This window comes from Streptomyces sp. NPDC050145, from assembly GCF_044460245.1.
Classification (GTDB): Bacteria; Actinomycetota; Actinomycetes; order Streptomycetales; family Streptomycetaceae; genus Streptomyces.
The window spans coordinates 55,640-111,367 of the sequence record NZ_JBITJS010000025.1 but is presented as its reverse complement, the minus strand read 5'-3'; the positions used below and the strand labels follow the sequence as shown (position 1 = coordinate 111,367).

Here is a 55,728-nt window from a genome sequence, read left to right as displayed (position 1 = left end):
CAGCGCGCCGATGGCGATCATCATCGCGCCGCTGACGCGGGTGACGAGGCGGGCGGCCGCGGGGCGGGTGCTCAGGACCGTGCGGGCCAGGACGCCGACGGCCAGGTAGACGACGGCGCACGCGATCAGGTGCACCGTGCTGAGCAGACCGGTCTGCGCGGCGGCCGGCCAGCCCGTGGCGGGGTCGATGAACTGCGGGAACAGGGAGAAGTACAGCAGCAGCGCCTTCGGGTTCAGGCCGCTGGTCCCGGCGCCCTTGACCATGGTCCGCAGCCGGGACGTCTCGGGGCCCGCTTCGGTGGTCGTCGGTACGGCCGGCTCCCGCAGCACGCCCCATCCCAGCCACAGCAGATAGCCGGCGCCCGCCACGGTCAGCGCGGTGAGCGCGGCCGGGTAGCTCGCCACGACGACCGCCAGGCCCGCGACGGCCACGAGGGCGTAGACCGCGTGTCCGGCGATCAGCCCGGCCACCGCCGGGACGACGGAACGTCCCCGCAGTCCGGCGGAGATCGCGTAGGCCCAGTCCGCGCCCGGAGTGAACACCAGCAGCAGGTCCACCACCAGGAAGGCCGCCAGCGTCGTCGTGTCCATCGATCGTTCCCTCTCGCTCTTCTTGCTTCGGAGGGAAGGCTAGGTCGGATGTGCCCGAAAGTGTTGCCATCCTTACCCCGCTACGGCGCGATCTGGGGGAGAATCTTCGCCATGGACGCTCTGGATCGGAAAATTCTTGCTGAGCTGCAGTTCGACGGCCGTCTGACGATCACCGAGCTGGCCGCCCGGGTGCGGCTCAGCGTCTCGCCCTGTCATCGCCGGCTGCGCGATCTCGAACGCGCGGGTGCGATCCGCGGCTACCGTGCGGTCGTCGACCCGGCAGCCGTAGGTCTCAACTTCGAGGCGCTCGTCTTCGCGACCCTGCGCTGGGAGACCCCGGACACCGTCACCGCCTTCGAAGAGGCCGTGTCGGCCGTCCCGCACGTCCTCCAGGCGCAACGCCTCTTCGGTGAACCGGACTACCTGCTGCGCGTGGCCACCAGCGACCTGGCCGCCTTCCAGCAGCTCTACGACGAACAACTGGCGCGGCTGCCCGGAGTCCAGCGCCTGACCTCGACCCTGGTCATGAAGAACGTCATCACGGACCGGCCGCTGCCCGAGTAGAGGAGGTGCCGAGCGGCTCCGGTCGACCGTGTCCGGGGCCCGGGAGGATCATGGCCTCATGAACGGCATACGCGTACCCGCGACGGCGCGTCTCTCGATCGCCGCCGCGATGACTGCGTGCCTCCTGGCGTCCAGCGCCGGGGTGGCGGTGGCTGCGGCTTCGCCCTCGGCGGCCGCGGATGCCTGGGGGAAGACGAAGAAGTGGAATGGCGGCCTCTCGGTCACCGTCTCGAAACCGGTCAAGTTCACGCCGAGCCCCTACTCGATCGGGCACACGACCGGGAACCAGGCCGTGAAGTGGCGGATCACGGTGCACAACGGGTCGGACGAGGCTTTCCAAGGGGCGCTGCTGACGGTGAACGTGAAGGCAGGGCCGGACGGCGACGTCTGTGAGCAGATCTTCGACGGGGATCTGGGCGGAGGCATCACGGGAAGCGTGTCCCCGGGCTCCTCCGGCACGGCCGACTTCGCGTTCGACATTCCGCGGAACAAGCTGAAGAAGGTCGATGTGGAGGTCGTGCCCGACTTCCTGAAGGACGGGAAGCACTGGGTCGGCGCGGTGAAGTAGTGAAGTAGTGACGTAGGGGACGCGGGGCGGTGTCAGCCCGCCTCGGGCGGTCGGGGTGTCTCGTGCTGCCGGTCCGCGCGGCGCGCCGGCCGACCGGGGCCCCGTCGGGGCGCGGGTGCCCGTGCGGTGCGGCCGGCGGATGTCCTCGGTGGCTCAGCGGAGCGCTTCGTGGAGCGTCGGGACCGGGGTCAGGGTGTCGGTCAGGCCTGCCACGTCGATGACGCGCAGGGTCAGGGGGTGACGGCAGATCACCGTGGTGCGGGCGCCGCGGGCGCGGGCGCGGCGGCTGGCGCGGACCAGGAGGGTCAGGCCGGAGCAGTCGAGGAAGGTCGTCGCGGTCAGGTCCACGGCCACGACCCGGTACGGGCCCGCCGCGACCGTGTCCAGGAGCGGCGTCATCCGCTGGAGCGCGAGGATGTCGATCTCCCCGTCGAGCTCGACCACGACGCTGTCGCCGGTCTCGCGGACCACGGGCGGGGGGCCGGGGTCGGCGGCGGAACGGGTGAGGGTGAGGTGGTCTGCGCGGTGGCCCTGTCGCATGGGTCCCCCCGGGTTCGGGCACCTGTCCGGCTCCGGGAGGGGAGCCGAGGGTGTGGTCACGGAATCTCGGTATGCGGACGAACACGCGGACGCCGGGGGCTGGGGCGTCTGCGCGGTCACGGTAACGGCCGGGCCCCCGAGTTGGCCCGAGGTCTCGAATTCCCGCACGGACTCGTCACTTGATGGAGTGAATCGGGTGGTGGAGGGTTGACCGAAAGGGGCAGAGTGGCGGCGTGACGACCGCTGATGAGCTCGCGAGCCCGCCGCCCGTCATCGACACCGCGCTCGTACGACGCCTCGTCGACCGCCAGTTCCCCCAGTGGGCCGCGCTGCCCCTGACCCCGGTCGACCCCGGCGGCTCGGACCACGTCATCCACCGCCTCGGCCCGGACCTCGCGGTGCGCCTCCCGCGCCGCGCGGACGTGCGGGGACAGGCGGACAAGGAGTCGGCCTGGCTGCCCCGGCTCGCCCCGCACCTGCCGCTCGCCGTCCCCGTCCCGGTGGCCGTGGGCCGCCCCGGACTCGGCTACCCGTTCCCCTGGGCAGTGGCCCGCTGGCTGGACGGGCGTACGGCGACCGTCGAGGAGGTCGGCGGGTCCACCCGGGGCGCGCGTCAACTGGCCGGATTCCTCCGGGCGTTGCAGTCCGCCGCCCCGCCCGTCGACCGCTCCGGTCTGAGCGGCGAGACGCTGGGTGAGAGAGACGCGGGAACCCGCCGAGCCATCGCCCGGTTCGCCCACGTCTTCGACGCGCCCGCCATGACGCAGCTCTGGGAGGCCGCCCTCGCGGCCCCGCCCCGCGCCACCGGCCCCGTCTGGTTCCACGGCGACTTCCACACCGGGAACCTGCTGACCGTCGACGGCCGGATCAGCGCAGTCATCGACTTCGGCGGCCTGGGCTTCGGCGACCCCGCCGTCGACCTCATGGTGGCGTTCACCCTCCTGTCCCCACCCGCCCGCGCCGTCTTCCGCACCGCACTCGGCACGGACGACGCGACCTGGCTGCGGGGCCGCGGCTGGGCCCTGACCACGGGATTGAGCGCCTACGCGGCCTACGCCGGCAGCAGCCCGGCGATCGCCGCGCAGACCGCCCGCCAGATCCGCGCGGCGCTCGCCGGCTGACCCCGGCCGCGCCGGGCGCGCGCGGCGTGTCCGCCCCCTCATCAGTGCCTGGTTTCCGTGGCAGGGTGTTGCGGGCAAGCCTCTGGGGGCCGACGAAGAGGGGGAACCGTGATCGTCTGGGTCAACGGCGCGTCTCGTGCGGGCAAGACCACCGCCGCCCGGGAGCTGATCGATCTGATCCCGAACTGCACGCTCTTCGACCCCGAGGTGATCGACGCCGAACTGGAGCGCCTGCTGCCGCCCAAGCGGCTCGCGGAAGTCAGCGACCGGCAGGACCTGCGCATCTGGCGACGCCTCGTGGTCGACACCGCCGCCGCCCTGCACGCCGAACTGGGCGGGGTGCTCGTGGTGCCGATGGCGCTGCTGCGCCAGGAGTACCGCGACGAGATCTTCGGCGGGCTCGCCGCCCGCCGGATCCCGGTGTGCCATGTGCTCCTCGCCCCAGGGGAAACGATCCTGCGCGAGCGGGACCCCGCCGGTGAGGCCCCGGCGGACATCGAGCCGTACCGCGCCGCGTTCACGACCTGGCTCGCCGCCGACGCCTACCCCGTCGACAACGGCGCCCTGACCCCGCGCGAGACCGCCGTACGGATCGCCGCCGCCGTCCGCACCGGAGAGGCGGCGCCCTGCGACATCGTGCAGACGCCCGAGCCGACCGCCGAGACCGTCGCGGCCGGTGTCCTCCTCTTCGACGCCGAGGACCGGGTGCTGCTCGTCGACCCGACGTACAAGCCGGGCTGGGAGTTCCCCGGCGGGGTCGTCGAACCGGGGGAGGCGCCCGCGCGAGCCGGGATGCGGGAGGTCGCCGAGGAGACCGGGATACGACTCGCCGACGTGCCCGGGCTGTTGGTCGTCGACTGGGAGCGGCCGGTGCCTCCGGCGTACGGGGGGCTGCGGATGCTGTTCGACGGGGGGCGGCTGGAGCACGGCGTCGAAGTCGTGTTGCCCGGGCCCGAGTTGAGGGCTTGGCGGTTCGTGACGGAGGAGGAGGCGGCGGGGATGTTGCCGCCCGTCCGCTTCGAGCGGCTGAGGTGGGCGCTCAGGGCGCGGGAGCGCGGCGCTGCCCATTACCTGGAAGCGGGCGTGCCCTTGGGGTGACCCGGGGCTTGGTGCGGGGATGGCGCCACAGGGGTGTGGAGCGTTGTCGGCTTGCGGTGCGTCGTGGCTGGTCGCGCAGTTCCCCGCGCCCCTGGAGGCATGCGGCTTCGCCGCGCCTCCCCCAGGGGTGGGCCCCTCAGGCCGGGAGGTCGTAGGTCGCTGCCGACGCCCGCAGCGCCGCGCCCGCGTCGCTCGTCACCGGGTCGCCGTGGCCGAAGCAGGCCAGGTCCGTGTCCAGGGATGCCAGGTGGTGGAAGGATCTGACGGCCTGGGGGCGCTGCTGGTTGAAGACGCCGAGGACGATCTGGGAGTCCACCGGGGAGGCGGCGATGGCGTCGCCGGTGAACAGGACTCCGTGGTGCGGGAGATGGAGCGCGATCGAACCCTCCGTGTGGCCCGCGGCCGGGACCACCACCGCGCCGCCGCCGATGCCGTCGAGCAGCTCGCCGTCCTTCAGCTCCCGCACCGAGGGCGGGAACTCGGGGTGCGCGGGCGGGGCAGGAAGCGCGGCGAGGGCCGTCTCGTGGATCGGGCGCTCCCAGTCCTCGAAGACCGGTTCCGGGCCGGGGTGTTCGCCGCGTATGTACGGGGCGTCGAGGTGGTGGGCGAGGATCTCGGCGCCGCTGAGGCGGGCGAACTCGGCGGCGCCGCCCGCGTGGTCCTCGTGGAAGTGGGTGAGGACGATGCGGCGCACGTCCTGCGGGGCGTGCCCCCAGTCCCGTACGGCTTCGGCGATCGGCCGGCCCGCGCCGTACGCGCCCGCGTCGATCAGTGTCAGGTCGGAGCCGTCCCGCCAGAGGTAGGCCTGGCCGACGGGGAAGCGCAGGAGGCGCAGGTGCGGGCTGAGGTCGCGGATCTCGGTCACGGGGTAGGGCTTCATGCGGTGACCGTAGGCGCGGAACGGGCCGAGGGCCGCCCGTCTCTGCCGGGAGCAGAGCGGAACGGCCCTCGGGGACACGTCAGTTGGCGGCGGCCGCGTACTTCTGGAGGAACAGCGCCTCCGCGACCGAGAGCCGCTTGAGCTCGTCCGGCGACACGCTCTCGTTCACCGCGTGGATCTGCGCCTCCGGCTCGCTGAGCCCGATGAGCAGGATCTCCGCCTCGGGGTAGAGCGAGGCCAGCGTGTTGCACAGCGGGATCGAGCCGCCCTGGCCGGCGAACTGCATCTCCTGGCCGTCGTACGCCTCCGCCATGGCCTCGGCCATCGCCGCGTACGCCGGGCTCTGCGTGTTCGCGCGGAACGCCTGGCCCTGGCCGACCTGCTCGACGCTCACCCGCGCGCCCCACGGGGTGTGCGCCTCGATGTGCCCGGTCAGGAGCTTGGTCGCCTCGGCGGCGTCCTGGCCCGGCGGCACTCGCAGGCTGATCAGCGCGCGGGCGCCGGCCTGCACGGACGGCGTCGCGCCGACGACCGGCGGGCAGTCGATGCCGAGGACGGTCACGGCGGGCCGCGCCCAGATCCGGTCGGCGACCGTGCCGGAGCCGATCAGCTCGACCCCGTCGAGCACCTTCGCGTCCTTGCGGAAGCTCTCCTCGTCGTACTGCAGCCCGTCCCACTCCGCACCGGCCGGCAGCCCGTCGACGACGGTCGAACCGTCCTCGTCGCGCAGCGAGTCCAGTACGCGGATCAGCGCGGCGAGCGCGTCGGGCGCGGCCCCGCCGAACTGGCCGGAGTGCCGATTGCCGCCCAGCGTGTCGACCTGGACCCGCACCAGCGTCATGCCGCGCAGCGTCGAGGTCGCCGTCGGCAGGCCGACGCGGAAGTTGCCCGCGTCGCCGATGACGATGGTGTCGGCCGTGAGGAGGTCCGGGTGCTGCTCGGCGTAGCGCTCGAGGCCGCCCGTGCCCATCTCCTCCGAGCCCTCGGCGATGACCTTGACGCCGACCGGCACGCCGCCGTTCGCCTTCAGCGCGCGCAGGGCGAGCAGGTGCAGCAGCACGCCGCCCTTGCAGTCGGCGGAGCCGCGTCCGTACCAGCGGCCGTCCTCACGCTCGGTCAGCTCGAACGGGGGCGTGGCCCACGCGCTCTCGTCCAGCGGCGGCTGCACGTCGTAGTGCGCGTACAGGAGCACGGTGGGCGCGCCCGCCGGGCCGGGCAGGTAGCCGTAGACGGACTGGGTGCCGTCCGGGGTGTCGAGGAGCGCGACGTCCTGGAAGCCCTCGGCCCGCAGCGCGTCGGCGACCCAGTTCGCGGCGCCCTCGCTCTCGCTCTTCGGGTACTGGTCGAAGTCCGCCACCGACTTGAAGGCCACCAGTTCGGTCAGCTCCGCCTTGGCGCGGGGCAGCAGAGAGGTGACGGTCTCGGCGATCGGATGCGGCGACATGGGCACGCTCCTCGTGGGTGCGACGTTGTACGGGGTGTGCCGATGATCCTCCCACAGCGGGTCAGCGCGGCCCCGGTCGTAGGATGCGGGGGAGCAAGGCGGCAGGCAGTCCCATCAGTGGCGATTCGGGAGCAGTAGACCATCGTGAGCAGCGAGAACCCGGCGGACGGCAACGAGATGGCCGACGAGCGCGACCTGGGTGTGTGGGACGTCGTCGTGGTGGGCGCGGGACCCGCCGGGGCGTCCGCCGCGTACGCGGCCGCGGTCGCCGGCCGCCGGGTGCTGCTCCTGGAGAAGGCCGAGCTCCCGCGGTACAAGACGTGCGGCGGCGGCATCATCGGCCCCTCGCGCGACGCGCTGCCGCCGGGCTTCGAGCTGCCGTTCAAGGACCGGATCGACGCGGTCACCTTCTCGCTCAACGGCAAGTACACGCGCACGCGGCGCTCCCGCAGCATGCTGTTCGGTCTGATCAACCGTCCGGAGTTCGACGCCCGGCTCGTCGAGCACGCCCAGAAGGCCGGGGCCGAACTGCGCACGGGCGTCACCGTGTCGCGCGTCGAGCAGCACGGTTCGGCCGTCCCCGACCGGCGCACCGTCGCGGTCGTGCTGTCGGACGGTGAGACGGTCCTGGCGCGGGCCGTCGTCGGCGCGGACGGCAGCGCCAGCCGCATAGGAGCGCACGTCGGGGTCAAGCTCGACCAGGTGGACCTCGGCCTTGAGGCGGAGATCCCGGTGCCGGAGACGGTGGCCGAGGACTGGCGCGGGCGCGTCCTCATCGACTGGGGCCCGATCCCCGGCAGTTACGGCTGGGTGTTCCCCAAGGGCGACACGCTCACCGTCGGTGTGATCTCGGCGCGCGGCGAAGGCGCCGCCACCAAGCGGTACTTGGAGGACTTCATCGGGCGGCTCGGCCTCGCCGGGTTCGAGCCCGCCATCTCCTCGGGGCACCTGACCCGCTGCCGCGCGGACGACTCGCCGCTCTCGCGCGGCCGGGTCCTCGTGTGCGGTGACGCGGCCGGCCTGCTGGAGCCGTGGACCCGTGAGGGCATCTCGTTCGCGCTGCGCTCGGGGCGGCTCGCGGGGGAGTGGGCGGTGCGGGTCGCCGAGGCGCACGACGCGGTGGACGCGCGGCGGCAGGCGCTGAACTACGCGTTCGCGATCAAGGCCGGGCTCGGCGTCGAGATGGCCGTGGGCCGTCGGATGCTGACCGTGTTCGCCCGGCGGCCCGGACTGATCCACACGGCCATCACCGGCTTCCGGCCCGCCTGGCACGCCTTCGCGAAGATCGTCCGCGGCTCGTCCTCGCTGGCCGAGATGGTGCGCACGCATCCGGTCGCGGGACGCGCGCTGTCCCGGCTCGACCGGCAGGAGGGCGACGCGGTCAGTTCGTGACCGTGATGCGGAAGACCGGGTGGTCGGGCGCGATGCGGCGCAGCTCCTCGTCGGAGGAGTCGGGCCCGACGCCGTTGAAGAACACCCCGACCTCGGCCTTCCAGCGCTTCAGGTAGGACCGCAGCAGGACCGGCTTGTCGTCGTCGGTGACCTCGACCGCCGTGAACGTGTCGGCGCGCTTGCCGAGGCGCAGCTCGCCGCCGCCCGCGGCCCGCATGTTGTGCGTCCACTGCACATGGCCGCGCGGCGCGACGAGGTACTGCTGCCCGTCCACGGTCAGGAGGTTGACCGGCGTCGTGCGCCACTCGCCGCTCTTGCGGCCCCGGACGGCCAGCACCCGGGAACCCCAGACGCTGATGCCCCTGCGAGTGATCCAGGCGACGGCCCGGTTCATGACGTTGACGGTGAACCATCCGGGCTTCTGCACGTGCGGGGCCGACGCGGACATCGTGTCCTCCAGGAAAGTGTGAGCGGTGCTCTCGCTTGAGAGCATTCTGCACCCGTCCGGCATGCCGATGCAAGAGCAGTGCTCTCTTTTGTGTGCGGCGTTCCGCGATGTGTGCACCGCTCCGATCGCATGCGAGACTGGCCGTATGAGTACGACCCGCAGCACGCCTTCCCGGACCACCCAAGGGGCTCGCGCACGCGCCCGCCTGGAGATCACCGCGGCCATCAAGGACGAGGCACGCAGACAGCTCGCCGACGAAGGAGCGGCCAAGCTGTCGCTGCGCGCCGTCGCCCGTGAGCTCGGGATGGCCTCCTCGGCCCTGTACCGGTACTTCCCGAGCCGCGACGATCTGCTGACCGCTCTGATCACCGACGCGTACGACTCCCTGGGCGAGGCCGCGGAGAGAGCGGACGCCGGCCGGGCCGAGGGAGCCACGTCCGTCACCCGCTGGGTGGCCGTCTGTGCCGCGGTGCGGGACTGGGCGCTCGCGCATCCGCAGGAGTACGCCCTCATCTACGGTTCGCCCGTGCCCGGCTACAGCGCGCCGCAGAGCACGGTCCCGGCCGCGGCCCGTGTCGGCCTGCTGCTGATCGGCCTGCTCCGGGAGGCCCACGAGGCGGGTGAGACCGTACTGCCGCCGCTCGCACCGGCGGCGAGGCCCGAGGCGGAGCGGATCGCGGCGGATCTGGCGCCCGATCTGCCGCCCGAGATCGCGGCGGCCCTGGTCGCCGCGTGGGCACAGCTCTTCGGACTCGTCGGCTTCGAGATGTTCGGCCAGTTCCAGCGCGTCGTGGAGGACCGCGCCGCGTTCTTCGCGCAGGCCGCAGCGCGGCTTGCGGAGGGTGTCGGGCTGACGCACTGATCCGGGGCGGCTGGTGCCGTGGGGCGGGTGCCCCGGTCCGGGAGAGTGGTCGGTTCTGCCGGGCGGTCCAGGGCGTGGCCGGTCTCTTCTTGTGGGCGTGAGTTCGGGCTTGCGTACCGGCGTGGTGGGCGAGGTGTTCGGACAGCCTCTGCCGGGTGAGGGCGACTTTCGCCTCGTCCGGGCGGGCCGCGTGGTGGCTTGCCCACGGCGTGGGCCATCGGGTTGACGCGGAGGTGCGTGCGGCGGGCGCGTACTCCGCCGGGAGTATGCGTGATCGCCACGCCCGGCTGACGCCGGTCGCGGGCCCTGGCCCTTAGCGTGGCGGCATGGACGAACGACGCGAGCGCGCCGGCGGGGGGCCCCCCCCCCCCCCCCGGGGGCGCCCCCCCGGGGGGGGGGGGGGGGGGGGGGGGGGGCGGGGGGGCGGGCGCGCCGCCCCGCCCCCCCGCCGCCCGCGGCCGGGCGCCCCCCCCCCCCCCCCCCCCCCCCCCCCCCCGCCGTGGAGGCGGCCGGGGCCCGGGTGGTGGAACCAGGGGCCCGCCTGGTGGAACCGGACCGGCGGGACGCGGTGGCCGTGGCGGTCCACGCTGCTGGTCACCGCGTTCGTGCTCCTCGGATCGACCTTCGCCGGACACGGCCAGACCGACCGCGTCCCGCTCGACGTGTTCGCCCGCCTTCTGCTGATCGCGGGCGGGCTCTCGCTGCTGTGGCGGCAGCGGTACCCCGTCGCCGTGGCCTTCGGCACGGCCGTCGCGGCGCTCGTCTACCTGGGCGCCGGATATCCGTACGGGCCCGTCTTCCTCACCGTGGCGCTGGCCTGCTTCTCCGCGATCGTCGCCGGGTACCGGTGGGCCGCGTGGGGTGCGGTCGGGCTGCTCTGGGCCGGGCATCTGGTCCTCGCGCACTGGCTCTACCCGCACCTGCCGCCCGCCCACGACGACGCCGCGTCCTGGGGGCAGGAAGGGCTCATCCTCGCGTGGGTGCTGGCCGTCGTCGCCGTCGCCGAACTGGCCCGGGCCCGCCGCGAGCAGTGGCAGCAGGCCCGTGCCGAGCGGGAGCGGGCCGCACGCCGCCGGGCCGACGAGGAACGGCTGCGGATCGCCCGCGAACTCCACGACGTCCTCGCCCACTCCCTCTCCGTGATCAACGTGCAGGCGGGCGTCGGACTTGCCCTCCTCGACGGCGACCCGGAGCAGGCCCGCACCGCCCTCACCACCATCAAAGCCGCCAGCAAGGAGGCCCTCGGCGAGGTGCGCCAGGTCCTCGACACCCTGCGCACGCCCGGCGACGCGCCCCGCACCCCGGCCCCCGGACTCGACCGCCTGCCCGAACTCGTCGAGCAGGCGGGCCACGCCGGACTCACCGTCGACGTCGGCACGGAGGGGAAACCGGTGCCGCTCGCGCCCGGGGCCGATCTCGCCGCCTTCCGCATCGTGCAGGAGGCGCTCACCAACGTCGTACGGCACTCCGGGTCCCGGCGGGCCCGGGTGCGGGTGCGGCACGACGCCGACGCGGTGACCCTCACCGTCGACGACGACGGGCCCGCGAGTCACGCCGAGGCCGGCGGCAGCGGCAACGGTCTCGCCGGAATGCGGGAGCGGGCCGCGGCGCTCGGTGGCACCATCGAGGCGGGTCCGCGGGCCGACGGCGGATTCCAGGTTGTCGCCACGCTGCCGCGTACCCCGCCCGCCGCGTCGTCGGCGCCCGAACCGACATCGGAGGCCCCCCGTTGATCCGCGTCCTGCTCGCCGACGACCAGTCGCTGGTCCGCGCCGGATTCAAGGCGCTGCTCGACGCCCAGCCCGACATCGAGGTGGCGGGCGAGGCCGCCGACGGGGAGGCGGCGGTGCGGATGGTCCGTGAACTGCGGCCCGACGTCGTGCTCATGGACATCCGGATGCCGCTGCTCGACGGGCTCGCGGCGACCCGGCGCATCGGTGACGACCCGCACCTGTCGGCCGTGCGCGTCGTCATGCTGACGACCTTCGAGCTCGACGAGTACGTCTTCGAGGCGATCCGCGCCGGGGCGTCCGGGTTCCTCGTCAAGGACACCGAGCCGGACGAGCTGCTGCGGGCGGTGCGGGCCGTCGTGCACGGGGACGCGCTGTTGTCTCCCGGGGTGACGCGCCGGCTCATCTCGGAGTTCGCCGCGCGGTCGAAGGAGCCGTCGGCCGCGGCGTCGCTCGCGGAGCTCACGGAGCGGGAGCGGGAGGTGATGGCGCTGGTCGGGATCGGGCTGTCCAACGAGGAGATCGCGCGACGGCTCGTCGTCAGCCCCCTCACGGCGAAGACCCATGTGAGCCGGGCGATGGTGAAGCTCGGGGCGCGCGACCGGGCCCAGCTCGTCGTCCTGGCCTACGAATCGGGACTGGTCCGCCCGGGCTGGCTGGGCTGACGCGGGGCGGTACGGGGAGAGGGACCGGCTCGCACCCCCGTGGCGTGCCGGTCCCTCGTGTGCGGGGCGGGATCAGTCCCGTACGGGGACGCGGTCCTCCGCTGCCTCCGGCACCGAGCGCGCCACGACCACCGAGTCCCGCGACCGGCTGCGCCGCAGCCCCGGCAGGGTGATCAGCAGGCCCGCCACCGCGATCGCGGTGACCACCACGAGGCCCGGTCGGAAGCTGTCGAGGACGGCCTGCGGGGAGGAGCCCTTCGGCGCGTTCGCGGTGACGACCGCGGTCACGACGGCCAGGAAGATCGCCCCGCCCACCTGCACGGACGTGTTCAGGAGGCCGGAGACCATGCCCTGTTCGTCGTCGTCGACGCCATTGGTGGCCTGGATGTTGAGGGACGGGAAGACCAGGGCGCACGCGGCGCCGATCAGCAGCATCGTCGGCAGGATCACGACCGCGTAGACGGGGTCGAGGTTGATCCGGAGGAAGAGCGCGTAACCGACGACCATCAGCCCGAACCCGACGGCGATCAGCCGCGGCGTGCCGAACCGGTCCACGATCGCGCCGACCTTCGTCGAGGACAGCGCCACCAGCGCACCCGCCGGCAGGAACGCCAGCGCCATGCTGAGCGCCGACCAGCCGAGCAGGGACTGCAGGTACAGCGTCGCGAGGAACTGGAAGCTGACGTACGAGCCGAAGAAGGTCATGGCGCCGAGCTGGGCCCGGATCTGCGAGCCGGAGCGCAGTACGCCGAGCCGGATGAGCGGGCCGGGCGAGCGCCGCTCGATGCGGACGAAGAGGGTGAGAAGGACGGCGACGGCGAGGAAGGAGAGGAGGGTGCGGGGCGAGCCCCAGCCGGCCTCGGGCGCCTGGACCACGGTGTAGACGAGGAGCAGCATCGACAGGGTGCCGGTGACGGCGCCCGGGACGTCGTAGCCGCGGTGGTTCTCCTCCTTGGCGCTGTGCGGGATGAGCTTGATGCCGAGGAGCAGGGCGATCAGGGCGATCGGCGCGGGCAGCAGCATCGTCAGGCGCCAGCTGGCCTCGGTGAGCAGCCCGGACAGGACCAGGCCCATGGAGAAGCCGGTGGCGGCGCAGGTGGTGTAGATGGACAGGGCGCGGTTGCGGACCGGGCCCTCGGCGAACGTCGTCGTGATGATGGAGAGGCCGGCCGGTGCGGTGAAGGCCGCGCTGAGGCCCTTGATGAAGCGGCTGGCGATCAGCAGCGGACCCGAGTCGACGAGTCCGCCGAGCACGGAGGCCAGGGCGAAGACGCCGAGCGCGATCAGGAAGACGCGGCGGCGTCCGAGCAGGTCGGCCGCGCGGCCGCCGAGCAGCAGCAGGCCGCCGTAGCCCAGGATGTAGCCGCTGACGACCCACTGGAGGGTCGCCGTCGACAGGCCGAGTTCGGTGCCGATCGAGGGCAGGGCGACGCCGACCATCGAGACGTCGAGCGCGTCGAGGAACATCGCGGCACAGAGGACGAGCAGGGTCCCCCACAGCCGGGGCGACCAGTGGGACTGATCCGGTGCGGTCGACTGAGCCTTGGCGGTCGGCTCCGGGGACGACGGAGCGGACGCCGCGGCGTCGGTGAGCGGAGAGGTCATGTGCAGCACACTACATGCACATGCATTGACTGCAAGTGCATTTAATTCCGATGCAACAAAGGGCGTCTTTTCTGCTACGGTGCGGTTATGACGGCACAGGAGTCGGGAGCGAGGGCCGGCGCGGGCCTCGTGGATCAATGGCGGGACATCCTCGCCAAGCACGCGCGCACCATGTGTGAGCTCGATCGCGAGCTGCACGGACACGGCCTGGGCGCCAGCGACTTCGAGGTGCTCGACGTGCTCGCCGAGGGCACCCCGCAGGACGACTCCGCCGGGTTCCGTGTGCAGGAGATCGCCGGCCAGGTCCACCTGAGCCAGAGCGCCCTGTCCCGGCTCATCGGCCGCCTGGAGAAGGACGGCCTCGTCGCGCGCGGCATGTGCAGCGAGGACCGTCGCGGAGTACGGGTGTGCCTGACCCCGAAGGGGCGCGCGCTGCACACCGAGGTGCGGCCGCTGCAGCGGGCCGTACTGAGCCGGATGCTGGAGTCCGGCGCCTGACGGCCCGCGCGGCCCACCGGCTCAGCTCCAGGTGATCGCCGAGTTCTCCCGCCACAGCGTGGCGACGGTGGCGTCGCCGCTCACGGACGGGAACGGGGCGCGGTTCCACAGCGCCACGTACAACCGCGCGGCGGACCCGGTCACTTCGCAGTCCGCCTCGCCCGTGTCACCGGCCTCGGTCGCCGGGGGATCCTGGCTGATCCGCACGGTCCAGACGCGGTCCGCGTCCGTCGCGCGCACCCGCAGCACCTTGGGCACGTCGGACCGGACCCGGCTCTTGGGGCGCGCGTGCATCCCGAGGAGCAGTTCCTCGATCCCGTCGACGGCGAGCTCGCGCGGGACGGGGTCCGGCGCGGTCGCGAGCGCCGACTGGGCGTCCACGCGGTGCACGGTCGTCTCGTGCGCCTGACGCCGCGCCCAGAACGCGAGCGGCGACGGGGCGGGCAGGAAGCTCCAGCACGCCACGTCGGGCCGGGCCCGCGTGAGCGTGTCCACGAGCCGCGCGTGCCCCTCCCGGAACCAGGCGATCAGCGCGTCCCCGTCGAGATCGGGAAGCCCTCCGTCGGGGTGGTACGAGGTGTGGCCCTCCGCGACGAAGGCCGCGGCCCAGCGGTGCACCATGCCCGTGTGCCGCAGCAGGTCGCGGACCTGCCAGTCGGGGCAGGTGGGCACCTTGGCGTCGGTCCCGGCCCGCTCGGCGGCGTCCGCGAGCGCGTGGCCCTCCCGGTCGAGGGCCTGAAGGTGTTCGGCGATGTCCATGCGGTGAGTGTGCCGGGTGGAGCCCGCTCCGGGGCAGGTGTTTTCCTCCGCCTTCCTGTGGCCTCAAACGCGTTGCCGGGGACGGGAGGAGCGGCTAAGTTCGGTCCGCCGTCCGCCCGTTCGGGAGGATCGGCGCCGTCGACGAGGAGGTGTGGAGCACATGCGCAGGAGTGCCCGGCAGCTGGACCCGCGTACCGCCCATGGCCGCACCCTCATCACGGAGACACCTTGTCGCTGCACCTCACCCCGCTGACCGACCCCGCCGACGGACCGCACAGCCGGCGTCTGGCATGGCTGGCGTCCGATGCCGACGGCCACCCCGTCGGCACCGCGTTCCTGCGTCTGTTCACCGACCCCGGCCAGGAGCACCTGGCCGAACTGACGCTGCGCGTCCACCCCGCGGAGCGCCGCAAGAACGTCGGCTCCCGACTGCTCGACGCCGCTGTGGCCGCCGCCCGGGACGAGGCCCGGCGCAGCGTCGTCGCGCAGGCCGACGAAGGCTCGTCCGCCGACCGGTTCCTGCCCGCGCGCGGTTTCCGCAAGGTCCTCACCCTGAGGTACGCCCGGCTGCCGCTGGCCGACGTGGACACCGCCGCACTCGCGGAGATCGTCGAGCGTCCGCACCCGGGCTACCGGCTGGAGTCCTGGCAGGGCACCGTCCCCGACGACCTGGCGCCCACGTTCGCCGCATCGCGCCGTGCCATGGACGACATGCCCATGGACGACACCGACTACGGCACCGTGACCTGGGACGTGGACCGGGTCCGCGCCGTGGCGCGGGCCGTCGCGGAGCGCGGCGACCGGCTGGACACCGTCGTGGCCGTCGACACCGCGGACGGCTCCATCGCCGGGTTCACCGAACTCGTCACGCCCGGCGACGGCACCGGTGACGGTCAGCACTACGGCACGGGCGTCCTGCCCGAGCACCGGGGTCACGGCCTCGGCCGGTGGATGAAGGCCGAGTCGATCCGCCGGGCCCACCGGGACGTCCCGGGCCTCGGCGGCCTGCTGACCGACACGGCGGACAGCAACGCGTACATGCGGCACATCAACGACAGCCTCGGATACGTGCCGACGCACACGACGCACCAGTATCAGTTGGACCTCTAGGACCTCTAGGACCTCTAGGGCCTCTAAGGCTGCCAGGATCTCTAAGGCTTCCGGGATCTCTAGGGGTCTTCGGGCGGGCCGGGCGGGGTGATGTCGTTGTCCCCGACCGGCCCGTCGCCGTACGCGGGCGCGGACCGGGCCGTCACGCCGGCCTGTCCGTCACGCGCCCCGAGCCCTCCGGCCGCCAAGGGCTCAACCGCCGACCGCCACCCGCCGCGTCGCGAACCCGATCGTCGCCGCCACCGCCGCGAGCAGCGCCACGCTGGTGAGCGCCGTCGGCAGCGAGAACCAGTCCGCCATGAAGCCGATGGCCGGCGGCCCGAGCAGCATCCCGCCGTAGCCGAGCGTCGACGCGGCCGCGACCCCCGTCGGGCCCGCGAGCGCCCCGGCTCGCTCGACCGCGACCGGGAAGAGGTTCGCGAGGCCGATCCCGGTGATCACGAATCCGGCCAGGGTGAGCCAGACGGAGGGTGCGAGGGCGCCGAGCAGCATGCCGGCCGCGCCCGTCGCCCCGCCCGCCACCAGCGTCCGGGTCCTGCCGAGCCGTTCGAGCAGTGCCGTGCCGCTGAGCCGGCCGATCGTCATGGCGAACGCGAAGCACGCGTAGCCGGCCGCCGCGACGCCCGGGTGGGCGCCCAGGTCCCGCTCCATGTGCAGCGCGCTCCAGTCCGCGAGCGCGCCCTCCCCGTACGCCGTGCACAGGGCGATGAGGCCGAAGACCAGCACGATGCCGCGGGTGCCGCGCCGTGTCTCCCGGGGTTGTCCGGCGGGGGCCGGGAGCTGCTCCGGCGGGCGCGGGGCAGGGGTGCGCAGAAGGGCCGGGGCCGTGACTGCGGTGACGACCAGGCCGATCACGGTGATCGCCAGAAGGTGCCGGGTGGGGGAGAGGTGCCCCGCGACCAGCCCGCCGAGGCCCGAACCCAGCATGCCGCCCAGGCTGAACGCGGCGTGGAAACTCGGCATCACCGGGCGGCGCAGCGCGGCGACCAGGTCGACGGCGGCGCTGTTCATCGCCACGTTGATGCCGCCGTACGCGGCGCCGAACGCGAGCAGCACCAGGCCGAGCGCGAGGGGGCTGTGGGTGAGCGGCGGCAGGGCCACGGTCAGCGGGAGCAGGACGCCACAGGCGACCGTGACCGTGTGACTGCCGAACCGGCGGCACAACCGCCCCGTCAGCATCATCGTCACCACGGCCCCGGCCGACACCCCGAGCAGGGCGAGTCCGAGTGCACTCGCGGAGGCCCCGGTCTGCGCCTTGATCGCCGGAATCCGCACCACCCATCCGGCGAAGACGAACCCGTCGAGGGCGAAGAACACGGTCAGGGCGATGCGGAGCCGGGTCAGCGCGGTCGTACGCGGGGCGTCGGCGTTGACGGTCCGAGGTTTGTTCAGTAGCGGCACAAACTCAGGGTAGGGGTGTGCGGCGGGGCGGGACAAGACGGCCTGAGTGAGACGTGGCCCGCAGTCCGGGCGAGTGGGCACGGTGCCGGTGCCGATCCGGAGCGTGGCCGCGCGGTGAGGTCGAGGCGGCAGGAGTCCGGCTCGGCTCCGGGGCGGGTCGGCCGCCGGCCACCGTCGCGGCGCGACGTGCGTCAGGGGCGGGACCGCTGACGGGGTGGGCCCGTGTTCGGGTGTCGAGGCGCCGTGCGGGTGATCCTGCCGCTCGGTCGTGACGGCCCTGGCTCGCGCCTTGCCCTCGCGACGGTCGTCGGACCGCGATCATGGTCGGCCCGAGAGCTCGAGTGGGGCCGCGCTCGCTCAGCTACCGGCCCGAGCCCGCCCCCGGCCCGAGCCTGCCCCCGGCCGGAGCCTCGCCCCCGCGATGGTCGTCGGACCGCGATCACGGCCGGCTCGAGAGTCCGGGTCGGGCCGCGCTCGCTCAACTACCGGCCCGAGCCTGCCCCCGGCCCGAGCCCGCCCCGGCCCGATGGCCGTTGTTGCCGGCCCGAGGCGCCCCCTCTGCCGTGCCTCAGACCGCCACCACCGTCACGCCCGCCTCCTCGAAGCGGGCCAGGACCTCCGGGTCCGCCGCCGTGTCTGTGACCAGGACGTCCAGGGCGCTCACGTCGCAGATCCGGGCGAAGGCGCGCTGGCCGAGCTTGCTGGAGTCCGCCGCCACGATCACGCGCTCGGCGCGCTCGCACAGGAGGCGGTTGATCGCGGCCTCCGCCTCGTCGTGCGCGGACGCGCCGTGCGTGACGTCCAGGCCGACGACACCGAGCACGGCGGTGTCCATCGTGATCTGGCCGAGCACCCCGTCGGCGAGCGGGCCGATGAGCTCGTAGGACTGCGGACGGGCCACGCCGCCGGTGAGCACGATCTTGAACTGGGGGCGCACCGCCAGCTCGTTCGCGATGTTCAGCGCGTTCGTGACGATCGTCAGCGCGGGCGTGCCCGAGGAGAAGTCGGGGCGGACGGCCAGCGCGCGGGCCACCTCGGTCGTCGTCGTGCCGCCGGTGAGTCCCACCGCCTCGCCGGGCGTGAGGAGTTCGGCGACCGCCTTCGCGATGCGCTGCTTCTCGGCGGCGCCCAGCGCCGTCTTGTACCGCAGCGGCAGCTCGTAGCTGACGCCGTGCACGACGGCGCCGCCGCGCGTGCGCACGAGCATCTGCTGCTCCGCCAGTTGGTCGAAGTCGCGCCGGATCGTCGCGGCCGAGACGCCGAGCTCGGTCGCCGCGTCCTCCACGTCGAGCCGGCCACGCTCGACGAGCAGCTCGAGAAGGGACTTCCAGCGGGCGTCGCGGGACATGCGCGGTCTCCATTCGTCGAGCGGCCCGTTCGTCACCGGAACCCTAGCCGGTGTGCGCACGAATGCTTGATAATGCTTGAAAGATAGCTATATCTTGCAGGAACAAGCAAGGGAATGTGTCGCGCTGTGTCAGCGCGCCGAACCGGGGAGTGGGGCACGGCATGAGCCATGTCGAGAACGAGCTGAACAGCCAGCCGGAGTGCTGGACGCGGGCCGCGGGCCTGGCCGCGCAGCACAAGGCGGCGCTGCCGCAGGCGGGGGAGCGGGTCGCGATCGTCGGCTGCGGCACCTCGTGGTTCATGGCCCAGGCCGCCGCCGTGCTGCGCGAGGAGTCCGGGCAGGGCGAGACCGACGCCTTCGCCGCCTCCGAGTTCCCGGCCGGGCGCCGCTACGACCGCGTCGTCGCGCTCACCCGCTCCGGCACCACCACCGAGGTCCTCGACCTGCTCGCCGCCCTCAAGGGCACGGTCCGTACCACCGCGATCACCGGCGACCCCGAGACCCCGATCCGCACCGCCGCCGACGACCTCGTCGTCCTCGACTTCGCCGACGAGCAGTCCGTCGTGCAGACCCGCTTCGCCACGACCGCGCTCACCCTGCTCCGCGCCCACCTGGGCCTGCACACCGAGCAGGCCGTCGCCGACGCCCGGACCGCGCTCGCCGAGCCGCTGCCCGAAGGCCTCGACGCCTGCGAGCAGTTCACCTTCCTCGGCCGCGGCTGGACCATCGGCCTCGCCAACGAGGCGGCGCTGAAGATGCGCGAGGCCTCCCTGTCCTGGACCGAGGCGTACCCCGCGATGGAGTACCGCCACGGCCCCATCAGCGTCACCACCGAGGGCACCGCCACCTGGATGCTCGGCGAGGCGCCCGAGGGCCTGGCCGAGCAGGTCGCCGGGACCGGCGCGCTCTGGGTCGAGGGCCGCCTCGACCCGCTGGCCGAACTGGTCCGCGCCCAGCGCCTCGCGGTCGCCGTCGCGGCCCGCCGCAATCTCGACCCCGACCAGCCGCGCCACCTCACGCGCTCCGTGATCCTCGACGCCAACTGACCCTCGCGTCACCGTACTTGAAAGGGGGCATCACGTGCCTCTCGCCACAACGGGGACACTCGTCGGCGCGGCGGCCGCCCGCCGCGGCGCGGTCGCCGCGTTCAACGTCATCACCCTGGAGCACGTCGAGGCCGTCGTCGCGGGGGCCGAGGCCGTCGAGGCCCCGGTGATCCTCCAGATCAGCGAGAACGCGGTGCGCTACCGCTACGGCCGGCTGCTGCCGCTGGCCCGCGCCGCCGCCGCAGTCGCCGAGTCCGCCGGCGTCGACGTCGCCCTCCACCTCGACCACGTGCAGAGCGACGAGCTGCTGCGCCAGGCCGCCGACGCCGGTTTCAGCTCCGTCATGTACGACGCGGCGAAGCTGCCCTACGACGAGAACCTGGCCGCGACCCGCGCCGCCGCCGACTGGGCCCACGCCAACGGCCTGTGGGTGGAGGCCGAGCTCGGCGAGGTCGGCGGCAAGGACGGGGCCGCGCCGCTCGACGCGCACGCCCCCGGCGCCCGCACCGATCCCGGCGAGGCCCGCTCCTTCGTCACCGACGCGGGCGTGGACGCGCTCGCCGTCGCGGTCGGCTCCTCGCACGCCATGACGACCCGCACCGCCGCCCTGGACCACGACCTGCTCAAGCGGCTGGCCGAGGGCCTCGACGTGCCGCTGGTCCTGCACGGCTCCTCCGGGGTCCCCGACACCGAGCTGGCCGAGGCCGTGCGCGGCGGCATCGCCAAGGTGAACGTGGGCACCGCGCTCAACATCGCGATGACCGGCGCCATCCGCGAGTTCCTCGCGGCGCACCCCGACGCGGTGGACTCCCGCAAGTACCTCTCGGTCGGGCGCGAGGCCATGATCCGCACGGTCAGCGACCTGATCATGGTGCTGCGCGGCTGACCCCCGCCGCGCTCCGCCCCGGTGCGCGGCTCCCCGCCCAGGCACGGCTCCGGCGTGCGGCTCCCCTGCGGGAGACGGACGATGAAGCCGTCGAGGGGAGCCAGCCGTGTCCCAGGAGATTCCCACCCCCGCCACGGGCGATCTGGTCGTACTGAGCCGTGTGAACAAGCACTACGGCGAGCTCCATGTCCTGCGGGACATCGACCTGACCGTCGCCCGTGGCGAGGTCGTCGTCGTGATCGGGCCGTCCGGGGGCGGGAAGTCCACGCTGTGCCGCGCCATCAACCGCCTGGAGACCATCGACTCCGGCGAGATCAGCATCGACGGCAGACCGCTGCCGGGTGAGGGCCGCGAGCTGGCCGCACTCCGTGCCGACGTGGGCATGGTCTTCCAGTCCTTCAACCTCTTCGCTCACAAGACCGTGCTCGGCAACGTGACGCTCGGCCAGGTCAAGGTCCGCAAGAAGGACAAGAAGGCCGCCGAGGAGCGGGCGCACCGGCTGCTCGAACGGGTGGGCGTCGCCTCCCAGGCGGACAAGTTCCCCGCGCAGCTCTCCGGCGGCCAGCAGCAGCGCGTCGCGATCGCCCGAGCCCTGGCCATGGACCCGAAGATCATGCTCTTCGACGAGCCGACCTCCGCCCTCGACCCCGAAATGATCAACGAGGTGCTCGAGGTGATGCGACAGCTCGCGCGGGACGGAATGACCATGGTCGTCGTCACCCACGAGATGGGGTTCGCCCGTTCGGCCGCCAACCGCGTGGTGTTCATGGCGGATGGCCAGATCATGGAGGAGGCGACGCCCGATCGGTTCTTCACCGAGCCGAGTAGCGACCGGGCCAGGGACTTCCTCTCGAAGATCCTTCACCACTGAACCCTTCCCCACGCCTCCCCACAGTTCCCCGAGCACTAGGGACGACCCCCCATGAAGCTTCACAAGGTCACCGCCACGGCCGCTGTCACGCTCGTGCTGTCCCTGACCGCCGTCGGTTGCGGATCCTCCGGCGACACCGAGATGAGCAGCAGCAGCGGCAAGAAGATCACCATCGGCATCAAGTTCGACCAGCCGGGCATCGGCCTGAAGACCCCGGACGGCAAGTACACGGGCTTCGACGTCGACGTGGCGACCTACGTCGCCAAGCAGCTGGGCCACAGCGCCGGCGACATCGAGTGGAAGGAGGCCAAGAGCGCCGACCGCGAGTCGCTGCTCCAGCGCGGCGACGTCGACTTCATCGCGGCCTCGTACTCGATCACCCCCGAGCGCGCCAAGAAGGTCGACTTCGCCGGCCCCTACCTCCTCGCGCACCAGGACGTCCTGATCCGGGAGGACGACAACTCCATCAAGAAGCCGTCCGACCTGAACAACAAGAAGCTCTGCTCGGTCACCGGCTCCACCTCGGCGCAGAACGTCAAGGACCGGATCGCGCCGAAGGCCCAACTCCAGGAGTACGGCGGGTACTCGGAGTGCCTGACCGGTCTGGAGAACGGGGTCATCGACGCCCTGACCACCGACAACTCGATCCTCGCCGGCTACGCCGCGCAACCCGAGTTCAAGGGCAAGTTCAAGCTCGGCGGCTTCAAGATGAGCAACGAGAACTACGGCATCGGTGTCCAGAAGGGCAGCGATCTCAAGCCGAAGATCAACAAGGCCCTGGAAGAGATGGTCAAGGACGGCTCCTGGGCCGCGGCCGTGAAGAAGAACTTCGGCCCGGCGAACTTCAAGAGCGGGCCCGCGCCCAAGATCGGCGTCGTCGTCAGCTGAAGCCGGCGGCACACGGAGCGCGCGACGGCAGCCGACTCAAGAGGAAGGCGGGGAGCCCGTGTTCGACTTTCTTGAGGGCTACAACGTGCTCGGGGCGTTCTGGGTGACCGTACAGCTCACCTTCTACGCCGCCGTCGGCGCCCTGATCTGGGGCACCGTGCTGGCCGCCATGCGCGTCAGCCCGGTGCCCCTGATGCGGGGCTTCGGCACCGCCTACGTCAACGTGGTCCGGAACATCCCGCTCACCGTGATCATCGTCTTCACCTCGCTCGGCCTGTTCCAGACGCTCGGTGTCACGCTCGGTGCCGGCGGCGACTTCAAGACGATCAACTTCCGGCTCGCCGTGCTCGGGCTCATCGCGTACACCGCGTCGTTCGTCTGCGAGGCGCTGCGGTCCGGCATCAACACCGTGCCGGTCGGCCAGGTGGAGGCGGCGCGCGCCGTCGGCCTCAACTTCCGGCAGGTCCTCGGCCTCATCGTCCTTCCGCAGGCCTTCCGATCCGTCGTGGGGCCCCTGGCGAACGTACTGATCGCGCTGACCAAGAACACCACGGTGGCCGCCGCGATCGGTGTCGCCGAAGCCGCGGCGCTGATGCGGGTGATGATCGAGAACGAGGCCCAGCTCATCCTCATCTCCGTCATCTTCGCGTTCGGATTCATCTGCCTCACCCTGCCGACCGGCCTGTTCCTCGGCTGGGTGGGCAAGAAGGTCTCGGTCAAGCGGTGAGCGAGTCCACGCGCCTGTACGACGCCCCGGGGCCGCGCGCCCGACGGCAGAACGTCCTGCTCACCGTGGTGTTCCTCATCGCGCTCGCCGCCGTCGTGTGGTGGGTGGTCCAGAGCCTCGCCGACAAGAACCAGCTCGAGTGGGCCAAGTGGCGGCCGTTCTTCACGGACTCCCGGGCCTGGCAGACCTTCCTCCTGCCAGGGCTGAAGAACACGCTCGTCGCCGCCGCGCTCGCCATGGTCATCGCGCTGCCGCTCGGCGCTCTCTTCGGCGTCGCCCGGCTCTCCGACCACTGGTGGGTGCGGGGTGGGGCCGGCACCGTCGTGGAGTTCTTCCGCGCCATCCCGGTGCTGATCCTGATGCTCTTCGCGAACGCGGCGTACTCCGAGTTCACCGGCGTCAGTTCCGACAGCCGGCCGCTGTACGCCGTGGTCACCGGCCTCGTCCTCTACAACGCCTCCGTGCTCGCCGAGATCGTGCGGGCCGGCATCCTCTCCCTGCCCCGGGGCCAGACCGACGCGGCCAAGGCGATCGGCATGCGCAAGAGCCAGGTCATGCGCCATGTGCTGCTGCCGCAGTCGGTCACCGCGATGCTGCCGGCGATCGTCAGCCAGCTGGTGGTCATTGTGAAGGACACCGCGCTGGGCGGCGCGATGCTCGGCTTCTCCGAGCTGCTCGCGTCGGTCCGCCCGATGAGCGCGAACTACGGGGCGAACACCATCGCCAGCTTCACCGTGGTCGCGGTGATCTTCGTCGTGCTGAACTTCACGCTCACCACCTTCGCCGGTTGGCTCGAAGCCAGACTCAGGCGCGGCAAGCGGTCCACGGGCGCGGTGGTCGGCGCGGCGGCGGTCGAGGAGCTGGCCACACCCGGCGAGCACGTGGGCCACGACGATCTCGGCGGACCCGGCGGACCCGGATCAGGTGGCGCCTCCGGCGCATGACGACCGGGTCCCCGATCAACCCCGCTGTACGGCAGCCCCCTGGGCGCCCTGAGCGGCCGTCCCACCCTCACCCTCCGGGTGAGCGGCTACGATGCCTGACGGTGATCACGGCGAGGAGTTGCTGATGGGCGGCAGGGCGGCCTCCGGAAACGGGGGCCCTACGACGGGCGACGGTGCCGTACGCACACCGCGCCTGGAGCGGGGGCGCAGCGCGCTCGGCCCCGCACTCGAACTCGTCCACACCGGACGCGCCCCGACCCGCGCCGTCCTCACCTCCGAGCTCGGCGTGACCCGCGCCACCGCGGGCGCCGTGGCCGCCGAACTGGAGGCGCTCGGCCTCATCCGGATCGACGCGCGCCCCAGCGCCGCCGCCGGTGCCCAGGGCCGGCCCTCGCACCGCCTCTCCCTCGCCGACGACGGGCCCGTCGCGCTCGCCGCGCAGGTCCACTCCGACGGCTACCGCGCGGCGCTCGTCGCGCTCGGCGGCCGCATCGTCGCCAGCGCCCCCGGCCGCGAGATCATCGACCCCGACCCGGCGAAGGTCCTGCGCTCCGTCGTGGAGACCGGCGTCCGGCTCCTGGAGGAGACCGGCCGGCGCTGCGTCGGCGCGGGACTCGCCGTGCCGTCCGCCGTCGCCGAGCCCGAGGGCACCGCCCTCAACCCCCTGCACCTCGCCTGGCCCGCCGGCTCCCCGGTCCGCGAGATCTTCGCCGACCGGGTGCGCGAGGCCGGGCTCGACGGGCCCGCCTTCGCCGCGAACGACGTCAACCTGGGCGCGCTCGCCGAGCACCGGCACGGCGCCGGGCGCGGCGCCCGCGACCTCCTGTGCGTCGCCACCGGGCACCGCGGTGTCGGCGGCGCCCTCGTCCTCGACGGCCGTCTGCACACCGGGAGTTCGGGACTCGCCCTGGAGGTCGGCCACCTCACCGTGAACGCCGAGGGCCACCCCTGTCACTGCGGCAGCCGCGGCTGCCTCGACGTCGAGACCGACCCGCTCGCCCTGCTCACGGCAGCCGGCCGCGTCCCCGACCCGAACGGTTCGCTGCTCACCCAGGCCCGCGAGCTGATCTGCACGGAGAAGGACGACCCCGCGGTCCGCGCGGCCACCGAGGCGCTCATCGACCGCCTCGGTCTCGGCCTCGCCGGGCTGGTCAACATCCTCAACCCCGACCGGATCATCCTCGGCGGCCTGCACCGCTCGCTGCTCGACGCCGACCCCGAGCGGCTGCGTGCCGTCGTCGCCGACCGCAGCCTGTGGGGCCGCAGCGGCGGCGTCCCGATCCTGGCCTGCACCCTCGACCACAACAGCCTGGTCGGCGCGGCCGAACTCGCCTGGCAGCCCGTCCTCGACGACCCGCTCGGGGCGCTCACCGCACAGGGCTGAGCGCTCACGCCCAGTCGACGGCGAACGCACGGGCCGGATTGGCGACGAGCACCCGCTCCAGTCCGTCCTCGCCGAGCGCCGTCTCCAGCCGGGGCCGCACCCGCCGCAGCAGATACGGCATCCCCGGGCCGCCGCTCACCGACCGGGCGCCCGCCGTCGTCGTGTCCCCGCCGAGCAGCAGCCGGTCCGCGTACCCGGCGTCGGCCAGCGCCGCCATCGCCTCCGGCATCCGCCAGTCCGTCGCGTGATGGGCGCGCGACGGGCCGTCGAAGGCCAGATAGGCGCCCGAGCGGGCGGCCTCCGCCTGGAGCACGAGGTCGGGGGAGCGGTTGAGGTGCCCGAGGATCACCCGGTGCGCCGGGACCTCGAACTCCCCGCACAGCACGTCCAGCACGTCCAGCGCGCCCGTCCCCATCTCGTGGTGGACCGCGATCGGCGCCCCCGTCGCGTGATGCGCCTCGGCGGCGGCCGACATGGTCCACCGGGCGTGCGCGTCGAGCGCGTGGAAGCCGCCCGCGACCTTGATCAGGCCCGCCCGCACCCCGCTGTCCCCGATGCCCTCGGTGAGCTCGCGCACGAAGAGCGCGGCCAGGTCGGAGCGCCCGGCATCCAGCAACTCCGGTGCGTAGTGCGCCGCTTGGTGCATCCCCGTCGCGGCGACGATGTGCACCCCCGTGGCCGCCGACAGCGCCGGCAGCTCCTCGGCGCGGCGGCCTAGCCCGTACGGCGTCCACTGCACGACGGTCCCGCCGCCGACCGCCGCGAACGCCGCCAGCTCCTCCCGCGCGAGGCCGCTGTCGTCGAGCTCCTGCCCCTTCAGCAGCGGGCTGCGGAAGAAGAGATGGTCGTGCGCGTCCACGACCCCGAGCAGCCCCGGATCCAGGTCACCGCGCACACCGCGGACGGCCGCGCTCACCACTGCCGCCCCGGCTTCAGCCCGTCCCGCTCCGGCTCGGACAGATGCAGGACCTGGAAGACCTCGCCCCCGGCGGCGGGCGCCGGATCCGACCACACCGAGAAGACGCACCGCTCCCAGGTGCGCGGATCCACCGCGCCCGCCGCGAACACCACGCCCTCGGACGCGGCGAGTTCGGTCACCTCACGCTCCAAGTCCGGTACCAGCAGCTCCAGTTCGGTACCCTCGGCGATCGGTGTCCGGCGGCGCACCGCCGTCCGCGCCGGTGCGCCGCCCGCGCGCCCCGGCTCGTACGTCACGCCCAACCAGTGCTGCACCACCGGACGGCCGAAGTCGGCGGCGAGACCGCGGAATCCGGGGCCCCAGAGAAAGCTGTTCATGCCCTCGGCGGTGGCCCACAGGTAGAAGGGCGCGTACTGGTTCACGGGCGAGCCGGCGACGCCGCGCTCCCGCATCAGATACGCCTTCGCGGCCAGCCCCGGGAAGTCGTCCAGCAGATGCCCCTTCGTGGCGACCCGCTCCCGGATCACGTCCATGTCGTAGTCGGCGGGCAGAGTGATCTCGTACTGCAACGCGTGCACGGGGATTCCTCTCGGGCGTCTCGGGCGTCTCGGGCGTCTCGGGCGTCTCGGGCGTCTCAGGCGTCTCTCAGGCGTCCGGGTAGGCGGCGGGGCCGACGTGCTCGCCCCAGCACACGGTCGTGCCGTCCTCGGCGGCCTCGACCGTGGCCAGATGGGTCATGGAGGTGTGAGGGCCCGCGCCGTGCCAGTGCCGCTCGCCCGGTTCGATCCACACCGAGTCGCCCGGCCGGATCACCTCCACCGCGCCGCCCTCGCGCTGCACCCGGCCCTCGCCCGCCGTCACGTGCAGCACCTGACCGTGCGGGTGGGTGTGCCAGGCGGTGTGCGCGCCGGGCGCGAAGTGCACGTTGAACATCCGCAGGCGGGACGGCGGTCCGGGCGCGGCGACCGGTTCGAGCCGGACGGTGCCGGTGAAGTGTTCGGCCGGACCCTGCTGGGACGCGGTGCCGGTGCGCGTGATCTGCACGGGGAAAGTCCTCACTCGTATGAAGGGGAACTCATCAGGAGGGAAAGCGGAGTTGAATCAGGGCGCGAGCAGGGAGAGCAGGCCGCGTACGGCGGCGTCGAAGGCCTCCGTCGTGCCCGAGGCGCGGGCCAGCACATAGCCGCCCTGCACCGTAGCGAGGACCGTCGCCGCGATCTCGGCCGGTACGACGCGCGCCGCGAACTCCCCGCTGTCCACGCCCTCTTGGACGATCGCGGCGAGCCGGCCCTCGATGTACGCGATCGTCTCGTCGACCGGGGCGCGCAGCTCCGGGTCGGCGATCACGTCCGGGTCCATCGTCAGCCGGCCCACGGGGCAGCCGCGCAGCACGTCGCGCTCGCGCAGCAGGTACGCCTCGATGCGGCCGTACGCCGTGGTGTCCGCGTCGAGCAGCCGGTCCACGGCCGTGCGCAACTCCTCGCCGGTGCGCCGGATCGCGGCCAGGGCCAGGTCCTGCTTGCCGGTGAAGTGGTGGTACATGCTGCCCTGGCCGACGCCCGCGCGCTGCAGGATCGCCTTCGGGCTCGTCCCCACGTAACCGCGCTCCCACAGCAGCTCGCGCGTCGCCTCCACGAGGCGTTCCTGAGTGCTCATGCCCTCACTGTACATACTAGTAGTTACAGAATCGAGGGGGTCGGGACCGAAGCCGGGGGAGCAGGCGCCCGTGGCCCCCGTACTCCCGTGGTGGTACGCGCACTGCCGCCGGCCGCACGACGACTCGGACCCCCCTGCGGCGGGACGCTCGAGGTGTCGGAGAAACCGGCAGCAATCCCCTCGGGAGATGAGTCAGATGCAGACCCTGGCGTACTTCGGCGGTGACGGGCCCGGCCCGTGGATCCTGTTCTTCCCGCTGATCTGGGCGGCCGTCGTGATCGGTGTCGTGACCCTGCTGCGCCGCACCGTGTGGCGCGGCCGCCGCGGGCCCTGGAACCAGGGGCCGCAGGCGCGCACCGACGAGACCTCGCCGATCACCGTGCTCGGGCGGCGCTTCGCCGCCGGTGAGATCGACGAGGACGAGTACTGGCGGCGCCTGAGCGTCCTCGACGAGGAGTTCGGCCGGCACGGCACGAAGGGCGGTGCGGCATGACCACCACGACGCTCACCCACACCGCGGCGCGCGTCGAGAACGCCGTCAAGGTGTACGGCTCCGGCGACACCGCCGTCCGTGCCCTCGACGGCGTGACCGTCGGATTCCGCGCCGGACGCTTCACCGCGATCATGGGGCCCTCGGGCTCCGGCAAGTCGACCCTGATGCACTGCGCGGCCGGGCTCGACACCCTCACCGAGGGCTCCGCCCACATCGGCGACACCGAGCTGAGCGCCCTCGACGACCGACGGCTCACGCTGCTGCGCCGCGACCGGATCGGCTTCGTCTTCCAGGCCTTCAACCTGGTGCCGACCCTCACCGTCGCCGAGAACATCACCCTGCCGACCGACCTGGCCGGACGCCGGCCCGACACGGAATGGCTGGACGCGCTCATCGACGTCGTGGGACTGCGCGACCGGCTGCACCACCGGCCCGCCGAACTCTCCGGCGGCCAGCAGCAGCGCGTCGCCGTGGCCCGGGCCTTCGCCGGCCGGCCCGAGGTCGTGTTCGCCGACGAACCCACCGGCAACCTCGACTCCCGCTCCGGCGAGGAGGTCCTCGGGCTGCTCGGCGACACCGTGCGGCAGACCGGCCGCACCGTTGTCATGGTCACCCACGACCCGGTCGCCGCCGCCCACGCCGACGAGGTCGTCTTTCTCGCCGACGGCCGCCTCGTCGACCGCATGGAACAGCCCACCGCCGACAAGGTCCTCGACCGCATGAAGGCCTTCGACACCGCCGCGTCCCGGCCGGGAGGCCCGTCATGAACGCCTCGGCACGCCTCAGCCTCAACTCCCTGCGCGCCCACAAACGCCGCTTCGCCGGTACGTTCATGGCGGTCCTGCTCGGCGTCGCGTTCCTCGCCGGCACCCTCGTCATGGGCGACACGCTGCGCGCCAGTTTCGACTCCCTGTTCGCGGGCGCCACCAGCGGCACCGACGCCGTCGTGCGCAGCGCCGACGCCATCACCACGCCCGGCGAGGCCCAGGGCACCCGGCAGCCGGTGCCCGCCGCGCTCGCCGACGACCTCGCCGACGCGCCCGGCGTCGCCGCCGCAGTCCCCGACATCCAGGGCGCGGGCCAGCTCGTCGGTGCGAACGGCAAGCCCATCGGCGGCCAGGGACCGCCCACCCTCGCCGGGAACTGGATCGCCGACCCCGAGCTCAACCCGTACCGGCTCGCCGAGGGCCGCGCCCCGCAGAAGACCGGCGAGGTCGTCGTGAACCGGGGCGCCGCCGACAAGGGCGGCCTGAAGATCGGCGACACCACCACCCTGCGCACGCCCGACCCGGTGCGCGTCACCGTCGTGGGCCTCGCCACCTTCGGCGGCGAGGACGGCATGGCCCAGGTGACCTTCACCGGCATGACCCGCGCCGACGCCGAGAAGTACCTCACCGCGAAGCCCGGCGAGGCCGCGTCCGTGCAGGTCCGCGCGGAGCCCGGGGTCAGTCAGCGGCAGCTCGTCGACGACCTGCGCCCCGAACTGCCGCGCGGCGTCGAGGCGATCACCGGACAGGCCTCGGCGCAGGAGAACACGGACATGATCTCCGGCCAGTTCCTGACCCTGTTCACCACCTTCCTGCTCGTCTTCTCCGGCATCGCGCTGCTCGTCGCCACCTTCTCGATCCACAACACCTTCGCGATCGTCGTGGCCCAGCGCACCCGCGAGAACGCCCTGCTGAGGGCGCTCGGCGCCGCACGCCGCCAGGTCACCTCGATGACGCTCATCGAGGCCGGCGCCGTGGCCGTCGTCGCCTCCGCCGCGGGGCTCGCGGGCGGCATCGGCATCGCGGCCGGACTCCAGGCACTGTTCCCCGCCATCGGATTCCCGTTCCCCGACGGGGCGTTGGTGATCAGCACGCTGTCCATGCTGCTGCCCCTGGCCGTCGGCATCCTCGTCTGCCTCGGCTCCGCGCTCGTGCCCGCCCTCAAGGCCGGCCGCACCGCGCCGCTCGCCGCGCTCCGCGAGACCTCCGTCGACGACTCCGGCGCCTCCCGCGCCCGCGCCGTCACCGGCATCGCGCTCGGCGTGATCGCACTCGCCACCGCGCTCGTCGGCGTCCTCGCCACCCCGTCGCTGACCCTCGCCGCCGTCGGCGCGGTCCTCGCCCTCGCGTCGTTCGTCGTGCTCGGCCCGGTCGCCTCGACCTCGGCGGTCCGCGTTCTCGGCAGCCCGCTCGCCCGGCTGCGCGGCGTCACCGGCGCCCTCGCTCGCCGCAACGCGCTGCGCAGCCCGAAGCGCACCGCCGCCACCGCGAGCGCGCTCATGATCGGCGTCGCAGTCGTCTCCCTGTTCACCGTCTTCGGCGCCTCGCTGAAGGCGACCATGAACCAGACGGTCGACCGCTCCTTCGCCGGTGACGTCGCCGTGTCCGCCCCCTCCTTCGGCGCCGGCGGCAGCGGCCTCAGCCCGAAGCTCGCCCCCGCACTCGCGCAGGTGCCCGAGGTGGACACCGCCGTCGGGCTCGGCAAGGGCGTCGCCAAGGTGGACGGCGCGGGCCGCGCCCTGACCGTCACCGACCCGGTCGCCCTCGCCCGCTCCTTCGACCTCGGCAGCGTCCAGGGCTCCCTGGACCACCTCGGCACGCACGGCATCGCGATCACCCGCGACGAGGCCGACCGGCAGCACCTCGCCGTCGGCGACACCGCCCGCGTCACGTTCACGGACGGCACCACCACGCCCTTCACGGTCCGCGCCGTCTACGGGCAGTCCGAACTCGCGGGCGACTACGTCATCACGCGCCAGGCATGGGCCCCGCACCGCGTCCAGGACTCCGACACGCTCGTCTCCGTCACCTTCAAGGACGGCGTGAGCACCGCCGACGGCAAGGCGGCGGTGGAGAAGGTCGCCCAGCGGTACGGCAACCCCGACGTGCAGACCCGCGACGCCTACGCACAGTCCTCGGCGGGCGGCATCGACATGATGCTGACCCTGGTCTACGCGCTGCTGGCCCTGGCCGTGCTCATCGCCCTGCTCGGCATCGCCAACACGCTGACCCTCGCCGTGCACGAACGCACGCGCGAGCTCGGCCTGCTGCGGGCCGTCGGCCAGACCCGGTCCCAGCTGCGGGCCATGGTCCGCTGGGAGTCGGTGCTCGTCGCCGCCTTCGGCACCGCGGGCGGCATCGTGCTCGGCGGCTTCCTCGGCTGGGTCCTCGTGAAGGCCTCCGACGCGGCGAGCGACAGCGCGTTCGCCTTCGCGCTGCCGCCCGTGCAACTCGTCGTCGTGGCCCTCGTCGGGCTCGCCGCCGGCGCCCTCGCGGGACTGCGCCCGGCCCGCAGGGCGGCACGGCTCGACGTGCTGCGTGCCATCGCGACGGAGTGAGACCTCCGCCGGTGGAGGATCACCGCCCGGTCAGCCTGCGACGGCGGACCGGGCGGGAGTCTGTAAGGGAGCCTCGGCGCTGCGCATCGCCGCTGTCCGGTACACCGGGTACGGGGCCACGGCCGCCGTCGCCGCGGGGGCCGGCAGCGCGAACCACACGACCTTCCCCTCGACGCCGTGCCGGTGCGCGCCCCAGCTCTCGCTGACCGCCGCGACCATGGCGAGGCCGCGCCCGCAGGTGGCGAACGTCTCGGCGTCCCGTACCTCGGGCAGCCGGGGATCCTGGTCGTGCACCGAGACCGTCAGCCGCTCGCTGAGCAGCTCGATCTCCACGGTGCATTGCTTGTCCGGCCCCGCGTGCCGGTGGACGTTGGTCAGCAGCTCGGTCACCCCGAGCACCGCCAGGTCGATCAACGGCTCGAGATGCCAGTGGCGCAACTGCGCCGAAACGATGGACCGGACATGTCCGATCCGCGACGGCAGGGCCTGGAGCTCCACCGTGCAATGCCTGCTCGGCTGGCTGATCACGACTGCCTCCCCGAATGAGTCCGGAAGACCGAATGAGTCCGGAAGAAGACGAGAACGGATCGAGCGGAGCGACCACACCGTGCCGGAACCGCCCGCTGCATGTCCGGCGGGCTGGTTCGCAGCGTCATCGCCGGTAAACCCTGAGTAGTGATGTGAGACCAGCGTGACTCAGGGGGCGTGTGCGTGCAACTCCGGCGGGTGACCGTGCCGGTGGAGGGGAGAACGGGGGCGGGGCAGGTCTCAGCCGGAGCGGCCCGTCGCCCTGCGGACCGCCTCGATGAAGCGCCGCGCCGCGTGCGGCCCCGCGCCGCCGCCCAGGTCACCGCTCGGATCGTCGCCCTGGGCGCCGAGCCGCAGCAGGTAGCGCCGGCCGTCGACCTCGGCCGTGGCACGGTCGTCGGACCCGAACCAGGGCTTGCCCGCGCGGACTTCACCGATCGGCGCGCTGTCGATCTCGCGCCCGTAACTCGTCAGGAGCTCGAGTCTGCCGCCCCTGATCCGGACCTGTCCCGCCCGGGTCAGCGAGCGCAGCCGCCGCCCGATCCGTACGCCCGTGGCCGTGAACTCCGGTTCCGTCATGCCGCTCGCCCCCTTGGCCGTGTCCGTCGCGTCCGTCGTGTTTGTCGTGTCTGCCGTGTCCTGTGCGGGTGCGCCGTGCCGTGCAGTCTGCACGTGCCCGGCCCGCAGTACCAGTATGCCCACTCCACCAGGCCTTGCTTTGAGCTGCCCAAAGCAGTGTTTATGCAGGTGAGAAGCGTGTGGAAGGTGTCTATCATCGGGGGCGGACGCTCGGGACGATGCGAAGGAGCCGCGCGGTGAGCACGATGCAGCAGGGCCGTTCTCAAGACGAGGGCCCGGCCGGCGGGCCGATGCCGACACTCGACGTCGACCACACCGACCCGGACTACCGCGCCTGGCTCAAAGAAGCCGTACGCAAGGTGCAGGCGGACAGCAACCGCTCGGCCGACACCCACCTCCTGCGCTTCCCGCTCCCCGAGCACTGGGGCATCGACCTCTACCTCAAGGACGAGTCCACCCACCCCACCGGCAGCCTCAAGCACCGGCTGGCCCGCTCGCTGTTCCTCTACGGCCTGTGCAACGGCTGGATCCGGCCCGGCCGCCCGGTCATCGAGGCGTCCAGCGGCTCGACGGCCGTCTCCGAGGCCTACTTCGCGAAGCTGATCGGAGTCCCCTTCATCGCGGTGATGCCGCGTACGACGAGCGCCGAGAAGATCCGGCTGATCGAATTCCACGGCGGCCAGTGCCACTTCGTCGACGACTCCCGCACCATGTACGAGGAGTCGGCGGCCCTCGCGGCCCGCACGGGCGGCCACTACATGGACCAGTTCACCTACGCGGAGCGGGCCACCGACTGGCGCGGCAACAACAACATCGCGGAGTCGATCTACCGGCAGATGGAGCTGGAACGCTACCCCTGTCCGACCTGGATCGTCGCCACCGCCGGCACCGGAGGCACCTCCGCGACCCTCGCCCGCTACGTCCACTACATGCAGCACGACACCCGCATCTGCGTCGCCGACCCGGAGAACTCCTGCTTCTTCGAGGGCTGGACGACGGACAACGCGGACGCGCGCAGCGACTGCGGCTCCCGCATCGAGGGCATCGGACGGCCCCGCATGGAGCCGAGCTTCGTGCCCGGCGCCATCGACCGCATGATGAAGGTCCCCGACGCCGCCAGCGTCGCCGCGGTCCGCGCGCTCGAGCACGCCATCGGCCGCAAGGCGGGCGGTTCCACCGGCACCGGCCTGTGGAGCGCCCTGAAGATCGTCGCCGAGATGGTGGCCGAGGGCCGCAAGGGCAGCGTCGTCACCCTGCTGTGCGACCCGGGCGACCGCTACCTGGACAAGTACTACTCCGACACCTGGCTCGCCGAACAGGGCCTGGACATCGGCCCGTACGCCGAGGCCATCGACCTGCTCCTGGAGACGGGCAACTGGCCCGGGTGACGTTCTAAGCCGTGGCGGAGGCGAGGCGGCGCTCCAGGGCGCCGACCGCGTCGCGGAACGCGCGGCCGAGCCCGGCCCGCGCCGCCTTGAGGCCTATACGGAACGGGGCGGCGCCGTCCGCCGCGAACGTCCACTGCACCCGCGAACCCCCGGGCACCGCGACGATCCGCCACTCCTCCAACAGGGCCCGCACCCCCGGCGCGTTCGTCTCGTCCACCCGGTACGCGTAGACCTCGTCGGGCTCCGCGGCCACCACCGTCTCCACGAAACGCGTGCCGCCCTTGAGCCGCACCTCGCGCCGCGCCCCGCCGTCCAGCGACCGGGCCGAGGTCACCGCCGAGAACCACTGGGGCCAGCCGGAGACATCCTCCGCCAGCGCCCGGTACACGGCGCCGGGCGGCGCGGACACCTCACGCGCGAAGACCAGACGCAGCGGCGCGGTCTCCACGAAGTCCGGGCCGACGGGCAGCAGACGACGTGCCATGAACGTTCAGCTCCCACAGAGGACGACGGCTCGACAGGCTTGCGCGACACACCCGGTGACCGGGCTCGCGCCACCATAGCGGCCGCACCGTCAGTTGTCTGTACCGCTCTCCGGCTCACCCGCGACGACCAGCCGCATGTGCTCGGAGACCTCCGCACGCGCCTCCGGAGCCAGCCCGCGGTCCGTGACCAGCGTGTCGACCTGGTCCAGCGCGGCGAACGAACTCAGACCCACCGTCCCCCACTTGGTGTGGTCCGCGACCACCACGACCCGGCGCGCGGACTGCACCAGCCGCCTGTTCGTCTCCGCCTCCGCCAGGTTCGGCGTCGACAGGCCCGCCCGCGGACTGATCCCGTGCACGCCGAGGAACAGCACGTCGAAGTGGAGCGCCGCGATCGCCTGGTCCGCGACCGGCCCCACCAGTGAGTCCGACGGCGTGCGCACCCCGCCCGTCAGCACCACCGTCGCCGCCCCCGGCCGGCTGCCCGCGCTGCGCTGCGCGGTGTGGAACACGTCGGCCACCCGCACCGAGTTGGTCACCACGGTCAGGTCCGGCACGTCGAGCAGGTGCTGCGCCAGCGCGTACGTCGTCGTCCCGCCGGAGAGGGCGATCGCGGTGCCGGGCGCGGCCAGCGCCGCCGCCGCCCGCGCGATGTCCTCCTTGGCGCTCAGCTCCAGGCCCGACTTCGCCTCGAAACCCGGCTCGTGGGTGCTCGCGTCGACGACCGGGACCGCCCCGCCGTGCACCTTCTCCAGGACGCCCTGACGGGCCAGCGCGTCCAGATCGCGGCGCACCGTCATGTCGGACACGCCGAGCTGCCTGGTCAGTTCGTTGACCCGGACGCCGCCGCGACGGCGGACCTCGTCGAGGATCAGGGTGCGGCGCTGCTCCGCGAGCAGGTTCTGATTCTCGCTCACGTCCCGTCGGGTCCCTTCGCCTCGTCACACCGGTCGCACCGTCGTCGTCCACGGCCTGTTCGTCATCCTCGCACGTGGCACCGACACCGGTGGCACCACCTGTGCAACGCCCGAAGACCACGAGGGTGACAGGTCGGGGAGATTCGGTGACGAGGGGTACGCACACAAGCGGAGAGCCGGGATCCTGGTCCCCTGAAGAACGGGGGACACATGAATACGGCGAAAGAACAGCACGGCAAGGAAAGCGGCCGGCACCCGAAGCGCGCCGACGAGACCGCGCTCGAACTCCTGGTGCACGGTGTCGGCGGCACCACACCCGAAGCGATGCTCGACGATCCGCGCACCGTGCGGATCTCCGGCGACGACACTTCGGCCCTCTTCCGCCGCGTCGCCGACCGCGACGCCGAGAAGCGGCCCGACGACTACCGAGGCAAGCCCGTCCCCGAGGCGTACGTGTGGTGCAACCTCACCTCGGGCAACGGCTCCCGCGCCCTGTGGCTGCTCCTGCTGCCCTTCATGGTCGTGAACCTGGCGCACTGGATGCGCCCCAACGCCCGCCACAAGCCCAAGGCCGTGCGCCTGTACGGCCTACTGATCCGCTTCATCGGCCTCACCCTGACCGTCCTCCTCGTCGCCGCTGCCTGCGAGGTCGCGCTCGACCTGGCCGCCTGGCAGTGCGCGGGCACCGTCGCGTGCGCCGAGCGGCACAGCTGGCTCGGCTTCCTCGCCGCCGGCCCGGACGGCAGCGGCGGCTGGTGGAGCCAGCCCGGCCGCCGCCTCGCCCTCGCCGCGATCGTGCCGACCGCGCTGACGACCCTCCTCTGGTACCTCTCGCACCGCACCTGGAGCGCCTACGAGTCGCAGCGCCCCGTGCCGCACGAGCCCGACGCCGACGACAGCGGCCCCACCTCCGCGCTCGGCAAGCCCGGCTTCTGGTACGGCCGCCGGCTCGTCGCCCGGCTGCGGGCCGCGCACACCGCCGCGGGACTGCTCACGGTGTCCGCCGCCGTCGGCACCTCCGCCGCCCGGTACGACCGCGGCTCCGGCGGCCCCGTGCTCCTGAACGTCCTCGGCTGGGCCCTCGTCGGCGCCCTGATCGCGGGCACCGCCACCGTCATCGTCGTCGTGGCCCGGCGCGGCCGCAGCGAGAACCGCCTCGACACCACCATCGACCGCACCGTCCTGCGCGCCCTCCCGCGCGGCGCCCTCGCCCTCCTCGCCCTGACCGTGCTCTACGCGGCCTGGTCCCGGCCCGGCTGGCACTCCGCCGGACGGCTGCCGGGCGACACGACGTTCGGCGGCATCGCCCTCGTCGAGGGCGCACTCGTCCTGTGCGCGGCGCTCGTCGCCCGCGCGCTCTACCGCACGGCTCCCGACCGTCGCACCGCGCTGCGCGGCCTCGGCGGACCCGCCACCGCGATGCTGGCCTGCGCCCTCGGCGGCGTCATGACCGGCGGCGTCGCCCAGCGCGTCGCGGACTGGCTCGACGGCACCGGCCACACCATCGCGGGCCCGCCCGTCCTGCTGTCCTGGCAGGCCTCCGTGATCCCGCCGCTCCTCGTCGTCCTCGCGGTCCTCGGCGCCTACCTCGCCGTGCGCACCCTGCGCATGAAGAAGGAGGAGGTGCGGCAGGTCCTGGCCGACTACGACCTGCACGCCGACGCCGCCATCGAGGGCGCGCACCGCCCCGACCACGCCCGCACCGAACGCATCGCGGGCACGCGCGCGCGGGCCGCGCTCACCGACCGCGCCCCCCTGATGATCGGCGCCGTCGGCGCCGTCAGCCTGCTGCTCGGAGCGCTGGCCGTGGCCGGCGCCTGGGCGACGGGCAAGGTCCCCGGCGTCGCGGCCGACGGCACCTACCCGATCGTCGAGGGCGCCGCCGAGGCCGCGCAGGCGCTCGGCTCCTGGCTCGTCGGACTCGGCTTCATACTTCTCGTCACCTCGGGCCGGCGCGCGTACAAGGACGCCTCCGCACGCCGCACCATCGGCATCCTGTGGGACGTGGGCACCTTCTGGCCGCGCGCCGCCCACCCCTTCGCCCCGCCCTGCTACGCGGAGCGCGCGGTGCCCGACCTGACCTGGCGCATGGCCGGCTGGACCCGCGCCACCGGCGGCCGCCTCGTCCTGTCGGGCCACTCCCAGGGCAGCGTCCTCGCCGCCGCGGCGGCCTGGCAGCTGCACCCCGCCGTCCGCAAACGCGTCGCGCTGCTCACCTACGGCTCCCCGCTGGAGCGGCTCTACGGGCGCTGGTTCCCGGTCCACTTCGGCCCGTCCGCGCTCGCCTCCCTGCACCACCAGGTCGACTGCTGGCGCAACCTGTACCGCAGGACCGACCCCATCGGCGGGCCCACCGGCCTGCCCGGCGAGGGCGCGGAGCAGGTCGACCACCCGGCCCTGCTCGACCCGCTTGCCTACGGACGCACCGAGCGGCACCCGCTGCCCGCGCCGATCCTGGGCCACAGCGACTACCAGGCCGACCCGGTCTTCGCCGAGGAACGCACCCGGCTGCTCGCACGGCTGCGGCCGGAAGTGCCTCAGCCGCGCCCCGAGGGCGAGCCACGTCCCGAAGGGGCGGCTCAGGAGAGCGGCGAGGGTCAGGGCAGCGCCGGCAGGTCCTCCGGATAGAGCAGGGTGAGGTCGTCCGTGCTCGGCTCCGGGAGCTGGGCGACCCGCCCCGCGTGCCGCTCCACCATCGACTCGAAGGTCTGCCGCGCGGTACGGCCGTTGCCGAACGCGGGGCCCTTCGGCATCGCCGTGAAGTACTTCAGCAGCGTCTCGCCCGTGCCGTCGCCGAGCCGGTACTCGTGCTCGTCGGCCTGCTGCTCCACGATCCGCAGCAGCTCCTCCGGCAGGTAGTCGCAGAAGGTGATGGTGCGTGAGAAACGGGACGCGACACCCGGGTTGACCGAGAGGAAGCGCTCCATCTCCGCCGTGTACCCGGCGACGATCACCACGACCGCGTCCCGCTGGTCCTCCATCAGCTTGACCAGCGTGTCGATGGCCTCGCGCCCGAAGTCGCGGCCCGAGTCCTCGGGCGACAGGGCGTACGCCTCGTCGATGAACAGGACGCCGCCGTGGGCCCGTTGGAAGGCCTCCTGGGTGCGGATCGCCGTCGAGCCGATGTGCTCGCCGACCAGGTCGACCCGGGACACCTCGACGAGATGGCCCTTCTCCAGGACGTTCAGCGAGGCCAGGATCTCTCCGTACAGGCGCGCCACCGTCGTCTTGCCGGTGCCGGGGGAGCCGGTGAAGACCAGATGGCGGCGCACGGACGCGGCCTTGAGGCCCGCCTCCTGGCGCCGGCGCCCCACCTCGATCATGTCGGTGAGCGCCCGCACCTCCCGCTTCACGCTCTCCAGGCCCACCAGCGCGTCGAGTTCACCCAGCACGTCCTTCGACGAGCGCGCGGCGGACGAGGAGTCCTCGGCGGCGGCCGCGGGCCGCTGGTCGGGCACCGCGCTGAGCAGGCCGACGGTCTGCGTCGCCGTCTGCACGACCGGCTCGGGCGCGGGGGCCTTGGCGCCCGGCCGCAGCCCGCCGCTCTCGTCGCTGGTGCAGTCCTCCACCTGAGGCCCGTCCTCCGCGAACTCGAAACCGCCGCGCGCGCAGCGCTCCGTACGGCACTTCCGCAGGGTGGTGCGGCAGCCGTCGATCACATGGAAGCCGTAGCCTCCGCTGCCCGTCACCCGGCAGCCGTTCAGCGTGCCGCGGCCGCCCGCCGACACGTAGAAACCCGCTTCGGCGGGCGAGGTGACCGTGCAGCGCTCGATCGTCGGGTCGGCGCCCTTCGTGACGATCACGCCCGTCTGCGTCGTGTCCACCGTGCAGTTGGCGAGCGTGCCGCCGCTGCCGTGGTCACGGAACCAGGCGCCGGTCGCCGCCTCACGGATGCGGCAGTCGTCGAGCTGCGCGGTCGCGCCGTCGCTCACCGACACCGCCGTGTTCCGCACCTGCGACAGGTCGCTGTCCACGACGTCGACGCGCGAGCCGCGGTCGAGCACGAACAGCGCGTCCGGCACGTCGTGCACCCGGCAGGACTCGAGGACCGCCGTCGCCCCGTCGCTCACCCACACCGCCGGGTAGTCGCCCGTACTGTCGTGGATCTCGCACTGGTTGGCGTCCACGCGCGTGCCCGGGTCCCACACCGACAGGCCGTTGCGCCCGAAGCGGCCCACCGTGGAGCGGGTCAGGGTCAGGACGGAGCGGGACCTGAGGTCGATCGCGTTCTCCGGGATGTCGTGGATGCGGCAGTCGGCCAGCGTGAGCACCGCGTCGGTGTCCATGGTGACGCCGTCGGCGGTGGTGCGGTGCACGTCGCAGTCCGTGAGGTGGGCGACCGCCCGGCCGGTGATCTGCACCCCGGCGCCCTTGACCTCGTACACCTCGCAGCCGACGGCCTCCAGGCCGCTGTGCTCGCCGGTCGCGGAGAGCCCGGCGCCGGAGGAGTGGTGCACCCGGCAGCGCTCCAGGCGCGGGTGGGCGCCGCCGCGCACGGCGACACCGGCCTGGCCGGCCGCCACGATCTCGCACTCCTCGAAGACGCCGCCCCCGCCGTCGAGCACGGCGATCCCGATACCCGCCGGGTTGTCCACGGTGCAGCGGCGGACCGTCGGGCGGGCGCCGCCGCGCACCTCGATGCCCGAGGCGGACCGGGTCACGATCCGTATGTCGGCGATCTCCGGCGCGCCCTCCTCGATCAGCAGGGCCGGCGCCGCGGCGTCCTGGCCCTCCAGATGCAGATCCTGGACCGTCGCCGATGAGCGGACCGTCAGCGGCACCCCGTCGACGGGCGCGATGCGCACCGAACCGGGGGAGCCCTCGGGGCCACGGAGCGTGACCGCGCGCTGCACCACCAGGTTCTCCCGGTAGGTGCCCGGGGCGATCGTCAGGACGTCGCCGTCGCCCGCCGCGTCCAGGGCCGCGGCCAGGGAGGCGTACTCGCCTGTGCGGCGGCGCCACCGCGAAGTGCCCGTGTGCGTCACCTGGACCGTGCCCTGTGCCATGGCGCTGATCTGCCCCCACCTCGTCGTACGCGGGTCCGTTCGCGCCCTGCCCGGCGCTGTTTCTGCCAAAGGTGGGTCCACCGTAGCGTGCGTGCGGCACCCTGGTTGACCAGAGTCGAGAGCCCGTCAGCTGCCCGTGCCGGTCCGGCCCCAGTCGGGTCCCGCGATGTCCCAGGCGTGGTCCCAACGCGCGTACCGGCGGCGGATCATGCGCCAGACGACCACTCTGCGTGTGCCCTCGACCAGACCCCCGACGGCGACCGCGGCACCGAATCCGGCCAGGACCGCGTGCGTCGTCGCCGTCGCCCTGTCCAGCGGCCGGCCGACGACATGGCCCTGCTCGTCGGTCCACAGCGGGAAGGTGTCACCGCTCTGCGGGGACTTGAGGGCGGCCACGACCCGGTCACGGTGCGCCGAGCCGTCCGGCGCCGTCCAGGTCGCGATGACGCGGCTGTGCGCGTCCCGCGCGGTCGCGGTCTCGGGGTCCGTGTCCAGAGGAGGCTGAGCCACCTTCTTCACGACCGTGGCGACGACCTCCTGCCGGCGGCTGTGCTGCTCGTCCACCGATCGGTACAGGGCGTCCCGCGACAGGGATCCCGCGACGACTCCGACGACGGGTCCCGCCACGACGATGAGGAGCAGGGCGGCCAACGCGATCCAGGCCTCGGCCAGATCGGTGCCGCGGCGCAGCGGATTGTGGCGCCAACGCCAGAGTCCGACGATCGCTCGCACGGTCCGCACCCCCTTCCGCTCCCGTCATAGCCCGCGGCGCCGGCGTTCACGCGCCGGACGGGCGAAGAGAGAGCGACATCACCCCACCCGCCGCAGAAGGCCGATGGCTCCGCCGGGCCATTGTCCCGCCAATCTCTCCTAACGGCGGGTCGAGGCTCCGGGTTCCCCTGGGGATGACGCTTATTCGAGGGTAGTGAGCGGATCTGTTCGAGGAGGATCCGAAGGAGAGCCGCGGCCGGTCAGAGGATGATCAGCGGATCCCCGACGCGGACCGTGCCCGTGGTCTCGGGGACGAGATTGGTCCCGAAGCACAGCTGGTCGCCGAATCGGCGGTGGCGGGCCAGCGTGCGCAGCGGCTCCTTGCCGCGCTGCGCGGTCGCCTGGTCCGTGGTCGTGACCACGCAGCGGCCCGACTTCTTGGTGACACGGAAGGTGACGTCCCCGATGGCGATGCGTGACCAGTCGTCCTCGGCCCAGGGGGCGGTGCCGGACACGACGACGTTCGGCCGGAAACGGTCCATCGGCAGGGGGCCCTCGTCCGCGTGGTCTCCCTGGGCGATCAGGGAGTTGAGCGCGTCCAGGGAGGACACCGTGGTCAGCAGCAGCGGATAACCGTCGGCGAAGCTGACCGTCTCGCCCGGGCGGGCGTACGCCGGATCGATGGGGCGCCGCGTCGCCGGGTCGTCCAGGTGCAACTGGCGCACGTCGGCGTCCAGGTAGGCGCTCCACCAGGCGTGCGCGGCGTCGTCCGCGAGCACCGCCTCGACCTTGTCGCCCCAGACGTCGATGGTGGTCGTGGCCACGGGTGCGGGCACGTCCACCGTCAGTGGGTCCATGCCGGGCGCGGACAGCCGGACGCCGCCGGGCAGCAGCTCGGCGGCGGCCAACGCGAGACGCGGGTGCGGGCGTTGGGTGACGATCTTGCCCGCGGGGTCGACAAGGACCCAGCGCCGATCGCCCGCGAGCCCCCAGGGCTCCACGTCCGCCGCCTGTGGCGCGTGCCCCCGAACCGCCTTGAGCGGGTGGACGTGGATCGAACTGAGTGCGGGATTCGACATGGGGGCCATCCTGCCAGCAGGCACCGACAGCCCCCGAGTTCGGGCCCGGTCCGGGCCCGGACCGTCAGTAGCCGCGGTACTGCTGCCGGTTGTACGGGTCCTCGTACGGGGCCGGGGCGGGCGCGGGGCGCGGTGCGGCCGGACGCATCGCCTCGTAGCCGGTGCTCTGCATCGGGCGCTGCTGCTGGACCTGCGGGCCCGGGTAGCCGCGCGGGGCGCTCGCCTGCTGCGGGATGTACGCGGTCGGCGCGGCCTGCATCGGGGCGGGCTGCTGGGCCGCGTAGCCGTACTGCGGTTGGTGCGCGGAGGGTGCGGCCGGGAGCGCGGGCAGCGCCGCCGGCAGCGCGGGCAGATGACTGCCGGTGTCGTACGCGGGCGAGACCCGGATCGGTGCGATCTGGGGTGTGCCCCGCTCTGCGACGAGAGAATCGTAGATCGGAGTGTCCGGGAAGGACGGGGCGGAGTAGTAACCGCCGCCATAGGTGGAGCGGGGGGAGGTCATGGCACATAAGTTAAGCCCACGATGTGGTGGTTGGGGTAGACCGATAAGAGGGTTCTTTTGAGCGCCGGGTGTGACCACGCGTCCCCAATCCGAGCGAACTTGGGAAAATCGGTCGTCTGACAGCGTTCGGATCGTGTAAAGGCCGAGTACGGGCGGGTTACCGGCGGTTGGCCGGCGATCTTCGGATGTGCCTCTGGGGTGCCGTGGGGGCCTGGGAATAGGTTGACCGGGAAGCCGAAGGCGAGCATTGGGGGAGACATGACAATGGTCAAAGGATCGAATGTCGCGGTGCCGGCTCCGGCGGTGCGTGTCGAATTGGGATGGCGGTCCGGGCCAGGCGTCCCCGACGCCGACGCGTCCGCTCTCCTCCTGGTGGCCGGAAAGGTCCGCTCGGACGCCGACTTCGTGTTCTACAACCAGCCCGTGCACGCCTCCGGCGCGGTCCGGCACGAGGGGAAGAACGCCGCGGGCGGTGCCGTGACGGACACGCTGTCGGTCGACCTCGCGCGCGTGGAGCCCGGGATCGAGCGGATCGTCCTCGCTGCGTCGGCCGACGGCGGCTCCTTCGGCCAGGTCCCCGGCCTCTACGTCCGCGTGCTCGACGCGGCCGGCGGCGCCGAACTCGCCCGCTTCGACAGCACCGACGCCTCCGTGGAGACCGCCTTCGTCCTCGGAGAGCTGTACCGGCGCCAGGGCGCCTGGAAGTTCCGCGCCGTCGGCCAGGGCTACAGCACCGGTCTCGAAGGACTCGCCACGGACTACGGGATCACCGTCGACGAGCCGCAGCACGCCGCGCCGCCCCCGCCACCCGTGCCCCAGGCACCGGCCCGCCCGGCGACGGTGCCACCGCCCGTCGCCCCCGCGCCCCCGATGTCGCCCCCGCCCCCGGCTCCCGAGCCGGTCCGCCTCACGAAGGTCACTCTCACCAAGGCCGCGCCCTCTGTCTCCCTCGCCAAACAGGGCGGCACCTCCGGCGCGATGCGCGTGAACCTCAACTGGGAGATGCGCAAGCAGTTCAGCGGCTGGGGGAGCAAGCGCGGCCGCGCCACCGCGATGCACCGCGACCTGGACCTCGACCTGTGCGCCCTCTTCGAGCTCGCCGACGGCCGCAAGGGCGTCGTCCAGGCCCTGGGCAACGCGTTCGGGGCGCTGCACCAGCCGCCGTACATCCACCTCGACGGCGACGACCGCACCGGAGGCGTCGCCTCCGGCGAGAACCTCACCATCAACCTGGACCACAAGCAGGCGTTCCGCCGCATCCTCATCTTCGTGACCATCTACGAAGGCGCGCGCAGTTTCGCCGACCTCCACGCGACCGTCACCCTGACTCCGCAGGGCGGTGCGCCGATCGACTTCTCCCTGGACGAGTGCACCGTCCCGTCGACGGTCTGCGCCCTCGCCCTGATCACCAGCACGGGACACGACCTGACCGTGCAGCGCGAGGCCCGCTACCTGGTGCCGGAGCGCGGCGTCAGCCCGCAGCGCACCGTCGACCAGGTCTACGGATGGGGCATGAACTGGACGCCCGGCCGCAAGTGACGCCCCCCGGGAGCGCGGCTCACCGCTGTTCGGGCGCAGCGTCGGGACGGGCGTACGTACGCCCCTTCCATGCGGCGCCGCGCCCCCTGTAGTGCTGCACGGCGGAGTCCACCGTCATCAGGAGGTACAGGAACGCGGTGAACGGAAGGAGCGGGGCGAGCCACAGCGGCTGCCCGTAGTAGCGCAGCATCGGCGTGTAGGTGCCCGCCATCACGGCCCAGGCGAGCCCGCCGAGGACGGCCGTCGCCGCACTGCCCGTCGCCGCGCCGGTGATCAGGGCGAGCGGCGGGACCAGATAGACGAGCGTCAGGCCCAGCACCGTGCCCAGCAGGACGAGCGGGTTGTGCCGCAGTTGCGCGTACGCGCTGCGCGACACCATCTGCCACAGGTCCGCGAGGCGGGGGTACGGGCGCACGCTGTCCACGTGGTCGGCCAGGCCGAGCCAGATGTGCCCGCCGGAACCCTTCACCGCGCGGGCGAGCGACACGTCGTCGATGACCGCCTGACGGATCGCGTCGGGGATCCGGGCCCGCTCCGCCGCCTCGGTGCGCAGCAGTACGCAGCCGCCCGCGGCCGCGGCCGTGCGCGAACCCCGTACGGCGATCCGGCGGAACGGATAGAGCTGCGCGAAGAAGTAGACGAACGCGGGCACCACCAGGCGCTCCCATACGCTCGCCACCCGCAGCCGTGCCATCTGGGACACCAGGTCGTAGCCTCCGGCGTGCGCCGCCGCCACCAGCTCGCGCAGGCTCCGCGGCCCGTGCGCGATGTCGGCGTCCGTGAGCAGCAGGTACTCCGGTTCACGCGCGCGTGCCAGGGCGATGCCGTGCCGCACGGCCCACAGCTTCCCGGTCCAGCCGGCGGGCGGTTCACCGGGGGAGCCGATGGTCAGCGGCAGTCCGCCGTGGCGCTCGGCCAGGGCGCGGGCCACGTCCCCGGTGCCGTCGGTGCTGCCGTCGTCGATCAGGAAGATCTCCGCGCGCCCGGGATAGTCCTGGGCCAGGAGCGAGGGGAGGCTGTCCGGCAGCACGGCCGCCTCGTCGCGGGCCGGGACCACGACGCACACGTCCGGCCACGCGGCGGGTTCCGCGCGCGGCGGGAGCCGCAGGTCGGTGCGCCAGAAGAACCCCTGGCAGAGCAGCAGCCACACCCACGCGGCGAGCGAGGCCGCGGTGATCCACGCAACGACGTCCATCCGTCGCAGTCTGCCCCACGGGCGGTGCCGTGTCGGCGGCATCGTCTATGGTTTCCGGGTGAAGATCGCGCTGATGGACTCGGGAATCGGACTGCTCGCGGCCGCCGCCGCGGTACGGACCCTGCGGCCGGACGCCGACCTCGTGCTCTCCTCGGACCCGGACAACATGCCCTGGGGCCGCGGCACCTCCGAGGACGTCACGCGGCGCGCCCTGGCCGCCTGCGAGGCCGCCGCGGCGCACGGCCCGGACGCCCTGATCATCGCGTGCAACACGGCGACGGTGCACGCGCTCCCCGCCGTCCGCGCGCTGCTCGAGCCGGAGATCCCCGTCATCGGCACCGTGCCCGCGATCAAGCCCGCGGCCGCGGGCGGCGGCCCCATCGCCATCTGGGCCACCCCCGCCACGACCGGCAGCCCGTACCAGCGCGGGCTGATCCGCGACTTCGCCGCGGGGGTCGAGGTCACCGAGGTGCCCTGCCCGGGTCTCGCCGACGCCGTGCAGTGGGCCGACGAGGACGGCATCGACCGGGCCGTCGCGGCCGCCGCCGCGCTCACGCCCCGTGACGTGCGGGCCGTCGTGCTCGGCTGCACCCACTACGAGCTCGTCGCCGAGCGCATCCGGGCCGCCGTGCAGCGACCCGGCGCCGAGCCGCTCGTGCTGCACGGCAGCGCGGGCGCCGTCGCCGCGCAGGCCCTGCGCCGGATCGGCGCGCGCCCCGAGCCGGCCACGGAGGCCCACGGCGGGCTCACGGTGATCCTCAGCGGGCGGCACGAGACCCTGCCGCCGGCCGCGCTCACGTACGCCGAGGGACGTGGACTGCAGGCGGTCAGCCACGCCGGGTGACGCCCGACGCCGCCCGGGGGAGTCACCCTCCGCAAGGCGGTGCCTTCGCAGCGGAACCTGAGTACGCTCGATGACATGAGGCAACACGCCGCAGGAGAGCAGCCCGGGCGCCGCACGGCCGCGCCGGGCAGCGACATCTGGACCGGCCACGCGCACAACCGGGTGCAGTGGTTGCTGGCGCTGGGCGGCCTCGCCTGTCTGGCTCTGGGCATCCAGCTGGCCGTGGCCAGCTCCTGGGCGACGGGCATCGCGGCGCTCGCCATGTCGGTGGTCGGCCTCATCGCGGTCGGCCTGCTCATCCTCTTCGGCACGCTCGCGTTCCTGCAGGTCGCGGTGAAGGTCGACAAGGACCACCTGGAGGTGCGCTGCGGCCATGTCGGACTGCCGCGCCGCCGCATCCCGCTCGACCATGTCGTCGACGCCGACTTCGCGCCCCGGGTCACGCCGCGTCAGTGGGGCGGCTGGGGGTACCGCTGGCGCCCCGGCATCGGCACCGCCGTCGTGGTGCGGCGCGGCGAGGGCCTCGTCCTGAGCCTCGGCGACGGCCGCAAGTTCACGGTCACGGTCGACGACGCGGAGAGCGCGGTCCGGCACATCCGCGACCGTCTGAAGCCCACCGCGGCGCTCTGAGCCACTCGTACCCGCTCTACTCGCGGCCGTCCCGGACCCGTTCCGGGGCGGCCGCCTCGTCGTGCGGGGGCTCCTCCGCGAGAGGTTCCGCGGTCGCGATCCCGGCGAGCAGCCCCACGCCCGCCGTCACGCTGGTGAAGCTCAGCGCGTTGCCGACCGTGGCCAGCACGGCGACCGCGGTCAGGGCCGCGCCCGCGCTGAGGACGACCGGGGTCGAGCGGGCGGAGCGCCACAGGACGTAGAGCACCCAGCAGTAGGCGGCGGTCAGCAGGAACAGGCCGATGGCGCCCTGCTCGGCGGCGACCTGGAGCACGGCCGAGTGCGGCTTGCCGTCCGGTGGCGCGGTCGTGACGAGGCTCGTGCCGAGTTCGCCGAAGCGGCCGGGGCCGACGCCGAGCGCGGGATCGGACTTCGCCAGCCGCAGCGCCTCGTGCCAGAGCTGGAGGCGGTGCCGGGTGATCCGGCCCTCCAGGGTGTCCGTGAGGCCGGACGGCAGGGCGCCCTCGGCGAGGGCCAGGCTCACCGCGACCACGAGCGTGGTGGCGAGCCCCAGGCCGGCGAGGCCCAGTGCCCGCCGCCGCATCCGGGCCGCCGCGAGCGAGCACAGGACGACGGCGGTGCAGGCGGCGACCCCCGCGCCCGAACCGGTGACCGCGGCCAGGACGACGACCGCGGCCGCCGCGACGTGCAGCACGACACGCAGCTCCCGGCGCCGGGCCGACCAGGCCGCACAGCACAGCGCGCCCGCCGACAGGGCGAGCAGGGCGGCGGTGGCCCCGGAGCGGCCCAGGGGGGCCAGGGTGTCGGGCGCGGGCACCGAGCCGGGGGCGAGGAGGGCGATGCCGAGTCCGCCGCAGCCGACCAGGCACGACGCTCCTACGGGGACGAGCGCGCCGCCGATCCGCCCGCAGGCGTAGCCCGCGGCGACGGCGAGGACCGCGAGGAGCACGCCCTCGGGACGTCCCGCCCGCGCGGTCGCGCTGATCAGTGCCCACACGGCGCAGGCGCCGAGCACCGCGATGCCCACGGCGTCCGGCAGACCTCGGCGCCGCCGGGCCGGTTCCTGGCCCGTGCGCGCAGGCCACCCCGTCGTTCCCACCCGTAGCCCCCCGACTAGTGACGGGCACCCCGCGCGATGGCCGGATCCGGTCGTTCGCGGGAACCCGGGCACACGGTAACGGCTGGCGCGACGGATTGGGCCCGCCTTGCGCAGGAACGTTGCTGCCTTGCGCAGGAACGTTGCGGCATGGTCACACGCGCTCCCTGCCCGGGCCCGGGCCACCGCCTCGCCCGGCATGTCCCGCGGCGGGCCCCGCGCCGTAGACTCCCCGCGTGACCGCCACCGCACCTCCCGTCGCCCCGTCGGACGAGCCCGCGCAGACGCCCGTCCGCCGCTCCCACCTGCGACGGTTCGCGCCCGTCGGCCTCGCGGCCGCCGCCGGACTGCTGCTGTACCTGAGCTTCCCGCCGCGCGAACTGCCGTGGCTGGCGCCGCTCGCGTTCGCGCTGTTCGGGGTGGCTGTGTACGGGCGGCGCATGAGGGCGGGTTTCGGCCTCGGCCTGGTGTTCGGTCTCGCCTATCTGGTGCCCTTGCTGTCGTGGACCGGCGTCGACGTCGGTCCACTGCCGTGGCTCGCGCTCGCCCTGGCCGAGGCGCTGGTCCTCTCCCTGGCGGGGCTCGGGATCGCATACGTCTCCAAGCTCCCGCTCTGGCCTCTGTGGGCGAGCGGCGTGTGGATCGCGGACGAGGCGCTGCGCGCGCGTTTCCCCTTCGGCGGTTTCCCCTGGGGCAAGGTCGCGTTCGGGCAGCCGAGTGGCGTGTTCCTGCCGCTCGCCTCGCTCGGCGGCACCCCGCTGCTCGGCTTCGCGGTCGTCCTCAGCGGCTTCGGGCTCGGCGCCCTGGCCCTGCGCCTCAAGGCCCTGCGCGGCGGTGACCGCGCCCGGGTCCTGCGCGACGGCGGGGTCGTCGCGGCCGCCGCCTTCACCGTCGCCCCGGTCGTCGCCGGAGCCGTCATGCTGCCCTTCGTGCCCACCGGCGCCGAGGCCGGCACCGCGCGCGTGGCGCTCATCCAGGGCAACGTGCCCCGCATGGGCCTCGACTTCAACGCCCAGCGGCGGGCCGTGCTCGACTACCACGTGCGCGAGACCATGAAGCTCGCCGAGCGCGTCAAGAAGGGCGAGACGAAGCGCCCCGACCTCGTGCTCTGGCCCGAGAACTCCTCGGACATCGACCCGTACGTGAACATGGACGCCTACGACGAGATCAGCAAGGCCGCCGAGGCGGTCGGCGCGCCGATCTCCGTCGGCGCGGTCGTCACGGCGAAGGACGGTTCGATCCGCAACCGGCTCATCCTGTGGGACCCGGAGAAGGGCCCCGGCGCCACGTACGACAAGCGGCACCTGCAGCCGTTCGGCGAGTACATGCCGTACCGGAGCTTCTTCCGGATCTTCAGCAAGGACGTGGACCGCGCCGGGAACTTCGTACCCGGTGAGAAGGCCGTCGCCTTCGACATGAACGGCACGAAGATCGGCAACATCACCTGCTACGAGGCCGCCTTCGACGACGTCGTGCGCGACCAGGTCGACGCGGGCGCCGAGATCCTCTCCGTGCCGAGCAACAACGCCACGTTCGAACTCAGCCAGATGACCTACCAGCAGCTCGCGATGGACCGGGTGCGCGCCGTCGAGCACGGCCGGGCCGTGATGGTGCCGGTCACCAGCGGGGTCAGCGCCGTCATCCGGCCCGACGGGTCGATCGCGCAGCGCACCGGCATGTTCGAGCCCGACACCCTGATCGCCGACGTGCCCCGGCGCACCAGCGAGACGCTCGCCACGCGCGCGGGCGTCTGGCCCGAGGCGCTGCTCGTCGCGATCGGCGTCGGCGGCCTGGCCTGGGCCGTGACCCGCTCCCGCCGCACCCGCGGCACGCGAGCCTGACGCGGCGGCACGTCAGGGCGTGGCCGCTGCCCGGTTAGGCTCGCGGGCATGGCTACTCCTGAGTTCATCCGCACCATCCGGGCCACCGCGGGCCACCAGCTGCTCCTCCTGCCGGGAGTCAGCGCGATCGTCTTCGACGACGAGGGCCGCGTCCTGCTCGGCCGGCGCGCGGACACGGGCAAGTGGTCGATCATCGGCGGCATCCCCGAGCCGGGCGAGCAGCCCGCGGACGTCGCCGTGCGCGAGGTGTACGAGGAGACGGGCGTCGAGTGCGTCGTCGAGCGGGTCGTGCTCGTCCAGGCCCTGCCCCCGGTCACGTATCCGAACGGCGACACCTGCCAGTTCATGGACACCACCTTCCGCTGCCGGGCCACCGGCGGCGAGGCGCGGGTCAACGACGACGAGTCCCTCGACGTCGGCTGGTTCGCCCTCGACGCGCTGCCCCCGCTGCAGGAGTTCGCCCTGTTCCGCATCAAGCAGGCCCAGTCGGACGGGCCGACATGGTTCGAGACCATGTCCGGGCACTGAAGTATGGGTGCTCACCACATCGGGCGGCGGGGAGCGGCTGCCTAGTGTGCGGAGCATGACCCCGCGCACCCCCTTCGCCGCAGCCCACGCCGCACCCCTCGACCTCGGCGGCCGCACCGCACTCGTCACCGGCGCCGCCGGCGGCATCGGACGGGCCTGCGCGCAGCGGCTCGCCGCGGCGGGCGCCAAGGTCAGAGCCGTCGACCGGGACCCGGAGGGCCTGGCGGCCCTGGCGGAGGAGACCGACGGCGTCGAACCGGTCGTCCTCGACCTCACCGACCTCGACGCCGCGGAAGCCGCGGCGGCCGGCTGCGACATCCTCGTCAACAACGCCGGACTCCAGCTGGTGCGCCCCATCGAGCAGTTCCCCCCGGACGTGTTCCACACCGTCCTGACCGTGATGCTCGAGGCCCCGTTCCGATTGATCCGCGGTGCGCTCCCGCACATGTACGAGCAGGGCTGGGGCCGGATCGTGAACGTGTCCTCCGTGCACGGACTGCGGGCCTCCGCCTTCAAGTCCGCGTACGTCGCCGCGAAGCACGGCCTGGAGGGCTTGTCGAAGACTGCCGCGCTGGAAGGCGCCCCGCACGGCGTCACGTCGAACTGTGTGAACCCCGGCTACGTGCGCACCCCGCTCGTCGAGCGGCAGATCGCCGACCAGGCCGCCGCGCACGGCATCCCCGAGGAGCGGGTGCTGAGCGAGATCATGCTGCGGGACAGCGCGCTGAAGCGGCTCATCGAACCCGCGGAGGTCGCCGAGGCCGCGGCGTATCTGTGCTCGCCCGCCGCCTCGTTCATGACCGGCACCTCCCTCGTCCTCGACGGGGGCTGGACCGCCCACTGACGCACCGAGGGTCTTTCGTCCACAGGCCCGCTCACCGCCCGTTCACCCGGGCGGGTGAACGGGATTCTGTGCCGTCCGGAGTTGTCCACAGGGCTGGCGGCGCCGGCCGTACGGCGGGTAATCCTGTTGAGCATGTCGCACCACCGACCGCACCCAGCCCCGGCCTCCACCCCGGTGACCACCACCGACGCGGAGGCCCCGTTCCTGGAGCTCCTCGCCAGGGGCGCCTCCGCCGACGCCTACGAGCAGCCGGCGCTGCTCGCACGCGCCGAGGGCGCCGGCCCCGAGCGGACCGCCGCCCTGGAGCGGGCCAAGCTCCTCGCGCTGACCGTGCGGGCGGAGATGGAGGGCAGACGGCGCCGCGAGGCCGAGCTGTCCGCCCTGTTCGAGACCGCGCACGACCTGGCGGGACTGCGCGACCTCGACTCGGTCCTGCAGGCGATCGTGCAGCGCGCCCGCTCCCTGCTCGGCACGGACGTCGCCTACCTGACGCTCAACGACCCGGCCCGCGGCGACACGTACATGCGGGTCACCGAGGGCTCGGTGGCGGCCCGCTTCCAGCAGCTGCGGCTCGGCATGGGCGAGGGGCTCGGCGGCCTCGTCGCCCAGACCGCCCGCCCGTACGTCACCGACGACTACTCCCAGGACGTGCGCTTCCAGCACACCCGCACGATCGACGCGGGCGTCGGCGACGAAGGACTCGTGGCCATCCTGGGCGTGCCGCTGATGCTCGGGCCCCAGGTCATCGGCGTACTCTTCGCCGCCGACCGGCGGGCCCGCGTCTTCGAGCGGGAGCAGATCGCGCTGCTCGGCTCCTTCGCGGCGCTCGCCGCCGCGGCCATCGACACCGCGAACCTGCTCACGGAGACCCGCCAGGCCCTCGCCGAGCTGGAGCGGGCCAACGCGATCATCCGGGACGGCAGCGCCGTCGTCGAGCGCGCCTCGGAGGTCCACGACCGGCTCGGTGAGCTGGTGCTGCGCGGCGGCGGGGTGCACGACGTGGCCGCCGCCGTGTCCGAGGTCCTCGACGGCACCGTCGAGTTCGCCGACGTCGAGGACGCGCCCGGCGACGCGCTGGAGGCGTCCCGGGCCGAGGGCCACGCCGTGCGCCGCGGCACCGACTGGGTCGCCGCCGTCGCGGCGGGCGGGGAGCTGCTCGGCGCCCTCGTGCTGCGCGGCCATCACGGCCTCGACCCCGTCGACCAGCGCACCCTGGAGCGCGCCGCCCTGGTCACCTCGCTGCTGCTGCTCGCCCGGCGCTCCGCCTCCGAGGCCGAGCAGCGTGTCCGCGGGGAGCTTCTCGACGACCTCCTGGACGCGCGCGACCGCGATCCGCGGCTGCTGAGGGAGCGGGCCGCCCGGCTGCACGCCGACCTGGACGCCACCCACGTGGTGCTCGTGGCCCGCATCGAGGCCGCGGCCGCCGACGCGGAGGAGGAGGCCGAGACCCGCCGGCGCCTCTGGTCCGCCGCCGACCACGTCGCGGCCACCCGGCACGGTCTCGCCGCCGCGCGGGACGGCCAGGCCGTGCTGCTCCTGCCGCTCGGCGCGGGCACGGCCTCCGCGATCGCGGCCCAGGTCGCCGGGCGCCTGTCCGAGGCGATCCACGAGAAAGTCACCGTCGGGGCCTCCGCCCCGGTCACGGGCCTGGCGGGGCGGTCCGAGCGCGCGGCCGCCGCCCACACCGAGGCGCGGCGCTGCCTGGACGCGCTGCGGCTGCTGGGCCGGGCGGGGGAGGGCGCGGCGGCCGAGGACTTCGGCTTCCTCGGGCTGCTGCTGTCGGACAGCCGGGACATCGCCGGGTTCGTCGCCCGCACGGTCGGCGAGGTCGTCGACTACGACGCGCGCAGAGGCACCGACCTGGTGCGGACCCTGGACGCGTACTTCGACTCGGGCATGAGCCCGGCCCGCACCAAGGACGCCCTGCACGTCCATGTGAACACGGTGGCGCAGCGCCTGGAGCGGATAGGCCGCCTCCTCGGCCCCGACTGGCAGGCGCCGGCCCGGGCCCTGGAGATCCAGCTCGCCCTGAGACTGCACCGCCTGTCCGGTTCCTCGCTGCGCATACGGTGACCCCCGTACGCCGGGCGGCGTACGGGGGTCGAGAGGCCGGACGCGGGCCGGTCGCAGGTCGGACGCGGGGGCGTCAGACCTGGTGCGCGTCGGCCGGCCGGTCCGCGGGCACGGGGTCCGCGCCCTCCTCGGAGCCGATGGCGGCGAGGTCGCGGTGGCGGGTCTCCTTGGCGACGCCGACCGCGATCAGGGTCAGCAGCGCGGCGGCGATCACGTAGAGGCAGATCATCGTGGCGTCGCCGTACTCGGACAGCAGGGCCGTCGCGATGAGCGGGGCGGGCGCGCCCGCCGCCACGGAGGCGAACTGGGCACCGATCGACGCCCCCGAGTACCGCATCCGCGTCGCGAACATCTCCGAGAAGAAGGCCGCCTGCGGGGCGTACATGGCGCCGTGCAGGACCAGCCCGACGGTGATGGCGAGCAGCAGCTTGCCGAAGCCGCCGGCGTCGATGAGCGCGAAGAACGGGAAGATCCACAGGCCGACACCGGCGGCCCCGAGCAGGTACACGGGCCGGCGGCCGACGCGGTCGGAGAGGGCGCCCCACAGGGGGATGACGGCGAAGTGCACGGCGGAGGCGATGAGGACGGCGTTCAGCGCGGTCTGCTTGGAGACCCCCGCCTCCAGCGTCGCGTAGACGAGGACGAAGGCGGTGATGACGTAGTAGCTGATGTTCTCGGCCATGCGGGCGCCGATCGCGACGAGCACATCGCGCCAGTGGTGGCGGAGCACGGCGACGAGCGGCATCTTCTCCACCGTGTCGCGCTCGGTGGCCTTGCGCTCCTCGGCGCGGGCCAGCGCCTCCTTGAACACGGGCGACTCGTCGACGGAGAGCCGGATCCACAGGCCGACCATCACCAGGACACCGGAGAGCAGGAACGGGACGCGCCAGCCCCAGGAGGTGAACGCGGCGTCCGAGATCAGCGCGGTGAGCGCCGACAGCACACCGGTCGCGAGCAACTGGCCGGCGGGCGCGCCGGTCTGCGGCCACGAGGCCCAGAAGCCGCGCCGGTTCGCGTCGCCGTGCTCGGAGACCAGCAGGACGGCGCCGCCCCACTCGCCGCCGAGCGCGAAGCCCTGGACGAGGCGGAGCACGGTGAGCAGGACCGGGGCGGCCGTCCCGACGGTGGCGTGCGTGGGCAGCAGACCGATCGCGAAGGTCGCGCCGCCCATCATCAGGAGGCTGATCACCAGCAGTTTCTTGCGCCCCAGCCGGTCGCCGTAGTGGCCGAAGACCAGCGCGCCCAGTGGCCGCGCGGCGAAGCCGACCGCGTAGGTGAGGAAGGAGAGCAGGGTGCCGACGAGCGGGTCGGACTCGGGGAAGAAGAGCTTGTTGAACACGAGTGCGGCGGCGGAGCCGTAGAGGAAGAAGTCGTACCACTCGATGGTGGTGCCGATCAGGCTCGCCGCGACGATGCGCTTGAGGTGTCCGGGGGAGGGCGGAGCGGTTGCTGCGGAGGCCATGTGCACCACTTCCAGGCGAAGGCGGGGACGACTGCGTGCTGGCACAAGGTAGGAACACGCAGGTCAGCGGCACATGTGGTGGGACACCATACTTTCGGGCTCGGCTGTGGTGCCAGCCGTGGGGCGGACGACGGGCCGCCGTCGGCGGGTTCTGTGATCCTGCAGGCAGGGCCCTTTCGGATAAGGACCCGGTACGAGATATCTTGATGTCGAGCAATCTGAGAAACATGCAGACGACGTGGAAGACGTGGAGCGGAGCCCCCGGTGACTGACTCGACCATCATTTACACGCACACTGACGAGGCCCCGGCCCTCGCGACGTATTCCTTCCTGCCCGTGATCGAGGCGTACGCGTCCACCGCCGGTGTGCGGGTCGAGACCCGTGACATCTCCCTCGCCGGGCGCATCATCTCCTCGTTCCCGGAGTACCTGAACGAGGACCAGCGCATCGCCGACGCGCTCGCCGAGCTGGGCGACCTGGCCAAGACGCCGCAGGCCAACATCATCAAGCTGCCGAACGTCTCGGCGTCCATCCCGCAGCTGAAGGCCGCCATCGCGGAGCTGCAGGAGCAGGGCTACGCGCTGCCCGCGTACCCCGACGAGCCGAAGACGGACGAGGAGCGCGAGGCCCGCGCCCGCTACGACAAGATCAAGGGTTCCGCCGTGAACCCGGTCCTGCGCGAGGGCAACTCCGACCGCCGCGCCCCGGCCTCGGTGA

54 protein-coding genes (2 of these 54 only partly in view) are annotated in these 55,728 nt (G+C 73.2%); 30 read left to right on the top strand and 24 right to left on the bottom strand.

Features of this window, described 5'->3' with window-relative positions; all coding sequences use genetic code 11:
- Positions 1-591: the 5' portion of a LysE family translocator gene (locus ACIBTU_RS35965; RefSeq protein ID WP_399130906.1), read on the bottom strand. It extends 27 nt beyond the left edge of the window; only the first 591 of its 618 coding nucleotides appear in the window; the start codon lies at positions 589-591; the stop codon falls past the left edge of the window.
- Between the two features lie 111 nt (positions 592-702).
- Here ACIBTU_RS35965 and ACIBTU_RS35960 point away from each other — a divergent pair, with 111 nt between their 5' ends.
- On the top strand, positions 703-1,155 hold the full coding sequence (locus ACIBTU_RS35960) for an Lrp/AsnC family transcriptional regulator (RefSeq protein ID WP_399130905.1): 453 nt from the start codon (positions 703-705) through the stop codon (positions 1,153-1,155).
- Between the two features lie 58 nt (positions 1,156-1,213).
- Entirely contained in the window at positions 1,214-1,723 is a 510-nt protein-coding gene (locus ACIBTU_RS35955; RefSeq protein WP_399130904.1) for a hypothetical protein, read from the top strand.
- A gap of 153 nt (positions 1,724-1,876) precedes the next feature.
- Here ACIBTU_RS35955 and ACIBTU_RS35950 read toward each other — a convergent pair whose 3' ends face one another.
- The gene (locus tag ACIBTU_RS35950; RefSeq protein WP_399130903.1) at positions 1,877-2,263 is read right to left on the bottom strand and encodes an STAS domain-containing protein; all 387 of its coding nucleotides are present in this window, start codon (positions 2,261-2,263) and stop codon (positions 1,877-1,879) included.
- Positions 2,264-2,496: 233 nt separating this feature from the next.
- Between ACIBTU_RS35950 and ACIBTU_RS35945 the strand changes: the two genes are divergently transcribed.
- Entirely contained in the window at positions 2,497-3,384 is an 888-nt protein-coding gene (locus ACIBTU_RS35945; protein ID WP_399130902.1) for an aminoglycoside phosphotransferase family protein, read from the top strand.
- A gap of 108 nt (positions 3,385-3,492) precedes the next feature.
- Positions 3,493-4,482: an NUDIX domain-containing protein gene (locus tag ACIBTU_RS35940; protein ID WP_399130901.1), complete on the top strand. Its 990-nt coding sequence runs from the start codon at positions 3,493-3,495 to the stop codon at positions 4,480-4,482.
- A gap of 136 nt (positions 4,483-4,618) precedes the next feature.
- Here ACIBTU_RS35940 and ACIBTU_RS35935 read toward each other — a convergent pair whose 3' ends face one another.
- Positions 4,619-5,362, bottom strand: a complete 744-nt coding sequence (locus ACIBTU_RS35935; RefSeq protein WP_399130900.1) for an MBL fold metallo-hydrolase — start codon at positions 5,360-5,362, stop codon at positions 4,619-4,621.
- A gap of 79 nt (positions 5,363-5,441) precedes the next feature.
- A complete protein-coding gene (locus ACIBTU_RS35930; RefSeq protein ID WP_399130899.1) occupies positions 5,442-6,806 on the bottom strand; it encodes a dipeptidase in 1,365 nt (454 codons plus the stop codon).
- Positions 6,807-6,983: 177 nt separating this feature from the next.
- Between ACIBTU_RS35930 and ACIBTU_RS35925 the strand changes: the two genes are divergently transcribed.
- Positions 6,984-8,198: a geranylgeranyl reductase family protein gene (locus ACIBTU_RS35925; protein ID WP_399130919.1), complete on the top strand. Its 1,215-nt coding sequence runs from the start codon at positions 6,984-6,986 to the stop codon at positions 8,196-8,198.
- Here the strand turns inward: ACIBTU_RS35925 and ACIBTU_RS35920 are convergent.
- Positions 8,188-8,646 carry a nitroreductase family deazaflavin-dependent oxidoreductase gene (locus ACIBTU_RS35920; RefSeq protein WP_399130898.1) on the bottom strand — a complete coding sequence of 153 codons (459 nt, stop codon included), beginning with the start codon at positions 8,644-8,646 and terminating at the stop codon, positions 8,188-8,190. The two genes, ACIBTU_RS35925 and ACIBTU_RS35920, sit on opposite strands and share 11 nt — an antisense overlap.
- Positions 8,647-8,791: 145 nt before the next feature.
- Between ACIBTU_RS35920 and ACIBTU_RS35915 the strand changes: the two genes are divergently transcribed.
- From ACIBTU_RS35915 to ACIBTU_RS35905, 3 genes are all read left to right on the top strand, one after another.
- Positions 8,792-9,508: a TetR/AcrR family transcriptional regulator gene (locus tag ACIBTU_RS35915; RefSeq protein ID WP_399130897.1), complete on the top strand. Its 717-nt coding sequence runs from the start codon at positions 8,792-8,794 to the stop codon at positions 9,506-9,508.
- A gap of 326 nt (positions 9,509-9,834) precedes the next feature.
- Positions 9,835-11,241 carry a sensor histidine kinase gene (locus ACIBTU_RS35910; RefSeq protein WP_399130896.1) on the top strand — a complete coding sequence of 469 codons (1,407 nt, stop codon included), beginning with the start codon at positions 9,835-9,837 and terminating at the stop codon, positions 11,239-11,241.
- On the top strand, positions 11,238-11,903 hold the full coding sequence (locus tag ACIBTU_RS35905; RefSeq protein ID WP_399130895.1) for a response regulator: 666 nt from the start codon (positions 11,238-11,240) through the stop codon (positions 11,901-11,903). Before ACIBTU_RS35910 ends, ACIBTU_RS35905 begins: the two co-directional genes overlap by 4 nt.
- Before the next feature lie 72 nt (positions 11,904-11,975).
- Here the strand turns inward: ACIBTU_RS35905 and ACIBTU_RS35900 are convergent, their stop codons facing one another.
- The gene (locus ACIBTU_RS35900; protein WP_399130894.1) at positions 11,976-13,508 is read right to left on the bottom strand and encodes an MFS transporter; all 1,533 of its coding nucleotides are present in this window, start codon (positions 13,506-13,508) and stop codon (positions 11,976-11,978) included.
- Between the two features lie 87 nt (positions 13,509-13,595).
- On the opposite strand from ACIBTU_RS35900, the gene ACIBTU_RS35895 reads away from it, so the two are divergent.
- On the top strand, positions 13,596-14,006 hold the full coding sequence (locus ACIBTU_RS35895) for a MarR family winged helix-turn-helix transcriptional regulator (protein ID WP_399130893.1): 411 nt from the start codon (positions 13,596-13,598) through the stop codon (positions 14,004-14,006).
- 21 nt (positions 14,007-14,027) lie between these two features.
- Here the strand turns inward: ACIBTU_RS35895 and ACIBTU_RS35890 are convergent, their stop codons facing one another.
- Entirely contained in the window at positions 14,028-14,765 is a 738-nt protein-coding gene (locus ACIBTU_RS35890; protein WP_399130892.1) for a maleylpyruvate isomerase family mycothiol-dependent enzyme, read from the bottom strand.
- Between the two features lie 228 nt (positions 14,766-14,993).
- On the opposite strand from ACIBTU_RS35890, the gene ACIBTU_RS35885 reads away from it, so the two are divergent.
- Positions 14,994-15,875 carry a GNAT family N-acetyltransferase gene (locus tag ACIBTU_RS35885; RefSeq protein ID WP_399130891.1) on the top strand — a complete coding sequence of 294 codons (882 nt, stop codon included), beginning with the start codon at positions 14,994-14,996 and terminating at the stop codon, positions 15,873-15,875.
- A gap of 192 nt (positions 15,876-16,067) precedes the next feature.
- On the opposite strand, the gene ACIBTU_RS35880 is transcribed toward ACIBTU_RS35885, so the two are convergent.
- Positions 16,068-17,276: an MFS transporter gene (locus ACIBTU_RS35880; protein ID WP_399130890.1), complete on the bottom strand. Its 1,209-nt coding sequence runs from the start codon at positions 17,274-17,276 to the stop codon at positions 16,068-16,070.
- A 568-nt stretch (positions 17,277-17,844) separates the two neighbouring features.
- Positions 17,845-18,624: a DeoR/GlpR family DNA-binding transcription regulator gene (locus ACIBTU_RS35875; protein ID WP_399130889.1), complete on the bottom strand. Its 780-nt coding sequence runs from the start codon at positions 18,622-18,624 to the stop codon at positions 17,845-17,847.
- 161 nt (positions 18,625-18,785) lie between these two features.
- Between ACIBTU_RS35875 and ACIBTU_RS35870 the strand changes: the two genes are divergently transcribed.
- The 7 genes from ACIBTU_RS35870 to ACIBTU_RS35840 all read left to right on the top strand — a co-directional run bounded on the left by ACIBTU_RS35870 (position 18,786) and on the right by ACIBTU_RS35840 (position 25,370).
- Positions 18,786-19,670, top strand: coding sequence for an SIS domain-containing protein (locus tag ACIBTU_RS35870; RefSeq protein ID WP_399130888.1), 885 nt, complete (start codon positions 18,786-18,788; stop codon positions 19,668-19,670).
- Between the two features lie 34 nt (positions 19,671-19,704).
- Complete coding sequence (locus ACIBTU_RS35865) at positions 19,705-20,556, top strand: ketose-bisphosphate aldolase (RefSeq protein WP_399130887.1); 852 nt, start codon at positions 19,705-19,707, stop codon at positions 20,554-20,556.
- Positions 20,557-20,698: 142 nt separating this feature from the next.
- Positions 20,699-21,427 carry an amino acid ABC transporter ATP-binding protein gene (locus tag ACIBTU_RS35860; protein ID WP_399130918.1) on the top strand — a complete coding sequence of 243 codons (729 nt, stop codon included), beginning with the start codon at positions 20,699-20,701 and terminating at the stop codon, positions 21,425-21,427.
- A 51-nt stretch (positions 21,428-21,478) separates the two neighbouring features.
- Positions 21,479-22,315, top strand: coding sequence for a glutamate ABC transporter substrate-binding protein (locus tag ACIBTU_RS35855; RefSeq protein WP_399130886.1), 837 nt, complete (start codon positions 21,479-21,481; stop codon positions 22,313-22,315).
- A 58-nt stretch (positions 22,316-22,373) separates the two neighbouring features.
- Positions 22,374-23,042: an amino acid ABC transporter permease gene (locus ACIBTU_RS35850; RefSeq protein ID WP_399130885.1), complete on the top strand. Its 669-nt coding sequence runs from the start codon at positions 22,374-22,376 to the stop codon at positions 23,040-23,042.
- Complete coding sequence (locus tag ACIBTU_RS35845; protein WP_399130884.1) at positions 23,039-23,986, top strand: amino acid ABC transporter permease; 948 nt, start codon at positions 23,039-23,041, stop codon at positions 23,984-23,986. The genes ACIBTU_RS35850 and ACIBTU_RS35845 overlap by 4 nt, the downstream gene beginning before the upstream one ends.
- A gap of 124 nt (positions 23,987-24,110) precedes the next feature.
- The gene (locus ACIBTU_RS35840) at positions 24,111-25,370 is read left to right on the top strand and encodes an ROK family protein (protein ID WP_399130917.1); all 1,260 of its coding nucleotides are present in this window, start codon (positions 24,111-24,113) and stop codon (positions 25,368-25,370) included.
- 4 nt (positions 25,371-25,374) lie between these two features.
- Here the strand turns inward: ACIBTU_RS35840 and ACIBTU_RS35835 are convergent, their stop codons facing one another.
- The 4 genes from ACIBTU_RS35835 to ACIBTU_RS35820 form a co-directional block, all read right to left on the bottom strand.
- Positions 25,375-26,289, bottom strand: coding sequence for a phosphotriesterase (locus tag ACIBTU_RS35835; protein WP_399130883.1), 915 nt, complete (start codon positions 26,287-26,289; stop codon positions 25,375-25,377).
- Positions 26,283-26,867, bottom strand: a complete 585-nt coding sequence (locus ACIBTU_RS35830; protein WP_399130882.1) for a DUF4865 family protein — start codon at positions 26,865-26,867, stop codon at positions 26,283-26,285. Before ACIBTU_RS35830 ends, ACIBTU_RS35835 begins: the two co-directional genes overlap by 7 nt.
- Before the next feature lie 67 nt (positions 26,868-26,934).
- Positions 26,935-27,333 (bottom strand): cupin domain-containing protein, encoded by a 399-nt coding sequence (locus ACIBTU_RS35825; RefSeq protein ID WP_399130881.1) that lies wholly within the window; start codon positions 27,331-27,333, stop codon positions 26,935-26,937.
- A 57-nt stretch (positions 27,334-27,390) separates the two neighbouring features.
- On the bottom strand, positions 27,391-27,960 hold the full coding sequence (locus tag ACIBTU_RS35820; RefSeq protein WP_399130880.1) for a TetR/AcrR family transcriptional regulator: 570 nt from the start codon (positions 27,958-27,960) through the stop codon (positions 27,391-27,393).
- Between the two features lie 181 nt (positions 27,961-28,141).
- Here ACIBTU_RS35820 and ACIBTU_RS35815 point away from each other — a divergent pair, with 181 nt between their 5' ends.
- Genes ACIBTU_RS35815 through ACIBTU_RS35805 form a run of 3 tightly spaced genes read left to right on the top strand, consistent with a single transcriptional unit; the run spans position 28,142 to position 31,763 of the window.
- Entirely contained in the window at positions 28,142-28,438 is a 297-nt protein-coding gene (locus tag ACIBTU_RS35815; RefSeq protein ID WP_399130916.1) for an SHOCT domain-containing protein, read from the top strand.
- Entirely contained in the window at positions 28,435-29,205 is a 771-nt protein-coding gene (locus ACIBTU_RS35810; RefSeq protein ID WP_399130879.1) for an ABC transporter ATP-binding protein, read from the top strand. The genes ACIBTU_RS35815 and ACIBTU_RS35810 overlap by 4 nt, the downstream gene beginning before the upstream one ends.
- Entirely contained in the window at positions 29,202-31,763 is a 2,562-nt protein-coding gene (locus ACIBTU_RS35805) for an ABC transporter permease (RefSeq protein ID WP_399130878.1), read from the top strand. Before ACIBTU_RS35810 ends, ACIBTU_RS35805 begins: the two co-directional genes overlap by 4 nt.
- Before the next feature lie 30 nt (positions 31,764-31,793).
- On the opposite strand, the gene ACIBTU_RS35800 is transcribed toward ACIBTU_RS35805, so the two are convergent.
- Together ACIBTU_RS35800 and ACIBTU_RS35795 are read right to left on the bottom strand one after the other, a co-directional pair.
- On the bottom strand, positions 31,794-32,291 hold the full coding sequence (locus ACIBTU_RS35800; RefSeq protein WP_399130877.1) for an ATP-binding protein: 498 nt from the start codon (positions 32,289-32,291) through the stop codon (positions 31,794-31,796).
- Between the two features lie 240 nt (positions 32,292-32,531).
- On the bottom strand, positions 32,532-32,870 hold the full coding sequence (locus tag ACIBTU_RS35795; protein WP_399130876.1) for a hypothetical protein: 339 nt from the start codon (positions 32,868-32,870) through the stop codon (positions 32,532-32,534).
- Between the two features lie 245 nt (positions 32,871-33,115).
- On the opposite strand from ACIBTU_RS35795, the gene ACIBTU_RS35790 reads away from it, so the two are divergent.
- A complete protein-coding gene (locus tag ACIBTU_RS35790) occupies positions 33,116-34,258 on the top strand; it encodes a PLP-dependent cysteine synthase family protein (protein ID WP_399130915.1) in 1,143 nt (380 codons plus the stop codon).
- 4 nt (positions 34,259-34,262) lie between these two features.
- On the opposite strand, the gene ACIBTU_RS35785 is transcribed toward ACIBTU_RS35790, so the two are convergent.
- Complete coding sequence (locus ACIBTU_RS35785) at positions 34,263-34,742, bottom strand: SRPBCC family protein (protein WP_399130875.1); 480 nt, start codon at positions 34,740-34,742, stop codon at positions 34,263-34,265.
- A gap of 90 nt (positions 34,743-34,832) precedes the next feature.
- On the bottom strand, positions 34,833-35,660 hold the full coding sequence (locus ACIBTU_RS35780) for a DeoR/GlpR family DNA-binding transcription regulator (protein ID WP_399130874.1): 828 nt from the start codon (positions 35,658-35,660) through the stop codon (positions 34,833-34,835).
- A gap of 210 nt (positions 35,661-35,870) precedes the next feature.
- On the opposite strand from ACIBTU_RS35780, the gene ACIBTU_RS35775 reads away from it, so the two are divergent.
- Positions 35,871-38,288 carry a hypothetical protein gene (locus tag ACIBTU_RS35775; RefSeq protein WP_399130873.1) on the top strand — a complete coding sequence of 806 codons (2,418 nt, stop codon included), beginning with the start codon at positions 35,871-35,873 and terminating at the stop codon, positions 38,286-38,288.
- Here ACIBTU_RS35775 and ACIBTU_RS35770 read toward each other — a convergent pair.
- From ACIBTU_RS35770 to ACIBTU_RS35755, 4 genes are all read right to left on the bottom strand, one after another.
- On the bottom strand, positions 38,258-40,666 hold the full coding sequence (locus ACIBTU_RS35770; protein WP_399130872.1) for a right-handed parallel beta-helix repeat-containing protein: 2,409 nt from the start codon (positions 40,664-40,666) through the stop codon (positions 38,258-38,260). The two genes, ACIBTU_RS35775 and ACIBTU_RS35770, sit on opposite strands and share 31 nt — an antisense overlap.
- 126 nt (positions 40,667-40,792) lie before the next feature.
- A complete protein-coding gene (locus tag ACIBTU_RS35765) occupies positions 40,793-41,398 on the bottom strand; it encodes a hypothetical protein (protein WP_399130871.1) in 606 nt (201 codons plus the stop codon).
- Between the two features lie 239 nt (positions 41,399-41,637).
- Positions 41,638-42,456: an MOSC domain-containing protein gene (locus ACIBTU_RS35760; protein WP_399130870.1), complete on the bottom strand. Its 819-nt coding sequence runs from the start codon at positions 42,454-42,456 to the stop codon at positions 41,638-41,640.
- 64 nt (positions 42,457-42,520) lie between these two features.
- Positions 42,521-42,958, bottom strand: coding sequence for a DUF6643 family protein (locus ACIBTU_RS35755; protein WP_399130869.1), 438 nt, complete (start codon positions 42,956-42,958; stop codon positions 42,521-42,523).
- 264 nt (positions 42,959-43,222) lie between these two features.
- Between ACIBTU_RS35755 and ACIBTU_RS35750 the strand changes: the two genes are divergently transcribed.
- Positions 43,223-44,497 (top strand): TerD family protein, encoded by a 1,275-nt coding sequence (locus tag ACIBTU_RS35750; protein ID WP_399130868.1) that lies wholly within the window; start codon positions 43,223-43,225, stop codon positions 44,495-44,497.
- A 19-nt stretch (positions 44,498-44,516) separates the two neighbouring features.
- Here ACIBTU_RS35750 and ACIBTU_RS35745 read toward each other — a convergent pair whose 3' ends face one another.
- On the bottom strand, positions 44,517-45,692 hold the full coding sequence (locus ACIBTU_RS35745) for a glycosyltransferase (protein WP_399130867.1): 1,176 nt from the start codon (positions 45,690-45,692) through the stop codon (positions 44,517-44,519).
- Positions 45,693-45,750: 58 nt separating this feature from the next.
- Between ACIBTU_RS35745 and ACIBTU_RS35740 the strand changes: the two genes are divergently transcribed.
- On the top strand, positions 45,751-46,536 hold the full coding sequence (locus ACIBTU_RS35740; RefSeq protein WP_399130866.1) for a glutamate racemase: 786 nt from the start codon (positions 45,751-45,753) through the stop codon (positions 46,534-46,536).
- 75 nt (positions 46,537-46,611) lie between these two features.
- Positions 46,612-47,166, top strand: a complete 555-nt coding sequence (locus tag ACIBTU_RS35735) for a hypothetical protein (RefSeq protein WP_399130865.1) — start codon at positions 46,612-46,614, stop codon at positions 47,164-47,166.
- 16 nt (positions 47,167-47,182) lie between these two features.
- On the opposite strand, the gene ACIBTU_RS35730 is transcribed toward ACIBTU_RS35735, so the two are convergent.
- A complete protein-coding gene (locus ACIBTU_RS35730; protein WP_399130864.1) occupies positions 47,183-48,265 on the bottom strand; it encodes an O-antigen ligase family protein in 1,083 nt (360 codons plus the stop codon).
- Between the two features lie 233 nt (positions 48,266-48,498).
- Between ACIBTU_RS35730 and lnt the strand changes: the two genes are divergently transcribed.
- The 4 genes from lnt to ACIBTU_RS35710 all read left to right on the top strand — a co-directional run bounded on the left by lnt (position 48,499) and on the right by ACIBTU_RS35710 (position 53,548).
- Positions 48,499-50,103 carry an apolipoprotein N-acyltransferase gene (lnt, locus tag ACIBTU_RS35725; RefSeq protein WP_399130863.1) on the top strand — a complete coding sequence of 535 codons (1,605 nt, stop codon included), beginning with the start codon at positions 48,499-48,501 and terminating at the stop codon, positions 50,101-50,103.
- A gap of 48 nt (positions 50,104-50,151) precedes the next feature.
- Positions 50,152-50,631 carry an NUDIX hydrolase gene (locus tag ACIBTU_RS35720; protein ID WP_399130862.1) on the top strand — a complete coding sequence of 160 codons (480 nt, stop codon included), beginning with the start codon at positions 50,152-50,154 and terminating at the stop codon, positions 50,629-50,631.
- A 55-nt stretch (positions 50,632-50,686) separates the two neighbouring features.
- Complete coding sequence (locus tag ACIBTU_RS35715) at positions 50,687-51,475, top strand: 3-hydroxybutyrate dehydrogenase (protein WP_399130861.1); 789 nt, start codon at positions 50,687-50,689, stop codon at positions 51,473-51,475.
- A 132-nt stretch (positions 51,476-51,607) separates the two neighbouring features.
- A complete protein-coding gene (locus ACIBTU_RS35710; RefSeq protein ID WP_399130860.1) occupies positions 51,608-53,548 on the top strand; it encodes a helix-turn-helix domain-containing protein in 1,941 nt (646 codons plus the stop codon).
- A 73-nt stretch (positions 53,549-53,621) separates the two neighbouring features.
- Here the strand turns inward: ACIBTU_RS35710 and ACIBTU_RS35705 are convergent, their stop codons facing one another.
- Positions 53,622-55,010 (bottom strand): MFS transporter, encoded by a 1,389-nt coding sequence (locus ACIBTU_RS35705; protein WP_399130858.1) that lies wholly within the window; start codon positions 55,008-55,010, stop codon positions 53,622-53,624.
- 264 nt (positions 55,011-55,274) lie between these two features.
- Between ACIBTU_RS35705 and ACIBTU_RS35700 the strand changes: the two genes are divergently transcribed.
- A protein-coding gene (locus ACIBTU_RS35700) for an NADP-dependent isocitrate dehydrogenase (RefSeq protein ID WP_399130857.1) crosses the window boundary here: on the top strand, positions 55,275-55,728 show its start. The gene runs 1,769 nt beyond the window's last position; 454 of the gene's 2,223 nt are visible here — the first part of the coding sequence; its start codon is at positions 55,275-55,277; its stop codon lies beyond the right edge, outside the window.

Coding starts and splice junctions, on each gene's coding strand:
- ACIBTU_RS35960 (WP_399130905.1), top strand. CDS start 703: ATGGACGCTCTGGATCGGAAAATTCTTGCTGAGCTGCAGTTCGACGGC.
- ACIBTU_RS35955 (WP_399130904.1), top strand. CDS start 1,214: ATGAACGGCATACGCGTACCCGCGACGGCGCGTCTCTCGATCGCCGCC.
- ACIBTU_RS35950 (WP_399130903.1), bottom strand. CDS start 2,263: ATGCGACAGGGCCACCGCGCAGACCACCTCACCCTCACCCGTTCCGCC.
- ACIBTU_RS35935 (WP_399130900.1), bottom strand. CDS start 5,362: ATGAAGCCCTACCCCGTGACCGAGATCCGCGACCTCAGCCCGCACCTG.
- ACIBTU_RS35930 (WP_399130899.1), bottom strand. CDS start 6,806: ATGTCGCCGCATCCGATCGCCGAGACCGTCACCTCTCTGCTGCCCCGC.
- ACIBTU_RS35925 (WP_399130919.1), top strand. CDS start 6,984: ATGGCCGACGAGCGCGACCTGGGTGTGTGGGACGTCGTCGTGGTGGGC.
- ACIBTU_RS35920 (WP_399130898.1), bottom strand. CDS start 8,646: ATGTCCGCGTCGGCCCCGCACGTGCAGAAGCCCGGATGGTTCACCGTC.
- ACIBTU_RS35915 (WP_399130897.1), top strand. CDS start 8,792: ATGAGTACGACCCGCAGCACGCCTTCCCGGACCACCCAAGGGGCTCGC.
- ACIBTU_RS35910 (WP_399130896.1), top strand. CDS start 9,835: ATGGACGAACGACGCGAGCGCGCCGGCGGGGGGCCCCCCCCCCCCCCC.
- ACIBTU_RS35900 (WP_399130894.1), bottom strand. CDS start 13,508: ATGACCTCTCCGCTCACCGACGCCGCGGCGTCCGCTCCGTCGTCCCCG.
- ACIBTU_RS35895 (WP_399130893.1), top strand. CDS start 13,596: ATGACGGCACAGGAGTCGGGAGCGAGGGCCGGCGCGGGCCTCGTGGAT.
- ACIBTU_RS35890 (WP_399130892.1), bottom strand. CDS start 14,765: ATGGACATCGCCGAACACCTTCAGGCCCTCGACCGGGAGGGCCACGCG.
- ACIBTU_RS35875 (WP_399130889.1), bottom strand. CDS start 18,624: ATGTCCCGCGACGCCCGCTGGAAGTCCCTTCTCGAGCTGCTCGTCGAG.
- ACIBTU_RS35870 (WP_399130888.1), top strand. CDS start 18,786: ATGAGCCATGTCGAGAACGAGCTGAACAGCCAGCCGGAGTGCTGGACG.
- ACIBTU_RS35855 (WP_399130886.1), top strand. CDS start 21,479: ATGAAGCTTCACAAGGTCACCGCCACGGCCGCTGTCACGCTCGTGCTG.
- ACIBTU_RS35840 (WP_399130917.1), top strand. CDS start 24,111: ATGGGCGGCAGGGCGGCCTCCGGAAACGGGGGCCCTACGACGGGCGAC.
- ACIBTU_RS35820 (WP_399130880.1), bottom strand. CDS start 27,960: ATGTACAGTGAGGGCATGAGCACTCAGGAACGCCTCGTGGAGGCGACG.
- ACIBTU_RS35815 (WP_399130916.1), top strand. CDS start 28,142: ATGCAGACCCTGGCGTACTTCGGCGGTGACGGGCCCGGCCCGTGGATC.
- ACIBTU_RS35810 (WP_399130879.1), top strand. CDS start 28,435: ATGACCACCACGACGCTCACCCACACCGCGGCGCGCGTCGAGAACGCC.
- ACIBTU_RS35805 (WP_399130878.1), top strand. CDS start 29,202: ATGAACGCCTCGGCACGCCTCAGCCTCAACTCCCTGCGCGCCCACAAA.
- ACIBTU_RS35795 (WP_399130876.1), bottom strand. CDS start 32,870: ATGACGGAACCGGAGTTCACGGCCACGGGCGTACGGATCGGGCGGCGG.
- ACIBTU_RS35790 (WP_399130915.1), top strand. CDS start 33,116: ATGCAGCAGGGCCGTTCTCAAGACGAGGGCCCGGCCGGCGGGCCGATG.
- ACIBTU_RS35785 (WP_399130875.1), bottom strand. CDS start 34,742: ATGGCACGTCGTCTGCTGCCCGTCGGCCCGGACTTCGTGGAGACCGCG.
- ACIBTU_RS35775 (WP_399130873.1), top strand. CDS start 35,871: ATGAATACGGCGAAAGAACAGCACGGCAAGGAAAGCGGCCGGCACCCG.
- ACIBTU_RS35770 (WP_399130872.1), bottom strand. CDS start 40,666: ATGGCACAGGGCACGGTCCAGGTGACGCACACGGGCACTTCGCGGTGG.
- ACIBTU_RS35760 (WP_399130870.1), bottom strand. CDS start 42,456: ATGTCGAATCCCGCACTCAGTTCGATCCACGTCCACCCGCTCAAGGCG.
- ACIBTU_RS35755 (WP_399130869.1), bottom strand. CDS start 42,958: ATGACCTCCCCCCGCTCCACCTATGGCGGCGGTTACTACTCCGCCCCG.
- ACIBTU_RS35750 (WP_399130868.1), top strand. CDS start 43,223: ATGGTCAAAGGATCGAATGTCGCGGTGCCGGCTCCGGCGGTGCGTGTC.
- ACIBTU_RS35745 (WP_399130867.1), bottom strand. CDS start 45,692: ATGGACGTCGTTGCGTGGATCACCGCGGCCTCGCTCGCCGCGTGGGTG.
- ACIBTU_RS35735 (WP_399130865.1), top strand. CDS start 46,612: ATGAGGCAACACGCCGCAGGAGAGCAGCCCGGGCGCCGCACGGCCGCG.
- ACIBTU_RS35720 (WP_399130862.1), top strand. CDS start 50,152: ATGGCTACTCCTGAGTTCATCCGCACCATCCGGGCCACCGCGGGCCAC.
- ACIBTU_RS35715 (WP_399130861.1), top strand. CDS start 50,687: ATGACCCCGCGCACCCCCTTCGCCGCAGCCCACGCCGCACCCCTCGAC.
- ACIBTU_RS35710 (WP_399130860.1), top strand. CDS start 51,608: ATGTCGCACCACCGACCGCACCCAGCCCCGGCCTCCACCCCGGTGACC.
- ACIBTU_RS35705 (WP_399130858.1), bottom strand. CDS start 55,010: ATGGCCTCCGCAGCAACCGCTCCGCCCTCCCCCGGACACCTCAAGCGC.